Origin of the sequence: Burkholderia sp. 22088 (assembly GCF_052045915.1) — a bacterium.
GTDB classification, from domain to species: Bacteria; Pseudomonadota; Gammaproteobacteria; order Burkholderiales; family Burkholderiaceae; genus Burkholderia; species Burkholderia cepacia.
On the sequence record NZ_JBQEPY010000002.1, the window covers coordinates 395,674 to 451,569 of the forward strand.

The 55,896-nt window shown below is 65.9% G+C and carries 56 protein-coding genes (2 of these 56 cut by a window edge); 20 read left to right on the forward strand and 36 right to left on the reverse strand.

Translation table 11 applies throughout. The features are described from left to right. A protein-coding gene (locus ACTJLD_RS04925) for an AraC family transcriptional regulator (protein WP_027790000.1) crosses the window boundary here: on the forward strand, positions 1-70 show its final stretch. Its footprint begins 704 nt before the window's first position; 70 of the gene's 774 nt are visible here — the last part of the coding sequence; its start codon lies off the left edge, out of view; its stop codon occupies positions 68-70. Between the two features lie 102 nt (positions 71-172). Beyond that, on the forward strand, positions 173-1,240 hold the full coding sequence (locus tag ACTJLD_RS04930) for a LysR family transcriptional regulator (protein ID WP_440658173.1): 1,068 nt from the start codon (positions 173-175) through the stop codon (positions 1,238-1,240). Here ACTJLD_RS04930 and leuA read toward each other — a convergent pair. Beyond that, positions 1,158-2,867 carry a 2-isopropylmalate synthase gene (leuA, locus tag ACTJLD_RS04935; protein WP_124546304.1) on the reverse strand — a complete coding sequence of 570 codons (1,710 nt, stop codon included), beginning with the start codon at positions 2,865-2,867 and terminating at the stop codon, positions 1,158-1,160. The two genes, ACTJLD_RS04930 and leuA, sit on opposite strands and share 83 nt — an antisense overlap. 945 nt (positions 2,868-3,812) lie before the next feature. On the opposite strand from leuA, the gene ACTJLD_RS04940 reads away from it, so the two are divergent. The 3 genes from ACTJLD_RS04940 to ACTJLD_RS04950 all read left to right on the forward strand — a co-directional run bounded on the left by ACTJLD_RS04940 (position 3,813) and on the right by ACTJLD_RS04950 (position 6,147). Further along, the gene (locus tag ACTJLD_RS04940; RefSeq protein WP_027790003.1) at positions 3,813-4,202 is read left to right on the forward strand and encodes a fucose-binding lectin II; all 390 of its coding nucleotides are present in this window, start codon (positions 3,813-3,815) and stop codon (positions 4,200-4,202) included. Positions 4,203-4,326: 124 nt separating this feature from the next. Then, positions 4,327-5,148 (forward strand): fucose-binding lectin II, encoded by an 822-nt coding sequence (locus ACTJLD_RS04945; RefSeq protein ID WP_060341712.1) that lies wholly within the window; start codon positions 4,327-4,329, stop codon positions 5,146-5,148. Between the two features lie 153 nt (positions 5,149-5,301). Next, the gene (locus ACTJLD_RS04950; RefSeq protein WP_060086049.1) at positions 5,302-6,147 is read left to right on the forward strand and encodes an AraC family transcriptional regulator; all 846 of its coding nucleotides are present in this window, start codon (positions 5,302-5,304) and stop codon (positions 6,145-6,147) included. Between the two features lie 186 nt (positions 6,148-6,333). Here ACTJLD_RS04950 and ACTJLD_RS04955 read toward each other — a convergent pair whose 3' ends face one another. From ACTJLD_RS04955 to ACTJLD_RS04965, 3 genes are all read right to left on the reverse strand, one after another. Beyond that, entirely contained in the window at positions 6,334-6,666 is a 333-nt protein-coding gene (locus tag ACTJLD_RS04955; protein WP_060086048.1) for a helix-turn-helix domain-containing protein, read from the reverse strand. Continuing rightward, positions 6,659-6,991, reverse strand: coding sequence for a type II toxin-antitoxin system RelE/ParE family toxin (locus ACTJLD_RS04960; protein WP_059696229.1), 333 nt, complete (start codon positions 6,989-6,991; stop codon positions 6,659-6,661). The genes ACTJLD_RS04955 and ACTJLD_RS04960 overlap by 8 nt, the downstream gene beginning before the upstream one ends. 289 nt (positions 6,992-7,280) lie before the next feature. Next, positions 7,281-8,663 (reverse strand): M23 family metallopeptidase, encoded by a 1,383-nt coding sequence (locus ACTJLD_RS04965; protein WP_440658175.1) that lies wholly within the window; start codon positions 8,661-8,663, stop codon positions 7,281-7,283. A gap of 340 nt (positions 8,664-9,003) precedes the next feature. Between ACTJLD_RS04965 and ACTJLD_RS04970 the strand changes: the two genes are divergently transcribed. Further along, a complete protein-coding gene (locus ACTJLD_RS04970) occupies positions 9,004-9,873 on the forward strand; it encodes a mechanosensitive ion channel family protein (protein WP_440658176.1) in 870 nt (289 codons plus the stop codon). An 80-nt stretch (positions 9,874-9,953) separates the two neighbouring features. Here the strand turns inward: ACTJLD_RS04970 and ACTJLD_RS04975 are convergent, their stop codons facing one another. Together ACTJLD_RS04975 and ACTJLD_RS04980 are read right to left on the reverse strand one after the other, a co-directional pair. Next, a complete protein-coding gene (locus ACTJLD_RS04975; protein ID WP_440658177.1) occupies positions 9,954-11,096 on the reverse strand; it encodes a branched-chain amino acid ABC transporter substrate-binding protein in 1,143 nt (380 codons plus the stop codon). Between the two features lie 69 nt (positions 11,097-11,165). After that, positions 11,166-12,203, reverse strand: a complete 1,038-nt coding sequence (locus tag ACTJLD_RS04980; RefSeq protein WP_124919121.1) for a histone deacetylase family protein — start codon at positions 12,201-12,203, stop codon at positions 11,166-11,168. A 115-nt stretch (positions 12,204-12,318) separates the two neighbouring features. Here ACTJLD_RS04980 and ACTJLD_RS04985 point away from each other — a divergent pair, with 115 nt between their 5' ends. The 3 genes from ACTJLD_RS04985 (at position 12,319) to mqo (ending at position 15,323) form a co-directional block, all read left to right on the forward strand. Beyond that, entirely contained in the window at positions 12,319-12,807 is a 489-nt protein-coding gene (locus tag ACTJLD_RS04985) for an Lrp/AsnC family transcriptional regulator (RefSeq protein WP_027790012.1), read from the forward strand. A 65-nt stretch (positions 12,808-12,872) separates the two neighbouring features. Continuing rightward, a complete protein-coding gene (locus ACTJLD_RS04990) occupies positions 12,873-13,139 on the forward strand; it encodes a hypothetical protein (protein ID WP_440658178.1) in 267 nt (88 codons plus the stop codon). A 522-nt stretch (positions 13,140-13,661) separates the two neighbouring features. Beyond that, on the forward strand, positions 13,662-15,323 hold the full coding sequence (gene mqo, locus ACTJLD_RS04995; protein ID WP_172535130.1) for a malate dehydrogenase (quinone): 1,662 nt from the start codon (positions 13,662-13,664) through the stop codon (positions 15,321-15,323). A 31-nt stretch (positions 15,324-15,354) separates the two neighbouring features. On the opposite strand, the gene ACTJLD_RS05000 is transcribed toward mqo, so the two are convergent. From ACTJLD_RS05000 to ACTJLD_RS05035, 8 genes are all read right to left on the reverse strand, one after another. After that, positions 15,355-15,579: a hypothetical protein gene (locus ACTJLD_RS05000; RefSeq protein ID WP_059587076.1), complete on the reverse strand. Its 225-nt coding sequence runs from the start codon at positions 15,577-15,579 to the stop codon at positions 15,355-15,357. A gap of 259 nt (positions 15,580-15,838) precedes the next feature. Beyond that, the gene (locus tag ACTJLD_RS05005; RefSeq protein WP_060373259.1) at positions 15,839-16,096 is read right to left on the reverse strand and encodes a PAAR domain-containing protein; all 258 of its coding nucleotides are present in this window, start codon (positions 16,094-16,096) and stop codon (positions 15,839-15,841) included. A gap of 22 nt (positions 16,097-16,118) precedes the next feature. Further along, positions 16,119-16,778: a hypothetical protein gene (locus tag ACTJLD_RS05010; protein ID WP_060358825.1), complete on the reverse strand. Its 660-nt coding sequence runs from the start codon at positions 16,776-16,778 to the stop codon at positions 16,119-16,121. A 99-nt stretch (positions 16,779-16,877) separates the two neighbouring features. Then, positions 16,878-17,756, reverse strand: coding sequence for a DUF6708 domain-containing protein (locus ACTJLD_RS05015; RefSeq protein ID WP_060358824.1), 879 nt, complete (start codon positions 17,754-17,756; stop codon positions 16,878-16,880). A gap of 4 nt (positions 17,757-17,760) precedes the next feature. After that, positions 17,761-18,372, reverse strand: a complete 612-nt coding sequence (locus tag ACTJLD_RS05020) for a DUF6708 domain-containing protein (protein WP_440658180.1) — start codon at positions 18,370-18,372, stop codon at positions 17,761-17,763. 247 nt (positions 18,373-18,619) lie between these two features. After that, positions 18,620-21,619 (reverse strand): T6SS effector BTH_I2691 family protein, encoded by a 3,000-nt coding sequence (locus ACTJLD_RS05025; RefSeq protein WP_440658181.1) that lies wholly within the window; start codon positions 21,617-21,619, stop codon positions 18,620-18,622. Continuing rightward, positions 21,612-22,562: a DUF4123 domain-containing protein gene (locus ACTJLD_RS05030; RefSeq protein ID WP_440658182.1), complete on the reverse strand. Its 951-nt coding sequence runs from the start codon at positions 22,560-22,562 to the stop codon at positions 21,612-21,614. Before ACTJLD_RS05030 ends, ACTJLD_RS05025 begins: the two co-directional genes overlap by 8 nt. Next, positions 22,559-24,679 carry a type VI secretion system Vgr family protein gene (locus ACTJLD_RS05035; RefSeq protein ID WP_440658185.1) on the reverse strand — a complete coding sequence of 707 codons (2,121 nt, stop codon included), beginning with the start codon at positions 24,677-24,679 and terminating at the stop codon, positions 22,559-22,561. Before ACTJLD_RS05035 ends, ACTJLD_RS05030 begins: the two co-directional genes overlap by 4 nt. An 832-nt stretch (positions 24,680-25,511) precedes the next feature. On the opposite strand from ACTJLD_RS05035, the gene ACTJLD_RS05040 reads away from it, so the two are divergent. After that, the gene (locus ACTJLD_RS05040; RefSeq protein WP_060318441.1) at positions 25,512-25,709 is read left to right on the forward strand and encodes a hypothetical protein; all 198 of its coding nucleotides are present in this window, start codon (positions 25,512-25,514) and stop codon (positions 25,707-25,709) included. Beyond that, positions 25,706-27,103, forward strand: a complete 1,398-nt coding sequence (dbpA, locus tag ACTJLD_RS05045) for an ATP-dependent RNA helicase DbpA (RefSeq protein ID WP_060358332.1) — start codon at positions 25,706-25,708, stop codon at positions 27,101-27,103. Before ACTJLD_RS05040 ends, dbpA begins: the two co-directional genes overlap by 4 nt. 15 nt (positions 27,104-27,118) lie before the next feature. Here dbpA and ACTJLD_RS05050 read toward each other — a convergent pair whose 3' ends face one another. Continuing rightward, a complete protein-coding gene (locus tag ACTJLD_RS05050) occupies positions 27,119-28,009 on the reverse strand; it encodes a LysR substrate-binding domain-containing protein (RefSeq protein WP_440658187.1) in 891 nt (296 codons plus the stop codon). A gap of 122 nt (positions 28,010-28,131) precedes the next feature. Here ACTJLD_RS05050 and hndA point away from each other — a divergent pair, with 122 nt between their 5' ends. Next, positions 28,132-29,082: a 2-hydroxy-1-naphthoic acid nonoxidative decarboxylase gene (hndA, locus tag ACTJLD_RS05055; protein WP_440658188.1), complete on the forward strand. Its 951-nt coding sequence runs from the start codon at positions 28,132-28,134 to the stop codon at positions 29,080-29,082. Positions 29,083-29,169: 87 nt separating this feature from the next. On the opposite strand, the gene ACTJLD_RS05060 is transcribed toward hndA, so the two are convergent. The 17 genes from ACTJLD_RS05060 to ACTJLD_RS05140 form a co-directional block, all read right to left on the reverse strand. Continuing rightward, positions 29,170-30,072: a SphA family protein gene (locus ACTJLD_RS05060; RefSeq protein WP_440658190.1), complete on the reverse strand. Its 903-nt coding sequence runs from the start codon at positions 30,070-30,072 to the stop codon at positions 29,170-29,172. A gap of 72 nt (positions 30,073-30,144) precedes the next feature. After that, positions 30,145-30,966, reverse strand: a complete 822-nt coding sequence (locus ACTJLD_RS05065) for an alpha/beta fold hydrolase (RefSeq protein ID WP_440658191.1) — start codon at positions 30,964-30,966, stop codon at positions 30,145-30,147. Positions 30,967-31,002: 36 nt separating this feature from the next. After that, positions 31,003-31,194 carry a 2-hydroxymuconate tautomerase gene (locus ACTJLD_RS05070; protein ID WP_059684940.1) on the reverse strand — a complete coding sequence of 64 codons (192 nt, stop codon included), beginning with the start codon at positions 31,192-31,194 and terminating at the stop codon, positions 31,003-31,005. A 14-nt stretch (positions 31,195-31,208) separates the two neighbouring features. Continuing rightward, a complete protein-coding gene (gene dmpH / locus ACTJLD_RS05075; RefSeq protein WP_060068268.1) occupies positions 31,209-31,997 on the reverse strand; it encodes a 2-oxo-3-hexenedioate decarboxylase in 789 nt (262 codons plus the stop codon). Continuing rightward, positions 31,994-33,040, reverse strand: a complete 1,047-nt coding sequence (gene dmpG / locus ACTJLD_RS05080; protein WP_175852088.1) for a 4-hydroxy-2-oxovalerate aldolase — start codon at positions 33,038-33,040, stop codon at positions 31,994-31,996. The genes dmpH and dmpG overlap by 4 nt, the downstream gene beginning before the upstream one ends. A 40-nt stretch (positions 33,041-33,080) precedes the next feature. Next, positions 33,081-34,001 (reverse strand): acetaldehyde dehydrogenase (acetylating), encoded by a 921-nt coding sequence (locus ACTJLD_RS05085; RefSeq protein ID WP_059684935.1) that lies wholly within the window; start codon positions 33,999-34,001, stop codon positions 33,081-33,083. 40 nt (positions 34,002-34,041) lie between these two features. Beyond that, the gene (gene dmpE / locus ACTJLD_RS05090; RefSeq protein WP_059684934.1) at positions 34,042-34,824 is read right to left on the reverse strand and encodes a 2-oxopent-4-enoate hydratase; all 783 of its coding nucleotides are present in this window, start codon (positions 34,822-34,824) and stop codon (positions 34,042-34,044) included. Between the two features lie 28 nt (positions 34,825-34,852). Next, on the reverse strand, positions 34,853-36,364 hold the full coding sequence (locus ACTJLD_RS05095) for a 2-hydroxymuconic semialdehyde dehydrogenase (protein WP_175756656.1): 1,512 nt from the start codon (positions 36,362-36,364) through the stop codon (positions 34,853-34,855). Positions 36,365-36,433: 69 nt separating this feature from the next. Continuing rightward, a complete protein-coding gene (locus ACTJLD_RS05100; RefSeq protein ID WP_059684932.1) occupies positions 36,434-36,883 on the reverse strand; it encodes a GlcG/HbpS family heme-binding protein in 450 nt (149 codons plus the stop codon). A gap of 21 nt (positions 36,884-36,904) precedes the next feature. Further along, positions 36,905-37,849, reverse strand: coding sequence for a catechol 2,3-dioxygenase (locus ACTJLD_RS05105; protein ID WP_059695191.1), 945 nt, complete (start codon positions 37,847-37,849; stop codon positions 36,905-36,907). A gap of 18 nt (positions 37,850-37,867) precedes the next feature. Beyond that, complete coding sequence (locus tag ACTJLD_RS05110; protein WP_060358328.1) at positions 37,868-38,224, reverse strand: 2Fe-2S iron-sulfur cluster-binding protein; 357 nt, start codon at positions 38,222-38,224, stop codon at positions 37,868-37,870. Between the two features lies 1 nt (position 38,225). Continuing rightward, positions 38,226-39,290: an NADH:ubiquinone reductase (Na(+)-transporting) subunit F gene (locus ACTJLD_RS05115; RefSeq protein ID WP_059695189.1), complete on the reverse strand. Its 1,065-nt coding sequence runs from the start codon at positions 39,288-39,290 to the stop codon at positions 38,226-38,228. Between the two features lie 25 nt (positions 39,291-39,315). Next, positions 39,316-39,672, reverse strand: a complete 357-nt coding sequence (locus ACTJLD_RS05120; RefSeq protein ID WP_059684926.1) for a phenol hydroxylase subunit P4 — start codon at positions 39,670-39,672, stop codon at positions 39,316-39,318. A gap of 69 nt (positions 39,673-39,741) precedes the next feature. Next, positions 39,742-41,292: an aromatic/alkene/methane monooxygenase hydroxylase/oxygenase subunit alpha gene (locus tag ACTJLD_RS05125; RefSeq protein ID WP_440658193.1), complete on the reverse strand. Its 1,551-nt coding sequence runs from the start codon at positions 41,290-41,292 to the stop codon at positions 39,742-39,744. 38 nt (positions 41,293-41,330) lie between these two features. Further along, positions 41,331-41,600: an MmoB/DmpM family protein gene (locus ACTJLD_RS05130; protein WP_059684923.1), complete on the reverse strand. Its 270-nt coding sequence runs from the start codon at positions 41,598-41,600 to the stop codon at positions 41,331-41,333. 35 nt (positions 41,601-41,635) lie between these two features. Beyond that, entirely contained in the window at positions 41,636-42,637 is a 1,002-nt protein-coding gene (locus ACTJLD_RS05135; RefSeq protein ID WP_440658194.1) for a phenol hydroxylase, read from the reverse strand. A 16-nt stretch (positions 42,638-42,653) separates the two neighbouring features. Then, entirely contained in the window at positions 42,654-42,866 is a 213-nt protein-coding gene (locus ACTJLD_RS05140) for a phenol hydroxylase subunit (protein WP_440658195.1), read from the reverse strand. Between the two features lie 304 nt (positions 42,867-43,170). Between ACTJLD_RS05140 and ACTJLD_RS05145 the strand changes: the two genes are divergently transcribed. Both ACTJLD_RS05145 and ACTJLD_RS05150 read left to right on the forward strand, forming a co-directional pair. Continuing rightward, positions 43,171-44,859 carry a sigma-54-dependent Fis family transcriptional regulator gene (locus tag ACTJLD_RS05145; RefSeq protein ID WP_059695183.1) on the forward strand — a complete coding sequence of 563 codons (1,689 nt, stop codon included), beginning with the start codon at positions 43,171-43,173 and terminating at the stop codon, positions 44,857-44,859. Between the two features lies 1 nt (position 44,860). Beyond that, positions 44,861-45,601, forward strand: coding sequence for a GntR family transcriptional regulator (locus tag ACTJLD_RS05150; RefSeq protein ID WP_059695181.1), 741 nt, complete (start codon positions 44,861-44,863; stop codon positions 45,599-45,601). A 24-nt stretch (positions 45,602-45,625) separates the two neighbouring features. Here the strand turns inward: ACTJLD_RS05150 and ACTJLD_RS05155 are convergent, their stop codons facing one another. Beyond that, positions 45,626-46,450 (reverse strand): phosphate/phosphite/phosphonate ABC transporter substrate-binding protein, encoded by an 825-nt coding sequence (locus ACTJLD_RS05155; RefSeq protein ID WP_060318422.1) that lies wholly within the window; start codon positions 46,448-46,450, stop codon positions 45,626-45,628. 242 nt (positions 46,451-46,692) lie between these two features. Between ACTJLD_RS05155 and ACTJLD_RS05160 the strand changes: the two genes are divergently transcribed. Beyond that, entirely contained in the window at positions 46,693-47,718 is a 1,026-nt protein-coding gene (locus ACTJLD_RS05160; protein ID WP_174392366.1) for a fatty acid desaturase, read from the forward strand. Between the two features lie 239 nt (positions 47,719-47,957). Next, positions 47,958-49,160, forward strand: a complete 1,203-nt coding sequence (locus tag ACTJLD_RS05165; protein ID WP_440658197.1) for a benzoate/H(+) symporter BenE family transporter — start codon at positions 47,958-47,960, stop codon at positions 49,158-49,160. 34 nt (positions 49,161-49,194) lie between these two features. Here the strand turns inward: ACTJLD_RS05165 and ACTJLD_RS05170 are convergent, their stop codons facing one another. Together ACTJLD_RS05170 and ACTJLD_RS05175 are read right to left on the reverse strand one after the other, a co-directional pair. Further along, positions 49,195-50,082: an NmrA family NAD(P)-binding protein gene (locus ACTJLD_RS05170; RefSeq protein ID WP_440658199.1), complete on the reverse strand. Its 888-nt coding sequence runs from the start codon at positions 50,080-50,082 to the stop codon at positions 49,195-49,197. A gap of 153 nt (positions 50,083-50,235) precedes the next feature. After that, the gene (locus ACTJLD_RS05175; RefSeq protein ID WP_226153649.1) at positions 50,236-51,159 is read right to left on the reverse strand and encodes an AraC family transcriptional regulator; all 924 of its coding nucleotides are present in this window, start codon (positions 51,157-51,159) and stop codon (positions 50,236-50,238) included. 194 nt (positions 51,160-51,353) lie between these two features. Between ACTJLD_RS05175 and ACTJLD_RS05180 the strand changes: the two genes are divergently transcribed. Next, positions 51,354-51,548 carry a hypothetical protein gene (locus ACTJLD_RS05180; protein WP_440658200.1) on the forward strand — a complete coding sequence of 65 codons (195 nt, stop codon included), beginning with the start codon at positions 51,354-51,356 and terminating at the stop codon, positions 51,546-51,548. 26 nt (positions 51,549-51,574) lie between these two features. Here ACTJLD_RS05180 and ACTJLD_RS05185 read toward each other — a convergent pair whose 3' ends face one another. Beyond that, positions 51,575-52,528 (reverse strand): LysR family transcriptional regulator, encoded by a 954-nt coding sequence (locus ACTJLD_RS05185; RefSeq protein ID WP_321846349.1) that lies wholly within the window; start codon positions 52,526-52,528, stop codon positions 51,575-51,577. Between the two features lie 100 nt (positions 52,529-52,628). Here ACTJLD_RS05185 and ACTJLD_RS05190 point away from each other — a divergent pair, with 100 nt between their 5' ends. The 3 genes from ACTJLD_RS05190 to ACTJLD_RS05200 form a co-directional block, all read left to right on the forward strand. Next, positions 52,629-53,987, forward strand: a complete 1,359-nt coding sequence (locus ACTJLD_RS05190; protein WP_440658201.1) for an NAD(P)/FAD-dependent oxidoreductase — start codon at positions 52,629-52,631, stop codon at positions 53,985-53,987. A gap of 323 nt (positions 53,988-54,310) precedes the next feature. Then, a complete protein-coding gene (locus ACTJLD_RS05195; protein WP_440658202.1) occupies positions 54,311-54,745 on the forward strand; it encodes a phosphatase in 435 nt (144 codons plus the stop codon). A gap of 179 nt (positions 54,746-54,924) precedes the next feature. Further along, positions 54,925-55,896, forward strand: partial view of a histidine-type phosphatase gene (locus tag ACTJLD_RS05200; RefSeq protein ID WP_440658203.1) — the 5' portion only. Its footprint extends 648 nt past the window's final position; 972 of the gene's 1,620 nt are visible here — the first part of the coding sequence; its start codon is at positions 54,925-54,927; the stop codon falls past the right edge of the window.

A 55,896-nucleotide genomic window follows, 5' to 3' on the forward strand; every position in this document is an offset into this window, starting at 1 on the left:
GAGCGCGTTCGCGGCGATGTTCCGCAAGGCGCTCGGCGTGCCGCCGAGCGAATACTTCCGGCGGCGATAAACAGCGCTGTCCGTTTCGCGACGATCGAGCGCTGCCGCGCGTGCGCGGCGCAACGTGTGGCCCGCTACAGTGGCGGCATCGCACGACACTCGCGCTCCGCCGATGGATCTGATTCAACGCATGCAGGTTTTCGTCACGCTCGCCGACGCGGGAACCTTCACCGAAACCGGCAAGCGGCTCAACCTCACGACCGCGTATGTCAGCCGCGCGATCGCGTCGCTCGAAACGCATCTCGGCATCCGGCTGCTGAACCGCACGACGCGCTCGATGTGCCTGACCGAAGCCGGTGAACGCTATCTGGCCCGCGCACGCGACATCACGCTCGCAGTGGACGCGAGCGAACGCGAAGCGCGCGGTGCGCGGCTGCATCCGTACGGACGACTGCGCGCGCACTGCAGCGCCAGCATCGCGAACCGTTTCGTGATTCCGCTGGTCGCGCGCTTCCAGGCGCGTTATCCGGAAGTCAGCGTCGATTTGACGCTCGCGCCGCACGTGCCCGACCTGATCCGCGGCAGCTACGACGTCGCCATCATCGCAATGCCGAACCTGCCGAGCTCCGATCAGGTCGCGATCGATGTCGGGCGAATCGGCAGCGTGCTGTGCGCGGCGCCCGCGTATGTCGCGCATCACGGCATGCCGGATACGCCGCGCGCACTCGTGCGGCATCGCTGCCTGCAGCTGGTCGCACCCGCCTACCCGGCGGGTGAATGGGCACTGACGCGCGGTGCGGATGCGGAAACGGTCGCGTTCGAGCCGGCGATGACGGCCGACGTCGCGGCATCGCTCGCGATCGCGGTGCGGGAAGGGGCGGGAATCGGCCTGCTGCCGGAATTCGTCGCGGCGGACGATCTGCGTTCAGGCGCGCTGGTGCGCGTGCTGCCCGATTACCGGGCGGACGACGTGGGCGTGTTTCTGGTGTACCCGTCACGCCGGCACATCGACGCGAAGACGCGCGCGTGGGTGGATTTCATGAAGGTGGAACTGCGCGATGCGCTTGCCGGGCCGCGCAGCGGCCACCGGGACGGCCACCAAGGCGGCGGCGACGCGACCGCGCCGGACACCGCCGGCGCAGCCGCCACGACGCCGCTTACGCGACAGCCTTCACCGCGGAATGCGCGCCAAAAAACGTCGCCTGCACCGCTTCGTCCGCGCGCGCATACGCGCGGTTGACACCGCTGATCACCGCGCGGATCGACGCGGTCGTCAGGTTCGCGTCGATACCGACGCCGAACGCGCTGCCGCGCACGCCCGACCCGGCCAGCTCCGCGATCGCGATCGCCTTCGCATCGGCGCCTTGCGACAGCGCGCGCTCCTCGTAGTGCTGGATGCGCAGCGGCGTACGCAGCGCGTGCATCAGCGCGTCGAGCGGGCCGTTGCCTTCACCGCGCAGCACGCGGCGCTCGCCGTGCACGTCGGCGGTCAGCACGATCGTCTCGCGGCCGTCGCGCTCGCTCAGTTCATGACCGACATAACGCAGCGGCGCATCGCCTTCCACGTATTCCTGCTGGAACAGCGACCAGATCTGCGCGCTCGTCACCTCGAGCCCGCTGTCGTCGGTCAGGCGCTGCACGGCCGCGCTGAAGTCGACCTGCAGGCGGCGCGGCAGCGCGACGCCATAGCTCTGCTCGAGCAGGTACGCGATACCGCCCTTGCCCGACTGGCTGTTCACGCGAATGATCGAGTCGTACGTGCGGCCGACATCGCTCGGATCGATCGGCAGGTACGGCATTTCCCATACGGCGTCGGGTTTCTGTACCGCGAAGCCCTTCTTGATCGCGTCCTGATGCGAGCCGGAGAACGCGGTGAACACGAGGTCGCCGACATACGGATGGCGCGGGTGGATCGGCAACTGCGTGCATTCCTCGGACGTGCGCGCGACTTCGTTGATCTGCGAGAAATCGAGGCCCGGATCGACGCCCTGCGAGTAGAGGTTCAGCGCGAGCGTGACGAGATCGACGTTACCGGTGCGCTCGCCGTTGCCGAACAGGCAGCCCTCGATCCGGTCCGCGCCGGCCATCACCGCGAGCTCGGCCGCCGCGACCGCGGTGCCGCGGTCGTTGTGCGGATGCACGGACACGATCAGCGCATCGCGGCGCGCGAGGTTGCGGTGCATCCATTCGATCTGGTCCGCGTAGAAGTTCGGCGTGCCGACTTCGACCGTGGCGGGCAGGTTCACGATCGCCTTGTGCTCCGGCGTCGGCTGCCAGACGTCGAACACGGCGTCGCAGACTTCCTTCGCGAAATCCAGCTCGGTCGCCGTGAAGGTTTCCGGGCTGTATTGCAGCGTGAAATGCGTGTCGGTCGCGGCGTCGGCGCAGCGCTTGATCGTGCGCGCCGCGTTCACCGCGAGTGCCTTCACGCCGTCGCGGTCGAGGCCGAACACGATCTTGCGGAATTCCGGCGCGGTCGCGTTGTACAGGTGAACGATCGCGCGCTTCGCGCCGCGCAGCGAGTCGAAGGTACGCTCGATCAGGTCGTCGCGGGCCTGCGTGAGCACCTCGATCGTCACGTCGTCGGGAATGTGGCCGCCTTCGATCAGTTCGCGCACGAAGTTGAAGTCGGTCTCCGACGCCGACGGAAACGCGACCTCGATCTCCTTGAAGCCGATCGCGACCAGCATCTTGAACATCCGCATCTTGCGCGCCGCGTCCATCGGCTCGAACAGCGACTGGTTGCCGTCGCGCAGGTCGGTGCTCATCCAGATCGGCGCTTGCGTGATCGTGCGCGTCGGCCACATGCGGTTCGGCAGGTTGACGGGCGTGAACGGTCGGTACTTCGTCGCGGGGTTCTTCAGCATCATGATGTTCGGTCCTCGGTCGGTGGGTCAGGAAACCGCGGCGCGATGGCCATCAGTCGTGGTGGCAGGCTGCGCGCACAGCGGTGAAAACGGTGGAAAGCGGCACAACGGCAAAGCGGTACGGCGAACGACAGCCTTGGCGGTTGAGCGACCGGGACGGAGCGGAACGATTCGGAAGAAAGACGAACTCAGGCGCCGGTCGACAACCGGGGCCAGGTCGGTGATGCGGGGGAAATCTGGCGCTTCAGGAAAGAAGCAGATGGAAAGCGCGCAGCCGCAGACCCAGCCCGGAGAAACGGGCTAGTAGTCGTAGCGAGAAGAGGGGCTGGGCGGCTTGCATGGCCGGAATCAAATCACAGGGTGACGGGGGCTGTCAACGGGCCGGGCGCAAATGACGCCGAATTTGATCGCTCAGAATCAGTCCTGTCCGATAGGCGTCGCGCAGCCCCGTCGATATGCTTCATGGGTGCGGCGCCGGTGGAGCCCTGTTCACGTTCGGAGTGAGTGGGTCAATCCACTTCGCCGGTTGCCGCACCCCATTTCCATTGCGATCGGGTTTCGGCGCGGGCGTTCGGTGGTGGCCGGTGGGCGCGGCCATGACCGAGATGCTGATGTTGAAACGAACGCTGCCATATGCGAACGCCGAACGTCCGCGCCCAAGCCCGATTGCTGTCGCCTCCCCTGCCTCCCCGCCGGCGTTATCGCGCATCGTTCAGAAAAGCGATATGGGCACCGATATAGTTTCCCGAATATCTGCAAATAGCGCCAATTAAACACGTTTCATTAAATCGATTAACCTCGGTTTTCGATTTACTGAACAATAGCCATTCCCCGGCGAATATTTTCTGATTTATTTTTCGGCATGCTCGATGCGTCGCATTTCAAACGGCAAACGTTTGCGCGACACAGCTCCAAGCCTTACCCATCATTCCTCAGGAGGAGAGCATGGCCGATTCTCAAACGTCTTCCAATCGCGCCGGCGAGTTTTCGATTCCGCCGAATACCGATTTCCGCGCGATTTTCTTCGCGAATGCCGCCGAGCAGCAGCACATCAAGCTGTTCATCGGCGACAGCAAGGAACCTGCCGCGTATCACAAGCTGACGACGCGCGACGGCCCGCGTGAAGCGACGCTGAATTCCGGCAACGGCAAGATCCGCTTCGAAGTGTCGGTGAACGGCAAGCCATCAGCCACCGACGCGCGCCTCGCGCCGATCAACGGCAAGAAATCGGACGGCTCGCCGTACACGGTCAACTTCGGGATCGTCGTGTCGGAAGACGGCCACGACAGCGACTACAACGACGGCATCGTCGTGCTCCAGTGGCCGATCGGCTGACCTGACGCACGGCCGACGACCGACCACCGCCGGCCGCCTCCGGGCCGGCCGGCGGTTGGGCACCGCATTCAGCGGCGCCTCGCGCCGCACTCCACAGAAACCCGTCCTACCAACGGAGACATCCATGCCCCTCCTTTCGGCTTCGATCATCAGTGCACCCGTGGCGACCTCGGAGACCTACGTCGACATCCCGGGCCTGTACATCGACATCGCCAAGGCAGAGATTCGAAACGGGAAACTGCAGGTCATCCTCAACGTGCCGACGCCGTACGCGACCGGCAACAACTTCCCCGGCATCTATTTCGCGATCGCGACCGACAAGGGCGTCGTCGCGGACGGCTGCTTCACCTATTCGTCGAAGGTGCCCGAAAGCACCGGGCGCATGCCGTTCACGCTCGTCGCGACGATCGACGTCGGCACCGGCGTCACGTTCGTGAAGGGCCAGTGGAAAAGCGTGCGCGGCAGCGCGATGCATATCGACTCGTACGCGAGCCTGTCCGCGATCGGGGAAACGGCGGCGTCATCGTCGTCGCCCGCCGGCGGCGGCAACGAAACCGGTGCGGAGGGCGGCAGCGGTGCCGGCAGCATCGGCGGCGGCGAGCGCGACGGCACGTTCAATCTGCCGCCGAACATCAAGTTCGGCGTCACCGCGCTCACCAACGCGGCGAACGACCAGACGATCGACATCTACGTCGACGACAACCCGAAACCGGCCGCCACGTTCAAGGGTGCCGGCGCGCAGGACCAGAACCTCGGCACCAAGGTGCTCGATTCCGGCAAGGGACGCGTGCGCGTGATCGTGATGGCGAACGGCAAGCCGTCGCGGCTCGGCTCGCGGCAGGTCGATATCTTCAAGAAGTCGTATTTCGGGATCGTCGGCTCGGAAGACGGCGCCGACGACGACTACAACGACGGCATCGTGTTCCTGAACTGGCCGCTGGGCTGAGTCGCACCGCCCTGCCCGCCGTCGCCACGCCGCCCGGCGTGGCGATCCGCTCCAGTGCGTCAGCCGGCGCACGCCCTGCCCGCGCCGCAAGAACGATCAAATGCCCCCGGCGCCGATACCATATAGTCCGCCCGACACACTCATTGGCACGCCATGAATCCGGTAGGACAAGCACTCTGGTTTATCGAAACCACGCTAGACACGGAACTGACGCTCGACAGGATCTCCGCCAGTTGCGACATGTCGCGCTTCGGCTTCTCGCGCCTGTTCTCGATGAATACCGGCTGGCCGGTGATGCGCTACGTGCGGTCGCGGCGGCTCACGCGCGCGGCACGCGCACTCGCGCAAGGCGCGCCGGACATCCTGCACGTGGCGCTCGATGCCGGCTATGGCTCCCATGAGGCGTTTACGCGCGCCTTCCGCGATCTCTTCGGCGTCACGCCCGAGGACGTGCGGGCACGGCGCACCCTCGACGGATTGTCTCTTGTGGAGCCGCTGCGCATGAAAGAACTGAAGATCATCGACGTGAGGCCGTCGCGCTTCGAAACCGCCGGCAAGCGGTTGATCGCGGGCATGAGCGACCGCTATACGTTTGACACCAACGAAGGGATTCCGGCGCTCTGGCAAGCGTTCATCCCATACATCGGTACCCTTCCCGGCCAGGTCGGCGACGTGACGTACGGCGTGTGCTGCAACCCCGATGCGGACGGCAGCTTCGAATACATCGCGGGCGTGGAAGTCACGAGCCGCGACCGGCTGCCCGCGCCGTTTCGCTGGGTCGAACTGGCGCCACAGCGGTACGCGGTGTTCGAACACGCCGGGCATGTCTCGACGTTGCACCAGACCTTCTACAGCATCTGGAACGGCTGGCTGCCGACGTCGGGATTCAAGGCGGTGGACGCACCCGAGTTCGAGCGCTACAGCGGCGACTACGATCCGGTGACGGGCGCCGGCGTGCTGGAAATCTGGTTGCCGGTCGAACCTGTGGCGTTAACGTGAACGAACGTGACAAACAATCGGACCACACTGATTCTGCAGCCAATGTGTTCGACTACGAAGTGCCCACACGATGAACCGGACGGGCTGCAGTTTCTCGAGGCGCGGGATTCACAGTCAGGATCGTGGCCGCGTATGCGGTCTCCCGACGAAGTTCGTTTGCGAAATCAGCGCCTGACGCCAGCGTGTTCACGCGAACGAAATGACAAGCTTCTTGCCGCACGCTGCGGCGTACTTGCGCAGCGTCGCAAACGACGGCGAGTGCTTCTCGCTCGAAAACGAAGCTTCGAGCCTCGATACTGCCGACGTCGTGGTGCCCATTCGTTCGGCGACCTGAGCCTGAGTCAGGCCCGCATCCTTGCGCGCGTCGAGCAACGCACGAAGCGCGGTGAACTCCTCTTCCAGTGCATCGTATTCCGCCTTGATGGCCGGATCGGCGAGCAGACGTGCGGTGTCTTCGGCAGTGTGTCGGACAGGTGCATACCGCTCCTCGCTTGTATGTGCGGGGCGAGCCTTAGCCATTGTTACGTACCTCCTTCATTCGCCTGCGGGCGATTTGCAACTCGTCGTTGGGTGTCTCCTGCGTCTTCTTGACGAAGGAATGCAGGACGACGAGTTCATATCCCACCCGGATGCAATAGAACACACGCCCGATGCCTTCACGGCCTCGCGGGCGCAATTCAAACAATCCTTCCCCCATCGCGCGCGAATACGGCATCCGCAGATCCGCACCGTGTTCTTCCATCGCCTCGATCAGTAGGAGGTAGCCAGCCAGAATGCCCTTGGGCAAAGCGAACACATCACGCTTTACCCGTTCGTCGTAGTACAGGATCGTCCACTTCTTCATCGCGATATTAGCAAATTTGCTAACCCCCATCAAACCTGTCGAGTCCTTCCGGTCGGCGCGCTCCGGGCACGTGACCATCCGCATGTATTGCGACTCCTGCGACAAAGCGACATGCCCGCTGCCGGCCACGCGCCCCGATCAGGTACCTCTCGTCAGGCCAGGTGAACCGGGTATCCGGCTTCCGTTTGTCAATTCGTCTTCTACACGCTTCCTTCAGACTCTAAGGCGACGTCTTTGCGATTCGTCAGTTAACCAAACGATCTAATTCCCACATTGCAAGTCCGCGGGGTCAGCCATCGTGCGACGGGGAAAGCGTCGACATCGCGACCGACCGCAGCCAGTCGGCAGACGCGAGCTGCGTGCGCGCACCGAGCGCCACCTGGTTGAACGCCACGCGCCGCTCACCCTTCAGCTTCGCCGCGTCGCCCGCCTGTACCAGCGCGACCGGGTCGACGAGACGGTCATGCCTGCGCACCTCGAAATGCAGATGCGGCCCCGTGGCCGTCCCCGTGCTGCCGACCGCGCCGACACGCTGGCCGCGCGCAACCCGCATGCCGGTTCGCAGCGTCGGCTCGAACGCCGACAGGTGCGCGTAGTACGACGCATAACCGCCGTCATGGCGAATCACCACGTACTTGCCATAGCCGCTCGGCTCGGTGCCGATGAACGTCACGACCCCACGTTCCGACGCATGAACCGCGCGCCCGGCCGGTGCCGCGAGATCGACGCCGGAATGCACATGACGCGCGCCGGTCACCGGATGCACGCGCGCCCCGAAATGCGAGCTGATCCGCGTTGCGTTGACCGGCATCGCAAACCGCGAACCGGCAAGCGGCACGCCGTCGAAGTCGTAATAACCACCCGACGAGCCATCAGCGGGCGCAAACCACACGCCCGTGACGTACTGGCCGCGAAAGCGAAGCTCGAGCGCCGTCACGCGCGTGCCGCCCGGCTGCATCGCGCTGTCGTCGGGTTCGTATGCGACGCGAAAGGTGTCGCCGAGTGCGCCGTGCTGTTTCAGGTCGATGTGCCCGGCGAGCATGCGGATGACCTGCTCGGCAACGCCGGCCGGCAGATCGGCGCGCGCCAGCGACGCCCGCAGGCTGCCGACGATCGCGCCGCCACGCGCGCCGCGCTCGGCCTCTTCGAGCACGAACGGTTCAGCGGCGGCGAGATCGACGGGACGCCGTTCATACGCGGCCCGTTCACCCATCGCGGGCAACGCCGATGCAAGACCGTAATCGAACCTCGACGCGTACGCGCGCTCGACCGCACCGCGCGCCGCATCGCACAGCACGCGGTAGGCCACACATGCACCGAAGCGCGCAACGGCGCCATCGCGTTCATGCGCGCTCGGCACGTTCGGCACGTTCGGCACGGTCGACGCAGGCAACGCGTAGGCAACGTCGAGCGGCGCTGCCGACGATGCATGCAAGCCGCCCCACGTCGTTCGCGCGGCATCGAAAAAGGGCACGTCGACAAGGTCGGCCGTCACGGGCGAAAACGGCGCGGTGTCGTGGGACACCTGCGCCGACGCACCCGGTGCACTCGCCACACAGGCGGCCGCGACGACACCGCGCAGCAACGTGCGGCGCATCGGGAGACCGCAAACGCCGCGGAGCGCGGATAGACCTTGTTCGCGTGCGAGACGGAAACGCAGGTCTAACCGCATGACGTCGTCACTCGCTGTTTGTCAATGAAAAATCGGGAAAGAACCGGGTATCGCGGAGGAACGATCGTCGCGACCCGGCAACGTGAAGACGAGTGTATCGGCGCGATCGAAGCAGCTGAATAGGACAAGTCTCAGTTACTGGAAAAGTCGCTTCGTACTAGATCGAAATCGCGATGTCGTGCACCGGCGGCACGGCTGTGCGGCATTCGACCCCACCCACGCGAGCGAACCATCGTGCCGCAGGTACAGTCGAACGCTGCCGGCGCGTGAGCGCGAGCGTGCCCGACCACGGCACGTTCGCGTCGCATCGCGCACGGCTTCCTCAACCCGGAATTCCTTCATGTTTCTCGACCAACTACACCCGGAACGCTGGACGTTCCTGTGGAACGCACTGTCCACCCTCTCCATCAAGCTATGTGCCGGCCTGGCGCTGCTCGTCGTCGGCTGGTGGCTGTCGAAACGCATCGGCAACTGGCTGAACCGCCTGCTCTCGAACAAGGAGCGCGTCGACGACACGCTGCGGCCGATCCTCTGCGACGTGGCCGTGTGGGGCATCCGCATCGTCGCGATCGTCGGCGCGCTGTCGCAGCTCGGCATCGAAACCGCGAGCATCGTCGCGGTGCTCGGCGCCGCAGGCCTCGCAATCGGCCTCGCGCTGCAAGGCACGATGCAGAACATCGCGGCCGGCATCATGCTCCTGCTGCTGCGGCCGTTCAAGGTCGGCGACTATATCGACGGCGGCACGGGAGTCGCGGGCACCGTCGACGAGGTCGGGCTCTTCATGACTCGGCTGACTAAACCGGACGGCATCTGCGAGTACGTGCCGAACAGCGCGCTGTGGGGCAGCTCGATTCGCAACTACACGCGCAACCCGACACGCCGCCTCGATCTCGAAGTGGAAGTATCGGTACACGACGACATCGACCGTGCGCTCGATGCGCTGCGCAAGCTGGCGCTCGCCGATCCCGACGTGCTCCGCGAGCCGGAACCGGACGTGATGGTGATGCGCTTCGACGACAGCACGGCGGTCGCGAACATGCGCGTGTGGACGCACACCGACAAGTTCTGGGCGATGCGCTGGCGCCTCGCGCGCCAGGTGCGCAAGACGCTTGCCGATGCGGATTGCGTGCTGCCGATCCGCGCACGCGAGCTGCACATCGTGCACGACGCGGAGCGCCGCGGCGACAGCACGCGAGTGCGCGCGCTGTAAACGGCGAAGGCCGCGAAGCCTGTCCCGCTTCGCGGCCCCCGCGACATCAGGCGCGACATCAATGCAACATCACCGCCGCGTCACATCTTCACGATATCGAGCAGCGCCTTCTTGCCGCTCTTGTAAGTGAACACCGAGATCGCGCCGTGCTTCAGGTCGCCCTGCGGCGTGAAGCTCGTTTCGCCGATCACGCCGCGATAGTCGGTGGCCGGCATCGCGGCCAGCACCTTCGCCGGATCGGTCGAGTTCGCGCGTTTCATCGCGTCGACGATGATGTAGACGGCGTCGTACGAGAACGGCGCATACACCTGCATCGGCTGGTGGTAACGCGCTTCGTAGCGCTTCGCGAACGCCGCGCCGCCCGGCATCTTCTCGAGCGCGATGCCGGCTTCGGAGCACACGACGTTGTCGGAGGCCGGACCCGCGAGCTTCGGCAGGTCGGTCGAGCACACGCCGTCGCCGGCGAGGATCTTCGCCCGCATGCCGAGCTGGCGCGCCTGCTTCGCGAGCGGGCCGCCCGTCGCGTCCATGCCGCCGTACATGATCGCGTCCGGGTTCGCGCCCTTGATCTTCGTGAGGATCGCGCGGAAGTCGATCGCCTTGTCGTTGGTCGCGTCGCGCGACACGACATTCATGCCGGCCGCCTTCGCGGCTTTCTCGAACTCGGTCGCGAGGCCCTGCCCGTACGCGGTCGAATCGTCGACCACGGCCACCGTCCTGATGCCCATGTTCTTCGCCGCATACATCGCGAGCGCGGGCCCCTGCTGCGCGTCGGTCGCGACGACGCGATAGGTCGTCTTGAAGCCCTGCTGCGTGTAGGTCGGGTTGGTCGCGGCCTGCGAGATCTGCACGACGCCGCCGTCGCGATAGACGCGCGACGCCGGAATCGACGTGCCCGAGTTGTGATGGCCGACGACACCGATCACCTTGTCGTCGACGAGCCGCTGCGCGACCTGCGTCGCGGTACGCGGATCGCCCGCGTCGTCCTGCGCGTCGAGCTGCAGCGTGACCTTCTTGCCGCCGATCACTAGCCCCTTCGCATTGATTTCCTCGACCGCGAGGCGCGCGCCGTTCTCGCTGTCCTTGCCGAGATGCGCGATCGCGCCGGTCAGCGGCGCGACGTGGCCGATGCGCACGATCTCGTCCGCGTGCGCGGGCCATGCGGCCAGCGCGCACGTCAATGCGGCCGCGGTGGCGAGTGCCGTCTTGTGATGCCGGTTCATGCCTGTCTCCTCCTTTGTCGCACTTCGTTCGTGTTCGGATTCGTCGTTCGTCGAAGGCCGCGCATGCGCTCACGCGCGCCCTTCGAATCCCAGCAGTACGTTCACCGCGTTGATGCCGATCTCGTCGACCATGTAGCCGCCTTCCATCACGAACAGCGTCGGCAGGTTCAGGCGCGCGAGCGCCGCGCCGATGCGCAGGTAGTCGGGCGAGCGCAGCCGGAAATGGCTGATCGGGTCGTGCTCGAAGGTATCGACGCCGAGCGAGACGACGAGCGCGTCGGGCGCATGCGCGGCGATCGCGGTTGCCGCCTGGTCGAGCGCCGCCGAATAGGTGTCCCACAGCGTGCCCTTCGGCAGCGGCAGGTTCAGGTTGTAGCCTTCGCCCGCACCGATGCCGCGCTCCTCCGCGTAGCCGGAGAAGTACGGGTACGACACCGGCGCCTCGCCGTGGATCGATGCGAACAGCACGTCCGCACGGTCGTAGAAGATGTCCTGCGTGCCGTTGCCGTGGTGGAAATCGACGTCGAGCACCGCGACGCGCGCGGCGCCCTGCGCGATGCAGTGCTGCGCGGCGATCGCCGCGTTGTTCAGGTAGCAATAGCCGCCCATGTACTCGCGGCCCGCGTGATGGCCGGGCGGGCGGCACAGCGCGAACGCCGCGCGCGCCGCGCCGCTCGACAGCAGGTCGGCGCCGGTGAGCGCCGAGTTCGCGCTCGCGCTCACGGCGTCCCAAGTGCCGACGTTGATCGGCGCACCGGCGTCCATCGCGTAGAAGCCGAGCTTGCCGTCGATGAACGCGGGCGGCGTCGCGGCGGCCGGCATCGCGCGCACCGGCCACACGAGCGGCAACGCCTGGCAGGTGCGGCCCGTCGCGGCCCACTCGTCCCACGCGCCGGCGAGGAAATCGACGTAGCGCGCGCTGTGCGCGGCCGCGTAGTGCGCGCGGTCGAACGGTTTCGGCGCGATGACGTCGCCAAGTCCAGTGGCACGCACCTGCGCGAGCACCGTCTCGGCGCGAAGGGGGTTTTCGAACGAATCGGTGATCGCGCCGTCCTTCAGTTCGACGCCGCGATGCAATTGGTGATCGCTGCTGTAGACCGTGAGCATGGTTGACTGTTGCGGTGAGGGTGGCAACAGTTTATTGACCGCAGGCGGCAATAACTTTGCTTTCGACGCGCGCCTTTCGTACAATTTTGCGAAAACCGCCTACGGAATCCCGGAAATGAGCAAAATTCGCGCTTCGGTCGAACTGGATGGCGTGGACCGCGCCATGCTGCGCCTGCTGCAGGACGACGGCGCGCTGTCGAACGCGACGCTCGGCGAGAAGCTGTCGCTGAGCGTCACGCCCTGCTGGCGCCGCCGCAAGCGGCTCGAGGACGAAGGCGTCATCACCGGCTACCAGGCGAATCTCGACCGGCGCGCGCTCGGCATGAACGTGTTCGCGTTCGTGCAGGTGACGTTCAACATGCATTCCGACGAGGATTCCGATCACTTCGAGGAGGTGATGCGACGGCACGACGAAGTGACGTCGTGCCACAAGATCACTGGCGCGGCCGACTACATCCTGCAGGTCGTCGCGGCCGATCTCGATGCGTACGCCGAATTCGTCGAGCGCGTGCTGCGCAAGCAGGCCGGGGTTTCGTCGATCCAGTCGAGCCTCGCGTTGCGCGAAGTGAAGTTCTCGTCGCGCGTGCCGGTACCGGGCGCCTGAACGACGCGGCGAACGCAGGGGCCGTCAGCCGATTCTCCGAATACCCATCCCATGGAGCACCACCCATGAAGCGTTTCGTCCCTTCCCTGTCGCTGGCCGCCACGCTGGCCTGCGCGTTCGCACTGAGCGCCTGTGCCGCACCATCCACGCCGCCCGCCCCGCCGATGGTCGGCAGCGATCGCGACGCGCACGGCTGCATCGGCTCGGCCGGCTATTCGTGGTGCGAAACGACGCAACGATGCGAGCGCCCGTGGGAACTCGCGAAGCAGAAGGGCTTCGCAAATTCGGCGCAAGCGTACGACCAGTTCTGCCGGAACGCTGCCGCCAAGTAAAGTGGCGTGACGTCGCGCGATCGTGTCGCGGCACGCTGCCGCGACACGACGAGACACGAGCAAGACGCTCCCGAAAACCCCTCGCGATCCCGCGCAGTTATCCACACGTTTCCCGGTTCCGCCGACCGTCATTCCGGAAACCCGGACACGCAAAAAACCCCACGAAAACAACGGTATTTTTCGTTTGTGACACAGCAAACGAGTTCGGTTACATTACGCGCCCCTTGCCACCCCGCCCCCCGCAAAACGCGTCGCGCGCGGCCTCTTTCCACGCAGCCTGAAGCGCCTTCCGCCGTGGCTTGCCGCAAGGGCCCGGGCGCGTCGTGCGCCACTGTGACGCAGGCGCTTGCCTGCCCGCGGGAAGCCGATCCGAAGGTGTCCTTCCCGACGGTTTCGCGTGCGCAAATGCAACGCGGCGCGGCGTCGATCCGGAATTCCGGATTCGCGATCCGGATCTCCGGATCCGCGTTTCGCCGCGGTCGACACACGCGCCGGGCGGCTTGGCAAACCGATGCATCCAAGTTGAAAAAGGGATCTGCTGTGATCAAAACGTTACGGGTAATACTGTCCGCGCTCGCGCTGTGCGTCGCCGCGTCGTCCGCGCACGCCGCCGATACGAAGAAGGTCGACGTCCTGCTGGTGGGCGGCGGCATCATGAGCTCGACGCTCGGCGTCTGGCTGCACGAGCTCCAGCCTGACTGGTCGATGACGATGGTCGAGCGCCTCGACGGCGTCGCGCTGGAAAGCTCGAACGGCTGGAACAACGCCGGCACCGGCCACTCGGCGCTCGCCGAACTCAACTACACGCCGGAGAAGGCGGACGGCAAGGTCGACATCTCGAAGGCCATCGAGATCAACGAGTCGTTCCAGATCTCGCGCCAGTTCTGGGCGTGGCAGGTCAAGCAGGGCGTGCTGAAGAACCCGCACTCGTTCATCAACTCGACGCCGCACATGAGCTTCGTGTGGGGCGACGACAACGTGCGCTTCCTGAAGAAGCGCTACGAGGCGCTGCAAGCCAGCCCGCTGTTCCGCGGCATGCAGTATTCGGAAGACTACGACCAGATCAAGCAGTGGGTGCCGCTGATGATGGAAGGCCGCGACCGCAACCAGAAGGTCGCGGCGACGTGGACGCCGATCGGCACCGACGTGAACTTCGGCGAGATCACGCGCCAGTTCGTCGGCTACCTGAAGACGCAACCGAACTTCACGCTGTCGCTGTCGAGCGAAGTGCGCGAGATCACGCGCAATGCCGACGGCACGTGGCACGTGACGTGGGTCAAGCTGCACTCGGATGAACCGGCGCAGTCGGTCGACGCGAAGTTCGTGTTCATCGGCGCGGGCGGCGGTGCGCTGCACCTGCTGCAGGCGTCGGGCATCCCCGAGGCGAAGGACTACGGCGCGTTCCCGGTCGGCGGCTCGTTCCTCGTGACGGACAACCCCGAGGTTGTGAAGCAGCATCTCGCGAAGGCGTACGGCAAGGCGTCGGTCGGCTCGCCGCCGATGTCGGTGCCGCACCTCGACACGCGGATCATCGACGGCAAGAAGATCATTCTGTTCGGGCCGTTCGCGACGTTCTCGACCAAGTTCCTGAAGAACGGTTCGTACTTCGACCTGCTCAAGAGCACCAACACGCACAACGTCGCGCCGATGATGCGCGTGGGCGTCGACGAATTTCCGCTGGTCCAGTACCTCGCCGGCCAGCTGATGCTGTCGGACGACGACCGTTTCAACGCGCTGAAGGAATATTTCCCGAACGCGAAGAAGGAAGACTGGCGCCTGTGGCAGGCCGGCCAGCGCGTGCAGATCATCAAGCGCGACCCGGTGAAGGGTGGCGTGCTGAAGCTCGGCACCGAGATCGTCAGCTCGCAGGACGGCAGCATCGCGGGCCTGCTCGGCGCGTCGCCGGGCGCGTCGACGGCCGCGCCGATCATGCTGAACCTGATGAAGAAGGTGTTCAAGGACAAGGTCGCGACGCCCGAGTGGCAGCAGAAGATCCGCCAGATCGTGCCGAGCTACGGCACGAAGCTGAACGACAGCCCGGCGAAGGTCGTCGAGGAATGGACCTACACGAGCGACGTGCTGCAACTGGCGCCGCCGCCGAAGATCGACATGGCGACGCCGTCGCAGGCGACGGGCACGGCCCCGGCACGCCCCGCGAAGGCGTCGGCCGACATGGCGCTCTGATGCGCTGAGCGGCAACGCGCGATTTGAACGGCTATCCGCGAGGATGGCCGTTTTTACGTGCGCGGGCCGCGCCTCCTGCATGGTGGTCCTTGCCGCAGGACTCCAGGACGTTGGCGAACGTGACCGACTCAGGCTCGATCAGTGCGAGGAAGGCTTCGCACTGCGGCGGCCCCCGCCAGCCGTCGCAGATGTCCCAAACAGACTGCTGGCTGGTAGCGAACAGAAGGTCGAGATAGGTGCCGTCTGGCAGCGTCACCAGATGACGCGACAGGAATCCCGGTTAATGCCGCAAGTTGCAGGTATCCGAATACGCCATTTTCCACGAAATGCATGGTATGCGAGATCGTGTCGTGGATCTGCACGGCTTCTTGGCGTATAACCTGGCGCAGGTCATCGATTTGCACACGGCGGATCGCCGGGACATTCCCACTCATGTTGCCTGACTCCGAGACGAGTACCTGCCCGCCATCGGGACCTTCGAACAGATAACTTCCGACTGATTTCAACAGCCGCTGTCACTCCACCTGCCATCCTGCTTCGCCCTCGACCAGAGTGCCGCCATGGCTCGTGGTGTCGCCTTCGCGCGCCACCGGCTGGCCTTCGATCTCCGCGCCGGACGAGCCGGTTTGAATCACCGCGCCACAACTGATGCGGTCGCCCACGCGCGCTACGGCTCGACCGTTGATGGCAGCTGACTCGGCGCCGCCGATGACGACACCTTCACCGTGGATAGGACAGCTGTGTCGGTGGCCGACGCGTACGATAGGTCGCATATCAAGCCCCTTATGGTTTGAACTACTTTTGAATATCCTGACGCTTACTAGCTAACAGGCGAAGACCACCGAAGATGCCGATCGCCAAGGCCGGTAACGAGGCCATGGCGAGCTTCATGGTCACGACGGTAATGGTGAGACCGACGCAACTGACCACGATCAGCGCGCCGAGCACCTTTGCTAGCCACGTGCCCTGGAAATGGCTCTGCTTGATCGGCACCGTCGGGTGGTGCGACCGCCACGTCGCCATGGCTGGCCCAAGCGCCGCCTGGAAGTCCTTGTAGCCGGGTGTCTTGCGGTTCCCGAGCAACGCGAGCGTTGGCTGTTCCCGGCGCGTGAGTCGGATCAGTCCGTCCAAGGTATACGCGGTGATACTGTCAAAGGGGACTGTTCCATAGCGCTTGAAGACCAATGAATCGGGTGTGATGTGCACCACGTCTTTGGCAGGCGGGTACACCACGTGGGCCAGGATCAACGGAGTGGCGATACAGACGACTATCAGCGCCGCGATGGCAAGAAGAGATACTTCGGTGAGCGATGGGAATAGCGCGAGTATCGCCACGACGAGCAGGGGAGAAAAAAGCGCCAACAGCGGGGCGACCTGGTGCCATCTGGTGTAGATAACCACGTTAGGTAGGTCGTTGACTCCGTTGGTGTCCGTTTCGAGGCTGGGGTTGTTCATGCAAGCGCACTCCAGAAAATATTTGATCGGCAGCTTCGAGACCGTTGGGGTGTGATGTTGTGTTTCCGGTCGTTCGATAGTGTGGATAATCGCGTCGCCTCACCTCGTGCAGCGCGTCGGCTCTCCCCCATTCAGTGCTTCCGGAGGTGGCGGTGCGCTGCGCACGTTGAACACATGGCACACCACGTACCAGCACAGGGCGGAGAACAGGTTGTACGGGAACAGGATCAGCCACATCGGTATTAGCCAGTTCTTCTTGCCTTGCCATTCGCCCGGCTCGCCGCTGCGCCATGGCGCATAGTGGCGCCAGGCTTCGGCCGGGGTCAGGCAGATGCGGTGTAGCGGCACGTACCACCAGTTGGGCTCGCCGGGCGGCGGCAAGTGGTCCGGGCCCTTCTCCATGAACTGGCAGATGTATTCCCACACCTCAGCGATGTAGCGCGGGTCGGGGTCATTGGGCGCATTGCTGTCGACCCAGAGAACGATGCGATCTTTCTCGTCACCGGGCGCCGGCCGTGGGCCGAAGGCCAATGCGAAATTCGTGCTGAAGGATCGGCCACCGAACTCGTTGCGCACGAATTCGGCGCCTTCGGTCCGTGCCCAGTCGAACGCAATCAGGGTCTTGTTGCGCTGGTAGTAGACCTTGCGCGTCTTGCGATTGAAGTAGAAGTTGGATAACCGCTTGACGAAGAAGATGCGGTACCAGACAAGAATACAAACAAACGCGGGAAACACCATGAGTATCGAGTAACCTATCAATAGATCGGCACTGAAATTCCCCGTGAAAAATACCAAGTACGTGATGACAAAAACGCCAGCCAAGGTCATGGAGATATACATTTTCCCCATGAATACCGAATCCGCCACCCATGGATTTCGCAAACACAACAGGTCCCGATCAATGCTAACCAATTGATCGCGGATGGCCGGTGCCACACCAGTTCGCGTCTGTCGAGAAAATCGCCATGTCATCGCCATCGATTCAACGCTCTAAGGCTTCCGCCGGCGGCGGTGCGCTGCACACGTTGAACACGCGGCACACCACATACCAGCACAGGGCGGAGAACAGGTTGTACGGGAACAGGATCAGCCACATCGGCAACAGCCAATTCTTCTTGCCTTGCCACTCGCCCGGCTCGCCGCTGCGCCATGGCGCATAGTGGCGCCAGGCTTCGGCCGGGGTCAGGCAGATGCGGTGTAGCGGCACGTACCACCAGTTGGGCTCGCCGGGCGGCGGCAAGTGGTCCGGGCCCTTCTCCATGAACTGGCAGATGTATTCCCACACCTCAGCGATGTAGCGCGGGTCGGGGTCACTGGGCGCATTGCTGTCGACCCAGAGAACGGTGCGATCTTGCTCGTCACCGGGCGCCGGCCGTGGGCCGAGGGCCAATGCGAAATTCGTGCTGAAGGATCGGCCGCCGAACTCGTTGCGCACGAATTCGGCGCCTTCGGTTTGCGCCCAGTCGAACGCAATCAGGGTCTTGTTGCGCCGGTAGTAGACCTTACGCGTCTTGCGATTGAAGTAGAAGTTGGATAGGTGCTTGATGAAGAAGATGCGATACCCGGAGATTGCGATCGCAAATAATCCGAACACGATGACGCAAGCCAGAAGTGTCCAGAAAAGTACTCCGAATCTTTCTCTCCCAATTAGTACCCAACACAAATATCCGAACATTGGAATGTTAAGGGATGAATACATTTTCCCCATGAATACCGAATCCGCCACCCATGGATTTCGCAAACACAACAGGTCCCGGCCAATGCTAACCAATTGATCGCGGATGGCCGGCGCCACACCAGTTCGCGTCTGTCGGGAAAATCGCCATGTCATCGCCATCGGTTCAACGCTCCAATTGAAATTGCTCGGTGGCCTGCGCGCTTTCATCCAGGCCCTGATTAGGCTTGTAGTAGATGCGCAAAGCCATCCGGTAGACCTCCGTGACTTCCTTCTTGAAATGGATGACCAAGCCACTGCGTGTGTCATAGCAGGTCGGGTTACCGACAACGCAGATGTTGCCTTGCTCCAATATCTCGGACCAATGGCTTTGCCCCATGACATAGCCGCGTAGCAGGACCGCGAATTCCACAGTGGTCGTGGTTTGTGGTACCTGGTTTGTCGCGATCCTGCCCCAATCCGGGTATGACCACTTCAACAGTTTGCGGTGCCAGGTGCTGTCGATGCCTTTGATCCCGATGGCCTCGGCGTCTTTCTTGGTCAGCAGCACAGGGGCGTAATAGGCGGCGTACCAGGCCTTGATTTCTTCGTGGACGCCGGGAAACGGCGGCAGTTTCCCGTTGGCGTCCAGCTTGATGTCATCGCGCTTTTCACCATCGTTCAGGCGCTTGCCAAAGATGCCGCGTGCCGCCCAGAGTTCGATGGGGCTATGGCGGCGCGCATCTGACTGAGAGTGGAGCCAAACCCCGCCGGCAAGAACGCCTGCCCCGATAAGCACAATCGCAGCGGCAGCCCAGCCAGCTACCGGAACCACGGCTGTCGGACCTGCAATGGCCAAGCCACCTTCCAAAATCGCAGCGCCGCCAAGCAAAACCAGCAAGCCACCTCCTGCCGTGTAGGCAGCTGCTATGTCGTCCCCGTTTTCGGATTGCCTTTGAACCTTTGCTACATCAGACGCAAACCCCGCCAACATCGTCGGATACCCCAACAACCGACTGAACAGATTGCCGGTAATAAAACTCATCACGCCGTTACCGAACGCCATACCAGGCGCGTTGGCGGTGTAGCGCAGCACGATGATCTTATAGGTGGAGCGAGCGCTGGCGCCCGTTGCCACCAACGCTCCAGTCACACCCAAGATGGCGGAAGCGAAGCCCGCCGCGTTTTCGAAGGACGGGTCGCTGCAAAGGCTGGCATAAGCGCTCTTGAGAGCGATGACGTTGAAGTAAAGCATGGCGACGTTCAGTGCGCCGCCCCCGGCGGTGGTCGCCAGCGCAGCGATATTAGGGCGTACCCGCTTGATCAACGTCGCTTCGACGGTGACGGTACGGCTGCCACTGACACGTACGCGCTTGATCTCCTCGAAGTCCGCCATGCCGGACTTCACGAACTTGTCCACCTCTTTGCTGAGGGGATCGGTGAGCGACTTCGTATTGGTGACGCCGTAGCGTGCGCTTAGCAGACCCAAGGCCTTCTCTGCATTGGCTTCGGCAGCGGCGGCGAGCACCTGCTGACGCAGGTTGCGGCTGGCGTCCCAGCGGGTCTTGCCCTGCAGGCGCTTGAGCGTCACGGTGGTCACCGCTTCGGCGGTGAGATCGGTGATGCCGGCGGCGACCGGGAAGCGCCCGGCCAGACCCTCGATGACGCCATCGGCAGCGCCCAGCAGCACGCCCACCGCATCGGCCTTCTGCTTGAACGGGTTGTATGGGGCGAGCGCGAGATAGAGCGGACTGTCGTGCTGGTCCAGCCAGGCGCTCAACCGTTGGAAGCGCGCATCCTCGTCGTCCGTACCCGGCAGGGCCTGGCTCATGGGATGGAGCATCAAGGCCAGGGTCATTTCGAGGCCCCGGGCGGACGACTGCTCATCGCGGTCATAGGTGGCCAGGGCGGCAGCCAGACTGGTGGGCTCGTTGCGATGGCGGGATTCGGCGGTGGCCAGCCATTGGTCGTGGTCGGTGCAGGCCAGGAGCGCGGTGCGCAGGTGGGTGCGTAGTTGCGCTTCGCGTTGATCGCGTTCGGCCAGGAACTGGTGGTATTTGGCGGTATCGATGCGATCACCCAGGCGGTTGCCGATGGGCGACACCCCCTTGTCGGTGAGTACCTGGTAACGCAGCTCGGAGGGCGTCGCCCGGCGCTTGCCCCCCACTTGCTTGGTTTGATGCTCCTCGCGCAGCTTGACCAAGACTTCCGTCTTGGGCTGGTTGGCGGGGTACATGCTTTGCAACGTTTGCTCCAGCACCGCGGCAACGAGGTTCTTGTGGTGGTAGTCCTTGCTCTGGGCGCTGAGTTTTTCCACATCCAAGCGGAAGCAAGCGGGCACGCAGGGCGCTTGGGGCTGGTCCTTGCCTTGGCCCGCGGCAGCCTGACCCTGCTGCGTCGGCAGAATGTCGCGCAGTTGATGCTGATAGGCGGCAACCGACAGGCCGAGATCCAGGCTGATGCCTTCGGCGTCGTTGAGCACGACCACCACGGGCACGCGCGGCTGGGTGAAGCGATAGTGCTGGCCCTGGGCCAGGAAGGTGCTGACGGGCAAGTCGTCCTTGCTGGCGTGGCTGCTCCAGTTCAGGGCGATGCGCTGGCTCTTGGGCTTGCAGTCTTCAACCCACTTGCTCAGGGCACTGGCGGGCAGCACGTGCGGCTGGCTGGACGGGGCTTTTTCACCGGAGGTCAGCTCGGCCATGTCGAGCCGGCGCATATGGCGCTGGCGCATGGCCGGGTCGGACGTGATCCTGGTGGTCATGGCGTTGGTCCACAGGTGCGGGCTGTAGCCGATCCAGACCTCTTTGGCCTTGTCCTGGCAGGTGTCGGCCCACACCCAACCCATGCTGTTTCCGGTTTTGTAACGATCCTTGCGGTGGTACTGCTCGAGGCTGCCGTACTTGAGTTCCTTGTAGCGCCCTTCACCGTCGTATTCGTGGATGACCAGCTGTTCGCCCTTCGTTCCTTTCATGAACACGTAGACGTAGCCCGGCCGCAGGGCGCGCAGGGTGTAGGCCGAGCGCTTGAGGGGCTTGAAGCCCTTTTCCAATTTGAAGCCGGCGTCGGCATATCGGTAGAACGGTGCCTTGTCGTCGCGCGGCACGATGGCATAGCGAATCGGCAGGATGGGCACGCGCGAACTGCACGAAGGAGCCGAGGACGAGCCGCCGGCCGTGGGCTTAGTCATGGGAGGACTCCTTGGTGTTCGCCAAGGCGGCGAGCTGGCGCACCCGCGCCTGCGGAGATTCAGTGAGGTCGTTGAGGATGGCGACAGCTTCCCTGTCTTCGAGCAACCAGGGATGACGAGCCACCAGGTCGACGTAGCGTCTCGCCACGTCGTCGTCGCTGATGTAGAGCTGGGCAGCGACCTGCAACAGTTGAGCGACCCACTGCCGGATGTCATCGAGGGAGCGACGCGCGTGCTGCGGCAGTGCCTGGACTTCGTAGCTGCGGCTGAGCAGGAAGTGCTCGCTGGTGTTGGCGTCGAAGCGGGTCCATTCGTGTGGCCGCAAGGTGAACGGCGCGGCGTTGTCGTCACGGCTGGGCGTGGCTGTGCGATCCAGGCGCATCCACGCCTTGACCGGCCCCCAGTGGGTACGCCAAAGCAGGCTGGTCATGGGACCGAGCCATACGTTGCGCTGATCCTCGTCGAGGGCGTCGAGCCACGCGGCGAGGTGGTGAGGCTGGATGTCGAGATGCGCCTGGCTCTCGTCCGGCAAGGCAATCTGCACGAGGCTGCTGAGATGGGTGGTGAGCGTGTCCAGGTCAGCGTCGGCGCCGATGACGACGGCACCTCCGATGGGCACCCATTCCGCCAGCGCGTGCTGCATCAGGGCATGCTGCGCGGTGGCGTCCACCAACAGGGGGCCTTGGTCGTAGATATCGTCGAGCGAGCCGTGCTGCCAGAGCCAGGCGCGATGCGGAAACGGGTCCCACTCCTGGACCAGATCCAGTACTCCGGGCGCGTAGGCGGGCTGCCACTCCCCTTGCTGCGGGGGTGGGCGGTAGACCCAGTTCTGCAAGGGCACGGTCATCAGCAGAAGATGGCGGAAGGGGCTGTCGGGTAGCGCGTCTACAGGAAGGTCCAGGCGCTGCCATGTGAGCAGCGGCGACGCCGGTGTATTGATCATTTCGCTCGTCCCCCCAGGCAGGTGCAATCAGCGAGCGGACATGTGCCATCCGGACGGCGGCCGCACCGCCGATCGAGCGGCTTGCCGGAGGCCGGTGCGCCCGTGATGGCGAAGGGATTGCTCGCTCCCCCGCTCTGCTGGGTCATCGGCCCCTTCGTACGAATCGCCACGCCTTCCAGCGTGATGCCGCCGCCATCGATGCGCACAGTGCCGCCCGGGCCTTTGACTTCTAGGACTTCAGCGGCATGGATTTCATAGACCTTGGTGCGTTGCCGAATGGCCTGTCCCGCCTCCAGCTCGGCACGCCCCTGCACGCGCTGCGTCAGATGCCCGCCGATATCTGCCGTGTGGTTAGCCGCCGTCTTGTCGCGACGATGGTTGCCGACTTCCTCGGTACGGTCCTTGCCCGTGTGGATCGTGTGGTTGCGGCCGATGGTCAAGAAGTCGTCCTGGCCGATATCGTGGCGACGGTCCTGGCCGATGGTGACCTGCTCGTCGCGCCCAACGGTCTCTTTGCGATCGTTACCGATGGCGATGGTTTCGTCGTGCTCGACCTGTTCGTTGCGGTCGTTGCCGACGAAGGTGGTTTCGTCGTGATTGACGTGGATGTTCTGGTCCTTCTGCGCGTGGACGTAGATTTCCTCTTGATCCTTCTCGTCCTCGAAGCGCAGTTCGTTGTAGCCCTCGCCCTTGTGCGTCTGGCTCTTGATCGTCATCCGCGTCTTGTGCCGCGGCAGCTCGTACGGCGGCAACTGCAGCCGGTTGTACGCCCGCCCGATGATGAGAGGCTGGTCCGGATCGCCATCCAGGTTGACCACGATCACTTCCTGCCCGATACGTGGGATCGCCATGTGGCCCCAGGTCGCGCCGGCCCAGTTCTGCGCGACCTGGATCCAGCACGAGCTGTGCTCGTCGTGCTTGCCTTCGCGATCCCACGGGAACTGCACCTTTACCCGGCCGTACTCGTCCGTGTAAATCTCTTCGCCTTCGGGGCCGACCACGGTCGCCGGCTGCGGGCCGTCAATGCGCGGGCGCGGCAGCGGCTCGGCGCGCCACTCGGCATCGTCGGGCACCAGCACCGCCTCGTAGCGGTAGTGCGTGCCCTGCTGCGCGTCAGCGCCCTCCTCCGCCTGGCTGGTGGTCTGCACGCCGTGATGCACGATGCTCACCGGGCGCCAGCCGCGGTTCATGTCCTCGCGCGGGTGACCGGTGAGGTCGAACGCGATGCCGGGTTGCAGGCGCGCATCATCGCCGGTAACCCGCGCGACTCGCGCATCGCGACGGTGACCACGCAGGCGGTCCTGCGTGAAGGCCTTGCCGCTGGCTTCATGCTTGTAGCGGCCCGGGTAGTCGTAGCGCGCGTAGCCGCGACCCTGGTGATCGAGGTCGGTCCCTTCGCGCGGGTACTCGTGCGGATAGCGTGGACTCTTGAACGTGTAGTCGCGCTGCACCTGACGCGCGGTACGCACGTTCTCCGTATAGGCGAAGGTGCGCAGGCATGGCTGCGGCTGGTCGCCGCCGGGCGTGGGGTTGTAGATCACCGGCTCGCCCTGCTGACGACCGAAGATAAACAGCCGATCGCAGTGGATCAACCGATGACCGTCGGCGCGGTGCTGAAAGGCGTAGAAGAAGCCTTCCTCGCGCAAGATACGTTCGATGAAATCGTAGTCGGTATCGCCTGCCTGCACGCAATACTCGCGCGCCAGATGCTCGCTGGTGACACGCTGCTCGTAGTCCAGCGTTTGATGGTGTGCCTTGAGCACGGCCGTGGCGATCTCGGGCACGCTCAAAGTCTGGAAGATGCGCCAGTCGGAGGACAGCTTCAGACGCGCCAAACGCGGCTCGACCACCGCGGAATAGCGAGTACGTCGAAAGCCCGTGTCACGCTGAACGAACGATGAGATGGCGCCATGCACGTAACGCACCGGCTGCCCGCCCTGCCCAATCGTGAGCAGGCCGTTGCGATCGAGCACCTCGCCAAAGTCGATGGCGGGATTCGCGCTCGCCAGTTCCACCTGCAACAGGAAGGTTTCGGATAAACCTTCGTGCAGCGTGAATTCAACGACTTCGAACAATTCGTCGCCGGCGGTGAAGGTGAAGCGCAGGTCGGATTGCATGGGTATCGTGAGCTCTCTGCCACAACAAACCTATCGCGTCTTGCGTCGCCCGATAGGCGGTGGCGAATGAATGGCAAACGTACAAGCCAGCGCGGAACTTTCGCCGAACTGGCCGTCGCAGACGGACATCCATGAACTTCCTACCTTGACAGGCTGTACAACTGCCCTGGTCAGCGGCATTGGAAGACAGAAGCGCGATCCTCCAGCCGGTGACTCGCATCAGTGATGCAACGTAGTCTCTCAGGAGAGTCGATGGTGTATGACAGCGCATGCTGGACGTCCGGCAGCGATAGTTATCTATTGCCACACTCGCGTCTATGGGACAAATCCGAAAACAGTTGCATTCGAAACTAAACCACGGCCGGTCGAATGAAAGGTCACAGACAAAGAACGGCGCCGAGACAAGTATCTGAACGGATTCGAGCAGAAGCGCCGCAAGATCGCCAATTTCGTACCGCGTGGTCAATGCGAATCCAGCATCGGTCTCCGCCGAAAACCAATGCCGGCACCCAGTGCATGCTGTTCTCGATGCGCCAACGCGCTCGCCGGCCTACGCAACTCGCGCTGCGCCGGAACGCAGGTCCGACACGTAGTAACGCCGCACCCCGTCGCGAAACTGCCTGCGCCACCACGTATCCGCTAGAATTGCGCCACGCGCGTTCCTGTCCTGTGATCGCGCCCCGATCCATCATCCACCCCGACGAACCATCACGCGAACGGCTGCACCGCGCCCCGCCCTTTCGCGCGGACGCCGCGCGCCACGACCGCGCAATACCGGCGCCCTTACCCGACATGCCGGGGCGCCCAACCGAATTCAGCTGGAGAAAAATCCGTGTTTACCTGCCGAAACCAGAGCTGCGGCACGCAGTGGGAACAGTCCGACGTCGTCATCAAGGACGAAGGCCAGGGGCTGCTGTTCCGCTGCCCGCTGTGCGGCGCCCGCAACTACCTCGAGCGCTTCGAGGACGATGAAGGCAACGTCGCCTACGAACAGATGGAAGGCAAGCCTTACCTCGGAGACCTCCAATGACCCAGCCGACCGCCACGCCCTTCAGCGCGCTGCCGCTGACGCCGGCCACGCTCGCCAACCTTGCCCAGCTCGGTTATGTCGACATGACGCCGATCCAGGCCGCGAGCCTGCCGGTCGCGCTGGCCGGCCAGGACCTGATCGCGCAGGCGAAGACGGGCAGCGGCAAGACCGCCGCGTTCTCGCTCGCGCTGCTGGCCCGCCTCGACGCGCGCCGCTTCGACGTGCAGGCGATGATCCTGTGCCCGACGCGCGAACTCGCCGACCAGGTCGCGCAGGAAGTGCGCCGCCTCGCGCGCGCCGAGGAGAACGTGAAGGTGCTGACGCTCTGCGGCGGCACGCCGATGCGCCCGCAGGCGCAGAGCCTCGAGCACGGTGCGCACATCGTCGTCGGCACGCCGGGCCGCATCATGGATCACCTCGATCGCGGCAACCTGAAGCTCGACGCGCTGAACACGCTGGTGCTCGACGAAGCCGACCGGATGCTCGACATGGGCTTCTTCGACGACATCGCGAAGGTCGCGCGGATGTGCCCGACCACGCGCCAGACACTGCTGTTCTCCGCGACCTATCCGGACGGCATCGCGAAGCTGAGCCAGCAGTTCCTGCGCAATCCGAAGGAAGTGAAGCTCGAGGAGCGTCACGACAACAGCAAGATCCGCCAGCGTTTCTATGAAGTGACGGAGAACGAGCGTCTGCATGCGGTCGGCCAGTTGCTGAACCATTACCGGCCGGTGAGCACGATCGCGTTCTGCAACACGAAGCAGCAGTGCCGCGACCTGCTCGACGTGCTGCACGCGCAGGGCTTCCACGCGCTCGCGCTGCACGGCGAGCTCGACCAGCGCGAGCGCGACCAGGTGCTGATCCAGTTCGCGAACCGCAGCTGCTCGGTGCTGGTGGCGACCGACGTCGCCGCGCGCGGGCTCGACATCGCGCAGCTCGAAGCCGTGATCAACGTCGACGTGACGCCCGATCCCGAAGTGCACGTGCACCGCATCGGCCGGACGGGCCGCGCGGATCAGGACGGTTGGGCGCTGAGCCTCGCGAGCATGGACGAGATGGGCCGCGTCGGTGCGATCGAGCAGGCGCAGAAGCGTGACGTCGAATGGCATCCGCTCGCGGAGCTGAAGCCGGCCGACGACGGCGTGCTGACGCCGCCGATGGAAACGCTGCAGATCCTCGGCGGACGCAAGGACAAGATCCGCCCGGGCGACGTGCTCGGCGCGCTGACCGGCGACGCCGGGTTCGACGGCAAGCAGATCGGCAAGATCAACGTGACCGAGTTCTCGACCTATGTCGCGATCGAGCGCGGCGTCGCGCGCGACGCGCTGCGCAAGCTCAATGCGGGGAAGATCAAGGGCAAGCGGGTCAAGGTCCGGTTGATGGACGAGGAGTAAGCCCCGCGCGCGCCGCTACCCCTGCGCGGCGCGCTCGCCCAGCATCGTCAGGTACTGCTGTACCGCCCCCCATTCCGCGCCGAGCCGGCTGAGCGCGACGAGCTCCGACCGCGGTGTATCGCCGGCAAGCTTCCGGTACACGACGTTCGGCGCCGCGATCCGGCTGAGCGGCGCCGGCACGATCGACACGCCCAGGCCGGCCCCCGTCAGCGCCAGCACCGACAGCGTGCTGCTCACCTGGTGCGCGATGCGCGGCTCGCGCCCGAGCACCTGGCGCAGGATCGCCAGTTGCCCTTCATCGTCGCCGTCGGCCGCATACAGGATGAACGGTTCGTCCGCGAGCGCGGCAACGCTCACCGAGCGCCGCTTCGCGAACGGATGCCGATCGCTCATCACGACTTCCCACGACCAGCTGCCGACCGTCCGCACGGCCAGTTTCGCGTCGAAGGCCACGCCGAACGTAGGGCAATAGCCGATGTCGAGCCGGCCCGCGAGAATCGCATCCTGCTGCGCGGCCGGCGCCATTTCGTGCAGGTCGAGCACCACGCCCGGCCAGGTCGCATGAAACTCGGTCAGATCGTGGGACAGCCGCCCCGTCGCGACCGCATTCCCGACGAAACCGATCCGCACGATGCCCGTCTCGCCGCGCGCCGCGCGCTGGACCAGCGTCTTCGCGCGCTCGGCCTGCTCGAGCGTGCGCTGCGCCTCGATCACCAGCAGCCGGCCGGCATCCGTCAGCGCGACCTTGCGCGTGCTGCGCTCGAACAGCGGCGTGCCCAGTTCCTCCTCGAGCGCGCGGATCTGCTGGCTCAACGCGGGCTGCACGATATGCAGCCGCTCCGCCGCGCGACCGAAATGCCCTTCCTCGGCAACCGCGAGAAAGTAGCGCAAATGACGAAGATCCATGGGGCCGATTAATCACCAAAAACGATCAATATCGAAATTTAATCTATTGGATTGAAAAATCAAGCGCGCGCATCCTGACGGTCAGGCGCTGCACCGCAGCGCACCTTCACAGGAGCCGCATCATGTCCGACCGCAACCGCATCGATGTACACCAGCATGTCGTCCCGCCGTTCTGGGCCGCCGCCCTGCCCGCCCACGGCGGCGACCCGTCCGGCTGGGGCAGCCCGACGTGGAGCCCGGAAAGCGCCATCGCATTCATGGATTCGCTGGAGATCCAGACCGGCGTGCTGTCGTTAACCGCGCCGGGCGTACAGGGCTGGAACGGCCAGGCGAAGTGCGACATGGCTCGCCAGGTGAACGAGTACGTCGCCGGCCTCGTCGCGAAATGGCCGACCCGCTTCGGAAACTTCGCGACGCTGCCGCTGCCCGACGTCGACGGCACGCTCGCCGAAATCGACCACGCTTTCGACACGCTGAAGGCCGACGGCGTCGTGCTGCTCAGCAACTACGGCGGCACCTATCTCGGCGATGCGGCATTCGAACCCGTGTGGGCCGCGCTCGACCGTCGCCACGCGGTGGTGCTCATCCACCCGGCCAAGCCCGCGATCGACGTGCTGCCCGGCATGCCCGGCCCGCTGCTCGACTACCCGTTCGACACGACGCGCACCGCGCTGCAGCTCGTCCTCAACGGCGTGATCACGCGCTACCCGAACGTGCGCATCATCCTGTCGCATGCCGGCGGCTTCCTGCCGTACACCGCGTACCGCTTCGCCGAACTCGCGCCGGGCGTGCGCAACGACGTGCCGGATCGCGACGGGCTGCTCGACCTGCTGCGCTCGTTCTACTTCGATACCGCGCTGTCGTCGCCGTCAGCGCTGCCGAGCCTCACCGCGTTCGCGCAACCCGATCGCGTGCTGTTCGGCAGCGACTTCCCGTACGCGCCGCCGTCGGTCAGCACGTCGTTCACCCATGCGCAGGATGCGTATGCGGCGCTGAGCGCCGACCGGCATGCCGCGCTCAACCGTGCGAACGCGCTGCCGCTGTTCCCGCGTCTCGCCGCGCTCGCGCGGTAACGCGCAATAACGCGCGATGAAGCGGCGCGTGACGCGCGGCGATGGCGGCATCACGCGTGCAACCGATGGCCGGCCCACGCCGTCAGATCAGAACGGAATGACGGCCTTCGCCCACACGGCCTCGCCGGCCGGCCGGTTGCGGACGAAAAACTCCTTCACGATGCGCGCTTCCACGCTGATCTTGCTGAACTGATAGCGAACCCCCGGCCCGATCGCGAACGCCTGCCCGCGAAACCCGTCGCCCGCGACCGGCTGGCCGTTCTGCATGTCGTCGGTGGTCTGCTTGACGAAGTAGCCCGACAGCCCGACCCGCACCTTCGGTGTCACCGCATAGCTCGCCGAATAGTCGACGTGAAACAGGTTCCCCGAGTGGTAATGCGTGTCGTTGTTCGGCGAGTTGAAGCTGTACGTGATCTTCGCGGATACCTCGACCTTGTCGTTCGGCAGCCACGACACGCCGAATACCGGCCGCGCGGTGTAGTAGTTCTTGCCCGTGTTCAGCGCGGATTGCGCGTCGTACTGCCCGGTCGGGAACACGAACTCGACCGCCGCGACGGTGCGCAACGCGCCCGAGCCCCATGCGATCAGCGCGGGACTGACGATCAGGTCGCCGAGGTTGGTGCGGTCGAACGACGCGCCGCCCGCGTCGAGCGCAAGATGCTGCATCGGCAGTACCGCATACGCGCCGTAGCGCCCGCCGAGCACCGACAGGTTCGACATCCAGACCACGCGCGGAATCAGCACGTCCGCATCGAGCTTGAAGCCCGGCACCGAGCCGTTGCCGCGCGAATCGTTGAAGCGCGATGCATGGTAGTGCGTGTAGTACAGCAGCGCGTACAGCCCGGCCGGCGGCAGCGCGCCGGCGAAGAACGCTTCCGCGCCCTCGCCGATCGTGTCGCCGCCGCCCTCCGTCGCGCGTGCGCCCGTGCTCAGCGCCATGCCCGCGCAAGCCGCGAGCGAGATCAGTCCGAATGCAGCCTTTCGTTTCATCGATGTCTCCAATCTTCGTTCTACTGATTTGATTTATTGTGGTCGTCCTGCGCTGCCTGCCCTGCCGATGCGTTACTCGTTGAAGTGGTCGATCACGAGCCGGTTGAAGCGCGCGGCATGCTCGATCTGCGTCCAGTGCCCGCAGCGGCCGAACACGTGCAGCTGCGCGTTCGGCAGCCATTCCATCAGCTTCAGCGAACTCTCGAGCGGAATCACGCGGTCCTCGCGGCCGTGCACGATCAGCGTGTCATGCGTCAGCGCACGCAACTGCGTCTCGTCGCTCGAGAGCGCATCGACCCAGCGCTGGCGGGGCGCGGGAAACATGTTCGCGAACGCTTCCTGGTAGCCGGGCCGCACGCTCGCGTCGTAGCGCAGCTTCGCGAGCTCGTCGTTCACGAGCGTGCGATCGAATGCGAAGATGTCCAGCAGCGCGCGCATGTTCGCGATCGACGGCGTGTAACCCCACACCGCGTCGAGCCCTTCGGTCAGCGTGAAGCGCGTGCCGGCGGCGCCCATCAGCACAAGCTTGCCGACCCGCTCCGGCGCGCGGATCGCGAGTGCCAGCGCGAGCGCGCCGCCGAACGAATTGCCGACCACGTGCGCGCGCTCGACGTCGAGCGCATCGAGCAAGCCCAACGCGTGATCGACCCAGTGCGCCATCGAATAACGGTATCCGGCCGGGCGTTCGGTTTCGCCGAAGCCGGCCATGTCCGGCGCGATCACGCGGAACTGCCGCGCAAGCACCGGCATCGTGAGCCGCCAGTTCGCATAGGCCGTGACACCGGGCCCCGAGCCGTGGATCAAAAGCACGGGCGGGCCGTCGCCGACGTCGTGATAATTCGTGTCGATGCCGCCGGCGACGATCCGGCGGCCGATTTCAGGATTGGATGACATGACGCTCCCCCAGTCGATTCATGTAGACGCGGCGCATCAGCGCCCGCGCTGCTTCGCGCTCTGCCCGCCGATCCCGAAATGCGCCTTCGGCATCTCGGTGATGATCACGCGCACCGATTCGACCGGTGCGTCGAGCGAGCGATGGATGGCTTCGGTGACCTCGGCGATCAGGCGTTCCTTCTTGTCGTCGCTGCGGCCTTCCAGGATGTACAGATGAGCAACCGGCACGATCGGCCTCCCCGTCAGATGAAACGCAGGCCGACTGACCCGATGTCCTGCACGCGCAGCGTCACGCTGTCGCCGGCCGCGACGGCCACCGCCTCGGTGATGCCGCCCGACAGGATCAGGCTACCCGCCGGAATCGATTCGCCGCGCGCGCCGAGATGGTTCGCGAGCATCGCGATCGCGGCGGCCGGATGCCCGAGCACGGCCGCGCCCGCACCGAACGCGACCGGCAGCCCGTTCTTCTCGAGCACGACGCCGAGCGTGCGCAGATCGACGCCGTCCACCGGCAACGGGCGCCCACCCGCCACGAAGCGCGCGGCCGACGTGTTGTCGGCCACCACGCTCTTCAGGTCGAACTTGAAGTCGCGGTAACGGCTGTCGATCACCTCGATGCCGGCGATGACGAAATCCGTCGCGGCGAGCACCGCACCGATATGACAACCGGGGCCTTTCAGCTCGGCCTTCGTCACGAACGCGATCTCGGGCTCCACCTTCGGGTGAATCAGCGCGGACGTGTCGCACTCGCCGCCGTCGGGCAGGTCGTAGAGATCGGTGAGGAAGCCGAACACGGGCGTATCGACGCCCATCTGGCGCATCTTCGCGTGCGATGTCAGGCCGGCCTTGTAGCCGACGATCCGTGCGCCGCGTGCGAGCTGCCGGCGTCGGATCGCGTCCTGGACCGCGTATGCGTCGTCCCAGTCCATTTCCGGATGCCGGTCGGTGATCTTCGGCGTGTCGCGCGCTTCGCGCATGCAGTCGTCGAGATGCGCGGCGAGCGATTCGACAGTCTCGTTGGTCAGGTTCATGCAGCCTCCCGCTTCGCTTGCGCCGCGCGCGCCTTCGCGAGCGTCAACGCCGTGTCTTCGATCATGTCTTCCTGGCCGCCGACCATCCCGCGCCTGCCCAGCTCGACGAGGATGTCGCGCGCCGGGATCCCGTACTTGTCGCCCGCACGCTTCGCGAACAGCAGGAACGACCCGTACACGCCCGCATAACCGAGCGTCAGTGCATCGCGATCGACGCGGATCGGGAAATCCATCATCGGCACGACGAGATCCTCGGCGACGTCCTGGATCTTCCACACGTCGACGCCGGTCTCGATGCCCATCCGCTGGCACACGGCGACGAACACTTCGAGCGGCGTGTTGCCGGCGCCGGCGCCGAGGCCGGCCGCCGCGCCGTCGATCCGGTTAGCGCCGGCCTCGATCGCCGCGATCGAGTTCGCGACGCCCATCGCGAGGTTGTGGTGGCCATGAAAGCCGAGTTCGGTATCCGGCTGCAGCGCGTCGCGCACCGCGGCGAGGCGCGCCTTCACGTCGTCGGGCAGCATGTAGCCGGCCGAATCGGTGATGTAGATGCAGTTCGCGCCGTACGACTCCATCAGCTTCGCCTGCTTCACGAGCCCTTCCGGGCTGTTCATGTGGCTCATCATCAGGAAGCCGACGGTATCCATGCCGAGCTTGCGCGCCATCGCGATGTGCTGCTCGGACACATCGGCCTCGGTGCAGTGCGTCGCGACGCGGATCGTCTGCACGCCGAGCGCATGCGCCTCCTTCAGGTGATCGACGGTGCCGATGCCCGGCAGCAGCAGCGCCGACACCTTCGCGCGCTTCAGCAGCGGGATCACCGCGCCGAGGTATTCGGCATCGGTGTGCGCGGGGAAGCCGTAATTGACCGACGAGCCGCCGAGCCCGTCGCCGTGCGTGACTTCGATCAGCGGCACGCCGGCCGCATCGAGCCCGGTCGCGACCGCGCGCATCTGGTCGAGCGTCATCCGGTGACGCTTCGGGTGCATGCCGTCACGCAGCGTCATGTCGTGGACGGTGATTCGCTTGCCTTTGAGATTCATTGCCGTTTCCTTGTTCGTCCGGTCATGGGAGAAGCGCGCGTCAGGCTGCCTGCGCAACCGGCTGGAGCGCGAGGCGGCCGGCCAGCAGTTCCTCGGCGAACATCTCGGCGGTGCGCGCGGCGGCGGCCGTCATGATGTCGAGGTTGCCCGCGTATTTCGGCAGGTAGTCGCCGAGGCCTTCGACCTCGAGGTAGATCGACACGCGGTTGCCGTCGAACACCGGCCCGTTGACGATCCGGTAGCCCGGCACGTAGCGCTGCACGTCGGCGATCATCGCGTGCACCGATTCGACGATGCGCGCTTCGTCGGGCGCGCTTTCCGTCAGGCAATGCACGGTGTCGCGCATGATCAGCGGCGGATCGGCCGGGTTGATCACGATGATCGCCTTGCCGGCCTGCGCGCCGCCGACCTGCGCGACCGCCGCCGCCGTCGTGCGCGTGAATTCGTCGATGTTCTTGCGCGTGCCGGGGCCGACCGAGCGCGACGACACGGTCGCGACGATCTCGCCGTACGCGACCGGCTGCACGCGGGACACCGCGCGCACCATCGGGATCGTCGCCTGGCCGCCGCAGGTGACCATGTTGACGTTCATCTCGCCGGAGCCGATGTGATCCTTCAGGTTCACGGGCGGCACGCAGTACGGGCCGATCGCGGCCGGCGTCAGGTCGATCATCAGCACGCCGAGCGCGTTGAGCTTGCGGCTGTTCTCCGCGTGGACGTATGCGCTCGTCGCGTCGAACGCGATCTGCACGCCGTCGGCCTGCACGTGCGGCAGCAGGCCGTCGACGCCTTCCGCGGTCGTCTTCAGCCCGAGTTCGCGCGCCCGCTTCAGGCCGTCTGAATCGGGATCGATGCCGACCATCCAGACGGGTTCGAGCACGGGGCTGCGCATGAGTTTGGCGAGCAGGTCGGTGCCGATGTTGCCGGGGCCGATCAGCGCGCAACGGATCTTTCGGGTCATGGGGATGTCCTCGTTTGCGATTGAATGGAAACGGCGCCGCTCACGCGAACCGCACCGAACACGCGCCGATCCCGCCGATCGACACGCGGAAGTTGTCGCCGGGCCCGGCCGGCGCCATCGCGGCAAGCGCGCCGGACAGGATCACCTCGCCGGCCTTCAGCGGAATGCCGAGGCGGCCGAGCGTATTGGCGAGCCACGCGACGGCGTTCACCGGCGAGCCGAGCGCGGCCGCGCCGGCGCCGGTGCCGATCACGTCGCCGTTCTTCTCGAGCACCATCCCGCAGGTCGAGAGATCGACGCGGCGCGTGCTCACCGCCTGGTCGCCGAGCACGAACACGCCGCACGACGCGTTGTCGGCCACCGTGTCGCCGATGCGGATCTTCCAGTCGCGAATGCGCGAATCGACGATCTCGAAGCACGGCATCACGCATTCGGTCGCGGCCAGCACCATCGCGTTCGTCACGCCGGGGCCGAGCAGGTCGCGCTTCAGCACGAATGCGATCTCGCCTTCGGCCTTCGGCTGAATCAGCGTGTCGAGCGCGATGCATTCGCCCTCGCCGACCACCATGCCCGACAGCAGGTAGCCGAAATCGGGCTGGTACACGCCGAGCATGTCCATCACGGCTTTCGACGTGACGCCGATCTTTTTGCCGACGACGGTCTCGCCGGCGTCCAGGCGGCGCTGCACGAAGCGCTGCTGGATCCGGTACGCGTCGTCGATCGACAGGTCCTCGTGCTGCGACGTCAGCGGCGCGACGGGCATGCGCGACGTCATCGCGTCGTACAGCCGGTCGCCCAGCGTGGTAATCAATGTGGAGTCCATAAGCGTTTTCCGGTCGGTAACGGGGGGATCAAAGCTTGATGCAGACGTTGCGGAGTTCCGTGTAGAACTCGAGCGAATGCACGCCGCCTTCGCGGCCGATGCCCGATTGCTTCGCACCGCCGAATGCGGTGCGCAGGTCGCGCAGGAACCACGAGTTGACCCACGCGATGCCGACGTCGATCGACGCGGCGACGCGATGCGCGCGGGCCAGGCTGGTCGTCCAGATCGCGGTCGACAGCCCGTACACGTTCGCATTCGCTCGGCCGATCACCTCGGCTTCAGAGTCGAACGGCATCACGAGCGTGCACGGGCCGAAGATTTCCTCGCGCGCGATCGGCGAATCGTCGCCGAGGCCGGTCCAGATCGTCGGCTGTACCCACGCGCCGCCGCGCAGGTCGTCCGGCAGGTCGGGCACGCCGCCGCCCGTCACGACCGTCGCGCCGAGTTCGGTTGCCTTGCGGTAGTACGACAGCACCTTGTCGCGGTGTTCCTGGCTGATCAGCGGGCCGATGCCGGTCGTGTCCGCTTCCGGGCGGCCCGGCCGCAGCGCCTCGGCGCCTGCCTTCAGCGCGGCGACGAAACGCTCGAACAGCGGGCGCTCGACGTACACGCGCTCCGTGCCGAGACACACCTGTCCGGCATTCGCGAAGCACGAGCGCAACGTGCCCTCGACGGCCGCGTCGAAGTCGCAATCGGCGAACACGATCGCCGCGTTCTTGCCGCCCATCTCGAGGCTGACGGGCCGCGCGCCGTCGGCGGCCGCCTTCATGATCGCCGCACCGGTGCGCGTCTCGCCGGTAAACGTGATCGCGTTCACGCCGGGATGGGTCGTCAGGAATTCGCCGGCTGAATCGGGCCCGAAGCCGTGCACGACGTTGTAGACGCCGCGCGGCACGCCCGCCGCGTTCATCACTTCGCCGAGCAGCGCGGCCGTCTGCGGCGTTTCCTCCGACGGCTTCACGACCACGGTGTTGCCGCACGCGAGTGCCGGCCCGACCTTCCACGTCATCAGCAGCAACGGCAGGTTCCACGGGCAGATCACGCCGACCACGCCGACCGGGCGGCGAATCGCGTAGTTGAGCGCGCCCGCGCCGTCCGGCGTCGCCATTTCGAAGGTTTCGCCCGGCACGTTCTTCACGATGTCGGCGAACACCTTGAAGTTCGCGGCGCCGCGCGGGATGTCGATATGGCTCGCGAGGCTCACCGGCTTGCCGGTGTCGGCCACTTCGGCCTCGAGAAAATCGTCGAAGCGGCGCGTGATGCCATCGGCTACCGCGTACAGGATCTCGACGCGCTGTGCGACCGTGATGCCGCCCCACGGCCCCGACAGCGCCGCGCGCGCCGCATGCACGGCCGCGTCGACGTCGGCGCGGCTCGCTTCGGCCACGCGCGCGATCACCGCGTTGTCGAGCGGCGAGCGCTTGTCGAACCAGCGTTCTCCGGCGCGATAGCTGCCGTCGATGAAATTGCGGACGAGCCGCACGTCCGGCTGCCCGCCGGCGGGGCCGCGCGTCGCGGCGATGGGTTCGGTGTCGTACATGATTGTGTCTGTCGAGTGTCTTGAATCCGTGATCCGGTGGGTTCGTTCCGTGCGTTCGCGTGCCGTGCGTCATCGCGCGCGGAAGCCGGCGGCAGCGAGGCCCGCGTGCGCGCACTGTTCGTCCTGCGCCTCGCTGCCGCCCGACACGCCGATGCCGCCGATCCGCGCGCCGTCGTCGTCGATCGGCAAGCCGCCGCCGAACGCGACGAAGCGTGCGCGCAAGACGAGCCCCTGCCGCACCGCGTCCGAATGCGTGGCCAGCGCGTCGTGCCAGCCGCCGGTCGGCACGCCGAAACTCGCGGCCGTGTACGCCTTGTCGATCGCGATGTCGATCGAATGCAGCGGCGCGCCGGGCATCCGCACGAAGGCCGCGAGCAGCCCCGCCGCATCGACCACTGCGACGTTCACGCGCACGCCGAGCCGTTCGGCCGCTTCTGCCGCCGCGTGCGCGGCGCGCGCGGCGGCCGGCCAGTCGATCGTGCGCAACGCGACGCTGCGGGTCGAATCATTCCGTGCCATGACGCTGTGCTCCTTCGCGGGTCAGGTGTAGACGGTCGTGAACGCTTCGTTCAGCTCGCCGGAGTGGAAGAAGATCCCGCGCCCGAGTTCGTCCTCGGTCCATGTCGTGACCGGGCGATCGGGTTGCGCGAGATAGCCGAGCCCCGCGAAGGTTTCGTTGCGGTTGCCGCTCGGATCGAAGAAGTAGATGGTCGTGCCGCGCGTGATGCCGTGCCGCGTGGGCGCGACGTCGATCTTCACCTTGTTCTTCGCCATCACGTCGGCCGACTTCAGCACGTCGGCCCAGTCGTCGAGGAAGAACGCGATGTGATGCAGGCCGTTGCGCGGGCCGCCGACGAACGCGATGTCGTGCGGCGTCGAGCTGCGGAACATCCACGTCGCGGCGCGAATCGTGTTGCCCGGGCCGACCATCACCTGCTCGGCCAGATGGAAGTCGAGGCACTCGGCCATGAAGCGCGTGTTCTCCTCGACACGGTTCACGCCGGTCTCGGGATTCAGCTCGCACATCAGCAGGCAATGGTCGAGCCAGTGCACGGCCGAGCCCGGAATGTCGTCGGGCCAAGGATCTGGATTCAGCGAACCGACGGCCGTGCCGACCTGCTCCTTCTGCGCGAACAGGCGCAATTCATGCCCGCTCGGCAGCAGGAACCGCAGCTGGCGGCCCACGGCCGGCAACGCGCCTTCCGGCAGCATCTCGGTCTTGATCCCGTACGCGTCGATCCGCTGCCGCAGCGTGTCGAGGTCGGCATCGCGCTCGACCTTGTAGGCCGCATGCTTGAGCCCGGCCTGGTCGGACGGCGACAGGATCAGCGAATAGCGGTCCCATTCGTCCCAGCATTTCAGGTAGACATTGCCGGCCGCGTCGCGCATCGTCTCCTGCATGCCGAGCACGCGTATGTAATGACGCAGCGCTGCTTCCATGTCCATCACCTTCAGATTGACATGACCAATACGCATCACACTCATGGTGAGTCTCCTCCTTGGTTACTTGTTGAGTTCCGGCGTCCCGGCACAGGCCGATCCGCAGAAAAACGGCTTCTTCAGCCGGCCGGCCACTTCCAGTTCGACGTCGCCGTCGGCCGTCACGCGGCACGCGAGCGCATAACCGTCGCCCTCCTCCTCGGCGCTCACGTGCGCGCGGCTGACCGGCCCGAGCTTGCGCACCGCGCCGCGCAGCACGCGCACCTTGCACACGCCGCACCCGCCGTTCAGGCAGCCGACCGGGATGCCGCGCCGGCCGAGCTTCGCCATGCCGGCCAGCAGCGATTCGCCGGCGCCGCATGCGTAGCGCTCGTCGGTCTGCGCGATCGTCACCGTCGCGCACACGCGGCCCGCGTCCACGTCACACCCGCCGGAACAGCGGGCTGCGCGTCTGTTGCGCGTCGGCCGCCGAAATGAACTTCTCGTGATAGATGTCACGCTCGAACAGGCGCCCCTGCATCAGCGCGGTGATGCACGCGTCGATCATCGCGGGCGGTCCGCACAGGTAGGCTTGATGGCCGGAGAAGTCGCCGTCGAAATGCGCCTTCGCGACGTCGTGCACGAAGCCGTTCGCGACGCCGTCACCCGCGTCCGGTGCGCCTTCCGACAGCGCCGGCACGTACGTGAAATTCGGGTGGCGTTCGGCCAGCGCGCGGAATTCGTCGTGGTAATAAAGCTCCTTCGCGTTGCGCTGGCCGTAGATCAGCGTGATCGGCGCGGTAACGCCGCTCGCGAGCAGGTCGGCGATCATCGAGCGCGGGCTCGACAGCCCGGAGCCGCCGGCCATGAAGATCATCGGCAGCGCGGCCGAGCGGCGCACGAAGAAACGGCCGTACGGGCCCGACAGCCGCACGCGGTCGCCGGTCGCCAGCTGCTCGTGCAGGTAGCCGGTGCCCAGGCCGCCCGGCACCTGACGCACGTTCAGCTCGATCTCGTCGGTGGCGGCCACATCCGCCGGTGCGTTCGCGATCGAGAACGCGCGGCTCTGCCCGAGCCCGGGGATTTCGAGCTGCACGTACTGGCCGGCCTGGAAATGGATCGGCTGCGACAGCTTCAGGCGGATCGACTTGATGGTCGGCGTGAGCTGCTCGATGCGCGTGACGTCGGCCGCGAAGTCCTTGACCGGGATGATCTCCGCGTCGGGCTCCTCGTCGACGTCGGCCTCGATCACGGTGTCGGCCTGCAGCGTCGCGCAGCATGCGAGCGCCTTGCCTTCCTCGCGCTCGAAATCCATCAGCGCGAACGGGTTCGCGTCGCCAAGATCGGTCTCGCCGTCGAGTACGGCGACCTTGCAGGTGCCGCACAGGCCGTGACAGCACGCGTGCGGAATGTAGATGCCCTGGCGCAGCGCGGCATCGAGCATCGTCTGTCCTTCCTCGACCTCGATCGTGACGCCCAGCGGCTCGATGGTAAGTTGGTGGCTCATGATGGTTCGCTCGTCCGCATGGCGGTCAGAAGCTCGCGCCGCCGAGGCCGTCGAGGCCCGGCGTGCGGAAGCTGATCAGGTCCTTGTGCCCGAGGCCGTTGCCGGCGAGGCTCTGCGCGGGATCCGGCGTCCACGGCTCACCGGAGCGGAACCACTCGACGCGATCCCAGTCGATCTTCGCGAAATCCGGGTGGTAGCCGTAGACGGGCGGCAGCACGTCGCGCGCGAGCGCGCCGAACGGCAGGTCGGGCGGCAGCGGCAGGCAGAACGGCGCCGGGAACATCAGGTGGTCTTCCCAGCACACGTAGAGCAGCGGCGCCGGGAACTTCCCGACCGCGTCCTTCACCGGGAAGTCGTAGGGTTTGAGCGCGATGACGGCCATGTTTGTCTCCTGTCGGCCGGCGTTCGCGCCTTCGCGCGTGCGCCGGTCTCGTTCAAGGTTGCGTATTGATCAGTTGCTCGTGACCTGGCCGCGCCAGGCCGCGAAGTTCTTCTGGTCTTCCGAGGCTTCGAAATCGAGGTTGTCGCGGCCCATCTGCACCGCGTAGTAGTCGAGCACCGCGGCAAGCGGATCGAAGCCTTCCGCCGTCGGGTCCGCATCGGGCGGGAAGCAGTTGCCCTGATGGATCTGGTGCACCGGCAGCCACGCCTGCACGTACTTCTGCGGCTCGTGATCGAAGATTTCCTTGCAGTGATCGCTGCAGAAATGGAACTTGTTGCCGAGGTAATCCGATTCGCGCGCGCCGATCTTGCGTGCGTTGCCGGGCTCGGTGAACAGCATCGGGATCTGGCAGGTCTGGCACAGCATCGGCAGCGTCTTCATGTAGAAGCGGTTGCCGGCCTTCGCCTGCTCGCCCCAGTAATCGAAGCGCGGGCGGTAGTAGCGGTCGAACGAATCCGGATACTTCGCGGACAGCCACGCCATCTCGTCCTCGCCCGGCACCCACGTATGGAATGCGGACGCCGCGTTGAAGCCGTAGAACGTCGACCACGCCTGGTGGCTAATGTGGTCCTTGCCTTCGCATGCGTCCTGCCAGCCCTTCGGCTCGCGAATGCCGTAGCGCGCGAGATCCTTGAACAGCGCGCCGCCGTTCTGCTCCGCGTACATCTCCCACGATTCGCGCCAGCTCATCACGCGCTTCGGCTGCATGTAGTCCATCATCATCGCGACGAGCGTCAGCAGCCGGTAGCCGCGCCAGAACCACTTGTCGATCCAGCGCTGCACGATCGGCACGTTGTCGGGGTCCTGTTCGAGCAGGAACTTGATGCACTCGATGCCGAGCGTCATGTGACGCGATTCGTCCGATTGCGCGGAGAAGCCGAACGTGACGGTCGACATGTCGCCGTTGTACGCGGCGCCCGACATGAACGGCACGAACAGCAGGTTCGTCAGCACGTATTCGAACGAGAAGCTCACGGCGGTCAGGAATTCGAACGGCCCCGACGAATACGCATCCTCGAAGAACGACTTCGGCACCGACAGGTACCAGACGCGATCGAACCAGTGGTTCGAGTGATGGAACCCGTTGAAGAACCTGTTGTACGTCGACATCGCGTGCGTTTCGGTCTGGTAGTGCCGCAGCTCGTCGATCGACTGCATCTGGCACGCGATGCGCGCGCCCTCGCCGGTGAAATGCCGGCCGACGTGCGCGAAGCCGCGGTGCGCGAGGTATTCGAGCGGCGTCACGCCCTGGATGAACAGCTTCAGCGCATTGATGTAGCGCGCGTCCGTCACGCCGAGGAACGCGTTGTTCTGCGTGAACGCGTCGATCACCGCGTACAGTTTCTTTTCCTTCTCGCCCTGGTATTTCCAGTACGCGTCCATCGTCAGGCGGAACGGGTCGACCCACTTGTCCCAGTCGTGGATCTTGATGCCCTCGTAGCGGTCGTACGGGAATACCTTGTCCATCGGCTGGTAGGTCGTTTCCCAGCCGAGGCCGCGCGTCATCGCCGCGTAGCGGTCCTTCAGGCCGAGCTTTTTCTTGAGCGTAGGCGTATCCATTCGTGTCTCCGGTGTTGTCGGTGCGCGGTGCGCGGCGTTCAGTGCGACCAGCTCAGCGTGAACTGGTCGTCGTCCTCGTCGATGTGGCCCGACAGCGTGATCAGGTTCACCTGCAGCTGCTGCAGGTCGAAGCGCGTGCCGGTCAGTTCCTCGATCGTTTCGCGGCGGATCGTCAGGCGGTCCGGCGAATCGATCTTGACCATGCCGGGCGACTCGACCACCGTCGCGAGCGGGTTGTCCGCGACGATCGCCTCGACGATCGGTCTGGATTCCTCATTGGCCTGGAAGGCGATGAATACGTTGGACATGCTGGTTTCCCTGTTTGAGTGATTGACGCCCGTCGTCAGAGCGCGATGCCGAGCTTCGCGATGCGCGCATGGAACAGCTCGCGCACTTCGTCGAGCGCCGCACGACCGTCGTCCCGCAACGCCAGCGCCAGCGCCGCCACCGGCGCGAGGGCCGCATCGGCCCGTGCGGACCAGTCGCGCGTCCAGCGGGCAAGCAGTGCGCGGTTGCCGTCCGATTCGGCCGCCATCGTTTTCACGACCGCGTCGATCCAGCGGTTCGATTCCGTGTGCCATTCGGGCATGAACGCGGTCAGCATCGCGACCGCCGAGCCGCCCGCAAGCGCGATCCGTTCATCGACGAAGCGGTCGTATATGAGCGGATAAAGCAGCCCGTCGAGCGCGAGGTTCTGCGCGACGAACAGCTCGACCGGATCGGCGACGACCAGCGTGTCCTCGACGTAGCGGCGCAGCGGCTGCCACGCGGCGCCGGTCAGCCATGCCGCCTTGGCCGTATCGAGCGTGTCGGGCTCGGCCATCGCAAGCGCGAGACGCGTGAGGTACTGCGCGACGCCGAGGTTGTCCATCGCATGGAACATCGCGGGGGCGGTGAACGCCGTGCCGTAGCCGAGCGCGCAGACCTGCGCGTTGTTCATGTTCGCGCCCCACGCCGCGTGGCGCAGCGGCACCAGCACGTCGAGCGCGTGCGCAGCGACGTCGTCGCGCATCAGGCCGATCATCCGGCGCGATTCGACGAACTCGAAGTTCGCTTCCATCGTGTCCTGCTGGCGCGCCCGCGCGGTTGCCCACGACGCGTAGTAGAACTGGCGCGGGTCCTTCAGCGCATACCAGTCCGCCATCCGGATCGCCGAGCGCGACGCGTCGAAGATCTCGTGATCGGGGTCCCACGTCGGCCGGTAATGGAAGTTCGCCTGGGGCTGCGCGCCCATCATGCCTTCCTGGTAGCGCGTCGCCGTCCTGTCGCCGCCGATGTGCTGCGCGACATGCGCAAAGGTGTGCCGGAGCGGCTTGATGTCGACTGTCTTCAGCTCGATGGTCACTTCTTGCTCCTCAAGGTCATGGGTTCGCTTCGAGGTCCAGCCGCGTGACCTGCTGTTCGCGGCAGAACGCGTCGAAGGCGGCAGGAGGCAACGTCAGCTCGACGCACAGCTCCGGCGCGCCGCCGATCGACAGCTCGAATTCGACGAAGCCGCGTGAGTTCGTGCCGGTCACGCGGACGCACTTGCGGCCCGGGTCGAGCGGAGAAAGATCGGTGTCGGGTGGATTCATGTTCGGTGTCGCCTCCATACCGTCCTTCAATGCAGCATCCGTGCCACACTCGGCCGGCCTGGCAAAAAATCTCGATAATTCAGGGAAAGCCCTGACGTAAAGTTTGAATTCGAGATCCACAATGGCGGTTAACCAGAACGCGATCCGCGCCCGGACTATCGCGCCGAACCCCTGATCAGACGGACTCCTTCATCATTTGATCAATCCGGTTTCGCGCATTTGACCAAATGATCAACCCGTCACGTGTCCCGGGGCGCCGCTTGCGGAAATTTCGAAAATCACGAGAAATCTCGACGGAGGAGACATGACGCGGCCCAGCCTGCCCCCCTTGCCGCCAGACACCGACCTGCGCAAGCTGATCCATTTTTCGGCGAGCGACGGCCGCATCTGGCTCGCCGGACAGCGGATGGTGCTGCTCCATGCCGGCGCGCTGGCGACGCTGCGCCAGGAACTGATGGAAAGCGTCGGCCCGGCGCAGACGCGGCGATTCTTCACGCGCGTCGGCTTTGCCGCCGGCGAACGGGACGCCGCGCTCGCGCGCGAGATCCGCAGCGGCGCATCGCTGTTCGACATGTTTCATGTCGGCCCGCAGTTGCACATGCTCGAAGGCGCGGTGCAGGTCACGCCGCTGCGTTTCGAAGCGGACCCTGCGACCGGTGCGTTCTATTGCGAGTACCGGTGGGAGCATTCCTGGGAAGCCGACGTGCACCGCCGCACATTCGGCCCGCAGCCCGAGCCCGTGTGCTGGATGCTGATCGGCTATGCGACCGGCTATACGAGCGCGTTCATCGGCCGGACCATCCTGTTCAAGGAAACGTCCTGTGTCGGCATGCACGATCCGCACTGCACGATCGTCGGCAAGCCGGCCGACGAATGGCCCGATGCAGAGGAAATCTCGTCGTGGTTCAAGGCCGATTCGCTGATCAATACGATCCGCGACCTGCAGACCGAGGTCGAATCGCTGCGCCTCGAAATCGCGCCCGACGACAGCCGGACGAAGCTCGTCGGGCGCTCCGATGCGTTTCGCGCCGCATACGCGCTGCTCGAAACGGCCGCGCCGACCAAGGTCGCCGTGCTGCTCACCGGCGAGACGGGCGTCGGCAAGGAACGGTTCGCCCGCGCGCTGCACAGCCTCAGCCCGCGCGCCGCGAAGCCGTTCGTCGCGATCAACTGCGCGGCGATTCCGCACGCACTGATCGAATCGGAACTGTTCGGCGCGGAGAAGGGCGCGTTCACGGGTTCGCAGGCCACGCGTGCCGGGCGCTTCGAGCGCGCGAACGGCGGCACGCTGTTCCTCGACGAGATCGGCGAACTGCCGCTCGACGTGCAGGCCAAGCTGCTGCGCGTGCTTCAGGAGGGCGAAGTCGAGCGGCTCGGCGCGACGGAAGGCAGGAAGGTCGACGTGCGCGTCGTCGCGGCGACCAACCGCGACCTCGAACAGGCCGTGCGCGACGGCACCTTTCGCGCGGACCTCTATTACCGGATCAACGTCTACCCGGTGCTGATCCCGCCGCTGCGCGACCGGCAGGACGACATCGCGCTGCTCGCCGACGCGATGCTCGAACGCTTCGCGTCGCTGCACGGCAAGCCGGCGCCCACGCTGACCGACTATGCGTACGACACGCTGCGCGGCTACCGGTGGCCCGGCAACGTGCGCGAGCTCGAGAACCTGATCGAGCGCGCGGTGATCCTGTCACGCCCGAACCGGCCGGTCGACGCGAAGGACCTGTTCCCCGGCGTCGGGCTGCCCGGCGGCGCGACGGTCGACCGTGCGGGGCAGATTCGCCCGGCGGCCGCGCTGTCGATCGACTGCGCGACGCTGCTCGACCAGTTGCAGGGCGGCGGCGGGCTCGACGGCCTCGAGCGCGCGCTGCTGCATGAAGCCGTCGACCGCGCGAACGGCAACCTGTCGGCCGCCGCACGCCTGCTCGGCGTGACACGCGCGCAGCTCAGCTACCGCCTCAATCGCAAGCACGATCAGGAGGACGCCTGACATGAACACCATCCTGCCCGCGCCCCCGTTCACCGACACGCTGCCCGACGACGCGTCGGCGACCGACGATACCGTCGAGCCGCATGCCCGCACGCTCAGCGAGCATGCCTACCATCAGCTGCGCCAGCACATCGTCGAAGGCCACTACCCGCCGGGCGCGAAGCTGCGCGTCGAGCATCTGAAGAACGTGTACGGCGTCGGCGCCGGCACGCTGCGCGAAGCGCTCACGCGGCTCGTCAGCGATGCGCTGGTCGTCGCCGAAGGGCAGCGCGGCTTTCGCGTGACGCCGATGTCGGTCGACGATCTCGAAGCGATCACACGGCTGCGCATCCACATCGAGGTCGATGCATTGCGCGAATCCGTGCGACGCGGCGACGACGCATGGGAACAGCGCGTGCGCCAGAGCTTCGAGATGCTGTCGGCGTGGGAACAACCGGTGTCGATCGCGCACCGGACCGCGTGGGAAGCCTGCAACCGGCGCTTTCACGAAGCGCTGATCTCGGCCGCCGCGACGCCGTGGACCTACCTGATCCTGCGGATGCTCTCGCAGCAAAGCGAACGGTACCGGCGCGTGTGCATTGGGCTCGGCGATTCGAAGCGCGACGTGCATGCGGAACATGCGTGCCTGTTCGATGCCGCGATGCGGCGCGCCGATGCGCGCGCGGCGCTCGCGCTCGAGGACCATATCGGCACGACGCTCGCGGTGGTGCGTAACGCGCCGCCCGGCACGCTGCCGTTCTAGCGCTTCACGGCATGCTGGCGGCGCTCAGGCCAGTTCGGGATAACCGTGCGCGGCCGCGTCCTGCGCGAACCGTGCAATCGTGTCGTAATCGGCCGGCAGCAGCCGTTCGAAGCCCTTCAGCCGCAGCACGCGCGCCCGTTGCGCGTCGGCGGCCGCCGCACGATCGAGTGCGTCCTGCAACGCGCCGACCTGTGTTTCCGGCAGCGCGCGCGACGCGATGAACGGCAATCCCGGCGCGGAAGCCGTCGTACCGATGACCCGAATGTCCTTCAGCAGATCGGGCAACGCGTCGCGGATATAAGCAAACGTCACGCAGTCAATCGCCCCGCAATCGGCATCGCCCGACGCCAGCGCACGCAGCACGTTCACGTGAGAGCCAACCGGCGTGACCGCCCCGAAGAAATGCCCGTCATGCGCATGCGGCGCGACCGCGTGCCTGAATGCGTTCATCCCGCTGTGTGAATCGTCGCCGTTGAGTGCGGCGCGCAGCCCGCGACAGGCGGCGAGCGTCGTCGTGCCGCCCGCATGCACGCGCGCCGACACGACCAGCACGCTGCTATAGCGCGCCCCGTCGCAGCCGTCCGCGTCGAAAGCGGGCGTCGCGATCAAACGCACGACGCCGCGCAACCCGAGCATCCGGTACGGGTAGCCGCAGGTCTGCGACAGCAGCAGATCGTCGCGCCGCCACAGCGCATGCAGGTCGTCGAACGGCGCATCGGGCAGCGCTACGCCGGCAGGGCCGCCCGCCTTCGCGAACGCATCGAGCGCATCGCGCAACAACGCGCGCCACAGGGCGGCGTGGCGCGGCGTCACGTTGTACATCGGCAGTACTGCGATCCATGGGTTCATGCGGGCATTCTACGCACCGGCGGCGGTCCCGATGCTTATCGGCCTCGTCGCGATAAGCAAATGCGAATCGATTGGTTGGCGCGGCAGCGCCGCCCCGGTACCGTTCGAAGGCCTGCCGGCGCCGCCACCTTGCGCAATGCCGGACAGGCCGACCGTGATCCGCGAGACACCTGCGCACCGGGCCGAGCGCACCGGTTCCATCGCTCGTTCCCCGCACTGCCCGATCCATCCGCCTCAACGCCATGGCCGAATACTTCGACGTCGATCACGCGCGCGCGATTGCCGCGCTCGGCGCCCGCTTCACCGCCCGCACCGAGTGGCCGACCTGGCTGCTGGTCGCCGTCATCTACGGCGGCTGGCTGGCCGTGCTGCTGCTCGTGCGCGACGGGCACCTGTCGCTCGCGGCCGCGACGCCGCCGCTGATCCTGCTCGGCGCATGGCACATGTCGCTGCAGCACGAACTGCTGCACGGCCATCCGACACGTTCCGCGTTCGTGAACAAGCTGCTCGGCTATCCGCCGCTGACGGTCTGGTATCCGTACACGCTGTATCGCGACACGCACCTCGACCATCACCGCGACGAAGACCTGACCGTGCCGGGCGTCGATCCCGAAACGAACTACGTAACGCGCGAACGCTGGGCGCGACTGCCGCGCTGGCGTCGCGCGCTGACGGTCGCGCGCAAGACTTTCATCGGACGAATCGTCGTGGGGCCGCCGCTCGCCGTCGCCGCGACGGTCGCCGATGCGGTCGCCAGGTTCCGGCGCGGCGACTTCCGCCATCTGCCGATGTGGATCATGCACGCCGCCTGCGTGGTCGTGCTGCTCGCATGGCTGCAACGCGAGATCGGCGTGCCGTGGTGGTACTACCTGCTGGCCGTCACGTGGCCCGCGCTGTCGCTCGCGATGATCCGCTCGCTGTACGAGCACCGCGCCGCGCGGCACCCGAAGGCGCGCATCACGATCAACGAGGCCGGCTTCGCGATGCGGCTGCTGTACCTGAACAACAACTACCACCTCGTTCATCACGACCTGCCGAAGCTGCCGTGGTACGACCTGCCGCGCGCGTACCGGATGCGGCGCGACGCGTATGCGAAGAAATGCGGCGGCTTCGTGATCCGCGGCGGGTATCGCGAGCTGCTCGCGCGCCATGCGTGGACGCCGACCGATACGCCCGTGCATCCGTTCGACCAGGGCACGGCGTCGCTGTCGACGGGGAGCGGGGTAAAGGTGGCGGTGGTCGACAAGGTGCTGCAGGTCAGTACGTGACGTGCGGCGGAGCCGCACTTCTTCGTGAAGCAGCCCGATTCAGCGACGCGGGCGTCAGGCCGTACGGCCGCCGATTCGTCCGCCGCGCCGCATTTTTCTTACGAAATGCCGACGATACCGCTCGTGCCCGCGCATTGCCAATTGCGCCGCCAATGTCCAGAATGGCGGCTCGTCCGGGGCTTCCAACAATCATTCGCCCCGGCTCTGCCCCCGGCCACTCGCCGCACGCCCCCACGACGATGCAATCGAACACCCCGCCCGGCGCAATCCGCGCGATCGGCAACGACTGGTCCGTTTCCGCGATCACCGCGGGCTTTCTCGCGGTCCTGATTTCCTACGCGGGCCCGCTCGCGATCTTCTTCCAGGCGTCGCAGGCCGCGCACGTGTCCAATGAAATGGTGTCGTCGTGGGTCTGGGCGATCTCGATCGGCGCGGGCATCTCGGGCCTGTTCGCGAGCTGGAAGCTGAAGGTGCCGGTCGTCACCGCGTGGTCGGCACCCGGCACCGCGCTGCTCGTCGGCCTGTTTCCGCAACTGACGCTCGACCAGGCCGTCGGCGCCTACATCACGGCCGCGCTGATCATCCTGCTGATCGGCGTAACCGGCTATTTCGACCGGCTCGTGCGTCACATTCCGCGCGGCATCGCGTGCGGGATGATGGCCGGCATCCTGCTGCCGTTCGGCACGCACGCGTTCGCCGCCGCATCGGAGCAGCCCGCGCTCGCATTCGGGATGATCGCGGCCTACGTGATCTTCAAGCGCCTGCTGCCGCGCTACAGCATCGTGCTCGTGCTGCTGACGGGCGCCGCGCTCGCGACGGCGCTCGGGATGACGCATCTCGGCAACGTGTCGCCGAGCATCGCGCACCCGATCTTCATCGCGCCCGAATGGACGCTCGGCACGACGCTCAGCCTCGCGCTGCCGCTCGTCGTCGTCAGCCTCACCGGCCAGTTCCTGCCGGGCATGACGATCCTGCGCGTGTCCGGCTATCACACGCCCGCGCGCCCGATCATCACGGCGACCAGCGTGATGTCGCTCGTGGTCGCGTGCTTCGGCGGAATCACGATCGTCGTCGCGGCGATCACCGCGGCGCTGTGCACCGGCAAGGACGCGCACGAGGATGCGGGCCGGCGCTACGTCGCCGGGCTCGCGAACGGTGCGTTCTACCTGGTCGGCGGGCTCTTCGCGGGCACGATCGTCACGGTGTTCTTCGCGCTGCCGAAGGCGTTCGTCGCGATCCTCGCGGGGCTCGCGCTGATCGGCGCGATCGGCGCGAACGTGCACGGGATCTTCGAGGACGAGAATCACCGCGAGGCGTCGGTGATCACGTTCCTCGCGACCGCGTCGGGCATGACGTGGCTCGGGCTCGGTTCCGCGTTCTGGGGGATCGTGATCGGGTCGCTTTCGTATGCGGTACTGAACAAGGTGCGGCGACAGGTGTGATGCGCAACACGCGCAACGCTCGCCGCCGCGTCGATCAGCGCGCGTGCTGGCGCAACAGCTGCGCGAGTGCATCGGCCGGCGCCGTCGTGCCGTAAAGCCGCTCCGACACGCCCTCCTCGACGTCGATCTGTCCGGCGTTGTGCACGTCGTAGAGATCGACGATCAACTGTGCATGGCGTTCGCTGAGGCCCGCGCGCAGCAGCGTCGCGGCCCAGGTGTCGCGCGGCAGTTCATGCGCGACGATGGCACGGCCGGCCGCCGCGCCGAGCGTATCCGCAATCGTCGTCACGCTCACCCGCTGCGGCCCTTCGACGCTGACGATGCGCGGTCCGTTGCCGCCCTCGGGTGCATCGAGCAGCAGACGCGCCGCGACGACGCCCACATCGGGCGCCCAGACCGTCGGGAACACCTTGCCGACCGGATGGTGAAAGCTCGGCAGCACGCCGGTGCCGAGCGCGACCGGCAGCACGCGCGCCCAGTTCTGCAGATGCTCGGCCGAACGTAGCAGCGTCAATTGCGTCGGGATCGTTCTCAGCCGCTCCTCGAGGTAATGGAACAGACGCGTGATGCCCGTGTTGCCTTCGCGCTCCGCGCCGTAATCCGACAGGGCGAGTAGCGCAGGCGGCGGGTTTGCGGCGAGTGCGGCGGTGGCGACGTCGATCGTCCGCGCCATCGTCGCGGCCGGATCGGAGTCGGCGACGGGTACCGGGCACAGTATCTGTACGGCCTGTGCGCCGTCGATCGCGGATGCGACCGCGTTCGCGTCCGTCAGCTCGGCGATCACGACATCGCAGCCAAGCTGCGCGAAGCGTTCACGATGGCGTGCGTCGCGCAACACCGCGCGCACGGGATGGCCGGCGTTGCGCAAGGTCGTCACGGTCGACTGGCCGACGTTGCCTGATGCTCCGAAGATCACGAACACGGTTCGCTCCTGGGGGGATGAAGGTGGGGTGATTGTCGGGTTGGGCGGAGGGAACGGCGCGCAGGGAGGGATGAATACAGCAGGAAAGGATGACGGGATGCGGGGCCGCGCACGGATCGCGCTACGCCCCGCCCACCCGTCACGCTGCCGAGGCTAGCGACGCGAGGGCTTCGCGTCCTCCTCGCCCTCATACGCCAACCTCAACCCACCCCGCTCCCCCGATCGCGCAATCTCCGTCGGCGTCGCACCCACCACGCGATTCATCCAGTTCGCCATATGACTCTGGTGCGCAAACCCGGCTTCGAGCGCGATCTGGCTGATACTCAGCCGGCCTTCGAGCAGCAACGCCTTCGCCCGCTCGACCCGGCGCCGCACGACGTACTGGTGCACGGGCATCCCGAGCGTTTCGCGGAACAGCACCTTGAAATGCGGGACGCTGATCGACACGAGCGCCGCGAGTTCGGCAAGCGTCATGCGCCGCTCGAGATTCGCTTCGACATAGTCGATCACGCGCGCGGCCGCCTTCGGCGCGAGCGTGCGGCGGCGCTCGCGAAACGCCGGCTGGCCGTCGACCAGCCGCGCGACGAGCGCCGTGCACAGGCTTTCCGCATAGAGCGGATCCGACGCGTCGTCCGCTTCGAGTTCGGCCGCCATCGCCCACGCGATGTGCTGAAGGCGCGGGTCGCGCACCTGCAGCCGGCGGCGGATCTGCCCCTGCGACGGCTTCAGTTCGAGCTGCTCGACGGTGCGCCGCACGAACGTGTCGCTGAGCATGATGTGCAGGATCCGGCAGTCGGCGCTGTCGGTCCACTGGCCGGGCAAGCCCGCCGGAATCACATCGACGTCGCCATGCGCCTGAATGCGCGATACGCGTTCGCCGTCGCACACGCAATCCGCGCGAACAGGCCCGCCTATATGCACGCCGATCCGGTGATGCTCGGCCGCCGGAATCCGGTAGGTGCCCGCGCGGATTTCCAGCAGCGACGCGCCAAAGCCCTGCCAGCCGAGCCCGCGGCTGGAGCGCAGGCTGACCGGGACGCCGTTGTCCGTCGGCGCCGCGAGAATCGCATCGCTCATGGCCTTCCTCCGGTGAACGGGGATATCGAACGCGCATTGTGACGCGTTTTCGGCCTGCCTGCCGGGCCTGCCGGCGGCTCACCCCGGCTGAGCAGAAAAAGATCATCCGTTTCTGCTCGGGGCCATCCTTGCGTGTGCGCCGGCGGCCGCCGTGCCGCTTACGATGGCCCCATCCGACACCTACGGAGACCGTCATGCCTCACTGCCTTGCGCAACGCGCCGCGCTCACCGCGCCGTCGCCCGCCGCCACCCGCCCCTCGTCCGGCCCCCGCTCCCGCAACGACCTCACCACGATAGCCGCCCGGTGCCTGCGCATCGTGGGCTGGTACCGGCTCGAACGGCTGCTCGCGTCGATCCCCGACAGCAACGACGATTTCGGGCTCGTCTGACCGGCCGCACGGCCGGCATCGTCCACCTACTTGCGCCGCCGCTCGTGCAGTGCCACCGTCGCGCCGTCGATCACCGGCGCGCCCTGCTTGATCAGGAAATCGCGGAACAGCCCCGTGACCTGCGAAATGCGCCGGTCGGCGAGCGTGACCACATACCATTCGCGTTCGATCGGGTTGCCGGGGAACGGCAGTTGCCCGAGCAGCCCGGTGCGCAGTTCGAGTGCACACGCGTGCAACGACAGGAACGCGACACCGAGCCCGGCTTCGGCCATCTGCTTGATCGCCTCGTTGCTCGACAGTTCGGAGCCCATATGGAAGCGGTGGCCGGCCGTCTTGAAGAGGTTCTCGACGGTCGAGCGCGTGCCCGCGCCGCGTTCGCGCACGAGCAGGTGCGCGGATTCGAGATCCTTCAGCGAGATGCGCTTGCGCTGCATCAGCGGATGGCCAGGCGCCGCGACGAACACCATCGGATGCTTCGCGAACTCCACCGCATGCGTACGCAACTCCTTCGGCGCGCTGCCCATCACCGCGAGATCGATTTCATGCGTGGCGAGCATGCGGATGATGTCGTCGCGATTTCCAACCTTGAAATAAGTCTTCACATGCGGACGCGTCGCGGTGAATTTCACGAGCAGCGGCGGAATCAGGTACTCGGCCGTCGTGATCGCACCGATTCGCAGCGTGCCGCCGAGATCGCCGGTCAGCGCGGCCACTTCGTCGCCGGCCTCGCTCCACAGATGCAGGATCTCGCGCGCATAGCGCGACACGATCTCGCCGGCCGCGGTCAGCTGTACCCCGCGCCCCACCCGCTGCAGCAAAGCGGCGCCCACCGCCTCCTCGAGCAGGCGAACCTGCAGCGACACGGCCGGCTGCGTCAGGTTCAGCTCCTCGGCCGCCCGCGACACGCTGCCGAGCCGCGCAATCATGTCCAGCGCCTTCAGCTGCCGGAACGTCGCGGTCTTTCCTATAAGTGAATACATATGAGTCGCTTATAAACATTAAATTGTTCGAGTGGGTTCGAAACTATATCGTCGGTTCTTGAGCAATGTCATCCGAATCGTCATTCAGCGGGAGCCCCACATGGACAACACCACGCCCAACCTTGCAACGGACCGCGCACCGCGCCTGCCGCGCATCGTGATCGTCGGCGGCGGCGCCGGCGGCCTGCACCTCGCCACGCGTCTCGGCGATACGGTCGGACGCCGCGGCCAAGCCGAAGTCGTGCTCGTCGACCGCTACCCGACGCACTTCTGGAAGCCGCTGCTGCACGAAGCCGCATCGGGCCATCGCGACCCGGCATCGCACACGATCGAGTATGCGGCGCAAGCAAAGCGCCACGGTTTCCGTTTCGTGCAGGGCGCGCTGCAGCGGGTCGACCGCGCGGCACGCACCGCAACGATCGCGGCCGTGCAGGACGCGGACGGCACGGAAATCCTGCCGCAGCGCGAACTCGACTATGACGACCTCGTGCTCGCCGTCGGCAGCGTGACGAACTTCTTCAACGTGCCGGGCGCCGCGCGCCATGCGCTGCCGCTCGAAAACCTCGACCAGGCCGAGGATTTCCGCCGGAAGTTCCTCGCAGCCTGCACGAAGGCGAATCACCTGGCCGAGCAGCAGCCCGCGCGGCGGGCGGCGCCGATCTGCATCAACATGATCGGTGCGGGTGCGACGGGCGTCGAGCTGGCCGCGGCATTGCGGCATGCGATCCAGCAGCTGACGACGTACCGCTTCAAGGCGCTGGTATCCGCACGCGACGTGCACATCCGGTTGATCGAAGGCGGCCCGCGCATCCTGCCGGCACTCGACGCGCGGCTGTCCGGCAAGATGCACGCGCAGCTTCGCGCACTGAACGTGGACGTGCTGACCGATACCCGCGTCGCGGAAGTCGGCGCGGATGCGGTGACGACCGCGACGGGCGAACGGCTCGCGAGCGACATCACGATCTGGGCGGCCGGCGTGGCGGGCCCCGCGATGCTGCGCGAAATCGGCGACATCGCGCTCAATCGCGCGAACCAGGTGATCGTGACCGACACGCTGCAGACACCCGACGATCCGCACGTATATGCGTTCGGCGACTGCGCCGCGTGCCCGACGGCCGGTGCTAGCGGCTTCCTGCCGCCGCGCGCGCAGGTTGCGTACCAGCAGGCCGTGTATCTGGTCAACGCGTTCGCGCGCCGCGTCGCCGGCAAGCCGGTGGCCGGCTTCACGTTCCGTGATGCAGGCACCGTCGTGTCGCTCGGGCATGCTGGCGCCGTGTACCAGGCCGACCTCGGCGTGCGTTCGCGCTCGCTGATCGTCGACGGGCTCGCCGCGATCGGCCTGTACAAGTTCCTGTATCGCAAGCACCTGTTCAGCGTGGTCGGCGTGAAGCGTGCGCTGTTCCAGTCGCTCAGCCACTGGCTGCAAAGCCGCAACCAGCCGTCGATCAAGCTGCACTGAGCGACGACTCGCACGCAGCATCGCACAACGGCATATGGGGCGGCCATCGCTCGATATGCCGTTTTTTATATGCATATAACGGTTGCATCCACAACGTGCGCGACTTTGGTGCATCACATCGAAAACAGTCGATGCGATGCATTTCGCTCGAAAAATGTCGCGCGACACGCATCCCGCGCCGGTTCTGGCTGACACCCCGATTCATTAGTCGAATCGTATAGGTTGGATAAAAATATTAATTGGTCGCGTTTTCAGGATCGACGCTAAGGTGTGTGGCATTCCCGTCGGCGAACGGATCATCACGTTTCTGAAGAGGAATCACCGTGGTTATCGAAGCCATCGTCACCCGTCTCGACGCTGCATTCGCGCAAATCGAAGCAACACCGGATTCGCATGAATCGCGCCATCAACGCGACGCGATCATCCAGTGGCTCGACCGGGCATCGGAAGAAGGATATCGACTCGGTCTCGTCACGACGCTGCCGGCCGCACGGCTCAGCGACATGTTCGAAGGCCAGTTCGGCCGCGCGAACCTCGACCGCTTCTCGGTCGTCGTCACGGATGCCAATCATCAGGACTCCGGATCAAACCAGCATCCTTTCGACGTCGCACTGCAGGCACTCGGCGTACCGCCCGAACGCGCGGTGGGGATCGCGAGCAGCGAACCGGAGCGCCGGGAAGCCGAGCATTTCGGCCTGTCGCGCTGCGTGAACATCACCGACACCGTGCGCTCGATCGCATCGGCCGGCCTGCACTGACCGCCCGCACACCGGCTGGCGGCGGCCGGCCACCCTCGATCCGGCGGCCATCCGACGATTGCCCGACCGAATCCTGACATTCTGCTGTCAAAGTCGCTTGCAACACTTCCGGGCTTGACCCATCCCTCCCGGAAACGGGACGACGCGAAACCGCATCGTCCCGCCCGTTGCACACCACGATGACACGCCCGACCCGCACCGCCGCCGCCCTCGCCGTTACCTGCCTGCTGCTCGCCGCTTGCGGCGGGGACGATTCGACACCGCCCGCAGCCTCGGCCGACAACAGCGGCTCGACGCCCGCACCGCAACCGCAACCCCAGCCCACGCCGGCACCCGCGACCTATTACCAGACGAAGACGCCATACCGTCCGCAGCAGGACGCCGCGACGTACGAAGCACCGCCCGCCGGCTACGCGCCCGTCTACACCGAACTCGTCGCGCGCCACGGCTCGCGCGGGCTGTCGGGTTTCAAGTACGACGGCGCGATCTACGCGATGCTGGTCAAGGCCGAAGCCGACGGCGCCCTGACCGCGCTCGGCGCACAGCTCAAGGCCGATACGTACGCGATGATGAAAGCCAATGCGCTGCTCGGCTATGGCGTGGCGGGCATCTCCACGCCCGGGTACGGCAACCTCACGCAAACCGGCATCCGTGAACACCAGCAACTCGCCGCGCGCCTCGCGCAGCGGCTGCCCGCGCTGTTCGCGGCCGGGAACCGGCAGATCGTCGTCGTCAACTCGGGCCAGGACCGCGCGGTCGACAGTTCGACCTTTTTCTCCTCGTCGCTCGTGGCCGCGCAACCGGCACTGGCCCCGGCGATCACGCTGCCGGCCGCGCCGGCTGGTTATCCCTCGAGCGCGCCGGTCGTGCAGCCGGCCGGCACCAACCGTTTCCTGCTGTACTTCCACTCGCTGAAGCCGGCCACCGACTTCGTGACCGATACGGGCAATCCGTACTACGCGACCTACCAGGCGAGCCAGGCCTACCAGGCTTATGCGAACGACGCGGCGGTAGCCGCGAAGCTCAACGCGATCAAGGCCGCGCCGCAGGCGGCCGACGTCGCGCAAACGGTGCTGTCCGCGCTCGTGTCGCAGGCATTCATCGCGAAGCTCGGCACCAGCGGCTACACGTTCGCGAACACGGGCACCTAT

Coding starts and splice junctions, on each gene's coding strand:
- ACTJLD_RS04940 (WP_027790003.1), top strand. CDS start 3,813: ATGGCCGATTCTCAAACGTCTTCCAATCGCGCCGGCGAGTTTTCGATT.
- ACTJLD_RS05015 (WP_060358824.1), bottom strand. CDS start 17,756: ATGGCGATGACATGGCGATTTTCTCGACAGACGCGAACTGGTGTGGCA.
- ACTJLD_RS05160 (WP_174392366.1), top strand. CDS start 46,693: ATGGCCGAATACTTCGACGTCGATCACGCGCGCGCGATTGCCGCGCTC.
- ACTJLD_RS04975 (WP_440658177.1), bottom strand. CDS start 11,096: ATGAACCGGCATCACAAGACGGCACTCGCCACCGCGGCCGCATTGACG.
- ACTJLD_RS04985 (WP_027790012.1), top strand. CDS start 12,319: ATGAGCAAAATTCGCGCTTCGGTCGAACTGGATGGCGTGGACCGCGCC.
- ACTJLD_RS04990 (WP_440658178.1), top strand. CDS start 12,873: ATGAAGCGTTTCGTCCCTTCCCTGTCGCTGGCCGCCACGCTGGCCTGC.
- ACTJLD_RS05180 (WP_440658200.1), top strand. CDS start 51,354: ATGCCTCACTGCCTTGCGCAACGCGCCGCGCTCACCGCGCCGTCGCCC.
- ACTJLD_RS05130 (WP_059684923.1), bottom strand. CDS start 41,600: ATGTCCAACGTATTCATCGCCTTCCAGGCCAATGAGGAATCCAGACCG.
- ACTJLD_RS05115 (WP_059695189.1), bottom strand. CDS start 39,290: ATGAGCCACCAACTTACCATCGAGCCGCTGGGCGTCACGATCGAGGTC.
- dmpG (WP_175852088.1), bottom strand. CDS start 33,040: ATGAATCTCAAAGGCAAGCGAATCACCGTCCACGACATGACGCTGCGT.
- ACTJLD_RS04960 (WP_059696229.1), bottom strand. CDS start 6,991: ATGAAGAAGTGGACGATCCTGTACTACGACGAACGGGTAAAGCGTGAT.
- ACTJLD_RS05060 (WP_440658190.1), bottom strand. CDS start 30,072: ATGAAACGAAAGGCTGCATTCGGACTGATCTCGCTCGCGGCTTGCGCG.
- ACTJLD_RS05165 (WP_440658197.1), top strand. CDS start 47,958: ATGCAATCGAACACCCCGCCCGGCGCAATCCGCGCGATCGGCAACGAC.
- ACTJLD_RS05125 (WP_440658193.1), bottom strand. CDS start 41,292: ATGGATACGCCTACGCTCAAGAAAAAGCTCGGCCTGAAGGACCGCTAC.
- ACTJLD_RS05150 (WP_059695181.1), top strand. CDS start 44,861: ATGAACACCATCCTGCCCGCGCCCCCGTTCACCGACACGCTGCCCGAC.
- ACTJLD_RS05185 (WP_321846349.1), bottom strand. CDS start 52,528: ATGTATTCACTTATAGGAAAGACCGCGACGTTCCGGCAGCTGAAGGCG.
- ACTJLD_RS05005 (WP_060373259.1), bottom strand. CDS start 16,096: ATGCGACCTATCGTACGCGTCGGCCACCGACACAGCTGTCCTATCCAC.
- ACTJLD_RS05025 (WP_440658181.1), bottom strand. CDS start 21,619: ATGACTAAGCCCACGGCCGGCGGCTCGTCCTCGGCTCCTTCGTGCAGT.
- ACTJLD_RS05050 (WP_440658187.1), bottom strand. CDS start 28,009: ATGGATCTTCGTCATTTGCGCTACTTTCTCGCGGTTGCCGAGGAAGGG.
- ACTJLD_RS04955 (WP_060086048.1), bottom strand. CDS start 6,666: ATGGCTAAGGCTCGCCCCGCACATACAAGCGAGGAGCGGTATGCACCT.
- ACTJLD_RS04970 (WP_440658176.1), top strand. CDS start 9,004: ATGTTTCTCGACCAACTACACCCGGAACGCTGGACGTTCCTGTGGAAC.
- dbpA (WP_060358332.1), top strand. CDS start 25,706: ATGACCCAGCCGACCGCCACGCCCTTCAGCGCGCTGCCGCTGACGCCG.
- ACTJLD_RS05035 (WP_440658185.1), bottom strand. CDS start 24,679: ATGCAATCCGACCTGCGCTTCACCTTCACCGCCGGCGACGAATTGTTC.
- dmpH (WP_060068268.1), bottom strand. CDS start 31,997: ATGAACCTGACCAACGAGACTGTCGAATCGCTCGCCGCGCATCTCGAC.
- ACTJLD_RS05100 (WP_059684932.1), bottom strand. CDS start 36,883: ATGGCACGGAATGATTCGACCCGCAGCGTCGCGTTGCGCACGATCGAC.
- ACTJLD_RS05010 (WP_060358825.1), bottom strand. CDS start 16,778: ATGAACAACCCCAGCCTCGAAACGGACACCAACGGAGTCAACGACCTA.
- dmpE (WP_059684934.1), bottom strand. CDS start 34,824: ATGGACTCCACATTGATTACCACGCTGGGCGACCGGCTGTACGACGCG.
- hndA (WP_440658188.1), top strand. CDS start 28,132: ATGTCCGACCGCAACCGCATCGATGTACACCAGCATGTCGTCCCGCCG.
- ACTJLD_RS05065 (WP_440658191.1), bottom strand. CDS start 30,966: ATGTCATCCAATCCTGAAATCGGCCGCCGGATCGTCGCCGGCGGCATC.
- ACTJLD_RS05095 (WP_175756656.1), bottom strand. CDS start 36,364: ATGTACGACACCGAACCCATCGCCGCGACGCGCGGCCCCGCCGGCGGG.
- ACTJLD_RS05030 (WP_440658182.1), bottom strand. CDS start 22,562: ATGATCAATACACCGGCGTCGCCGCTGCTCACATGGCAGCGCCTGGAC.
- ACTJLD_RS05145 (WP_059695183.1), top strand. CDS start 43,171: ATGACGCGGCCCAGCCTGCCCCCCTTGCCGCCAGACACCGACCTGCGC.
- ACTJLD_RS05140 (WP_440658195.1), bottom strand. CDS start 42,866: ATGAATCCACCCGACACCGATCTTTCTCCGCTCGACCCGGGCCGCAAG.
- ACTJLD_RS05190 (WP_440658201.1), top strand. CDS start 52,629: ATGGACAACACCACGCCCAACCTTGCAACGGACCGCGCACCGCGCCTG.
- ACTJLD_RS05175 (WP_226153649.1), bottom strand. CDS start 51,159: ATGAGCGATGCGATTCTCGCGGCGCCGACGGACAACGGCGTCCCGGTC.
- leuA (WP_124546304.1), bottom strand. CDS start 2,867: ATGCTGAAGAACCCCGCGACGAAGTACCGACCGTTCACGCCCGTCAAC.
- ACTJLD_RS04980 (WP_124919121.1), bottom strand. CDS start 12,203: ATGCTCACGGTCTACAGCAGCGATCACCAATTGCATCGCGGCGTCGAA.
- ACTJLD_RS04930 (WP_440658173.1), top strand. CDS start 173: ATGGATCTGATTCAACGCATGCAGGTTTTCGTCACGCTCGCCGACGCG.
- ACTJLD_RS05085 (WP_059684935.1), bottom strand. CDS start 34,001: ATGACCCGAAAGATCCGTTGCGCGCTGATCGGCCCCGGCAACATCGGC.
- ACTJLD_RS05105 (WP_059695191.1), bottom strand. CDS start 37,849: ATGAGTGTGATGCGTATTGGTCATGTCAATCTGAAGGTGATGGACATG.
- ACTJLD_RS04950 (WP_060086049.1), top strand. CDS start 5,302: ATGAATCCGGTAGGACAAGCACTCTGGTTTATCGAAACCACGCTAGAC.
- ACTJLD_RS04945 (WP_060341712.1), top strand. CDS start 4,327: ATGCCCCTCCTTTCGGCTTCGATCATCAGTGCACCCGTGGCGACCTCG.
- ACTJLD_RS05120 (WP_059684926.1), bottom strand. CDS start 39,672: ATGGCCGTCATCGCGCTCAAACCCTACGACTTCCCGGTGAAGGACGCG.
- ACTJLD_RS04965 (WP_440658175.1), bottom strand. CDS start 8,663: ATGCGGTTAGACCTGCGTTTCCGTCTCGCACGCGAACAAGGTCTATCC.
- ACTJLD_RS05155 (WP_060318422.1), bottom strand. CDS start 46,450: ATGAACCCATGGATCGCAGTACTGCCGATGTACAACGTGACGCCGCGC.